General features: G+C 71.8%; 57 protein-coding genes (2 of these 57 only partly in view). 16 read left to right on the top strand and 41 right to left on the bottom strand.

Annotated elements, in window-relative coordinates:
* Positions 1–656, bottom strand: the 5' end (the start) of a protein-coding gene (locus JNO54_RS07370; RefSeq protein ID WP_204143315.1) for an NAD-dependent succinate-semialdehyde dehydrogenase. Its footprint begins 808 nt before the window's first position; the window shows 656 of its 1,464 coding nt (coding positions 1–656); the start codon lies at positions 654–656; the stop codon falls past the left edge of the window.
* A 38-nt stretch (positions 657–694) separates the two neighbouring features.
* On the opposite strand from JNO54_RS07370, the gene JNO54_RS07365 reads away from it, so the two are divergent.
* The 4 genes from JNO54_RS07365 to JNO54_RS07350 are packed head-to-tail and all read left to right on the top strand — an operon-like array spanning position 695 to position 4,981.
* Positions 695–1,138, top strand: coding sequence for a pyrimidine dimer DNA glycosylase/endonuclease V (locus tag JNO54_RS07365; protein WP_204143314.1), 444 nt, complete (start codon positions 695–697; stop codon positions 1,136–1,138).
* Between the two features lie 17 nt (positions 1,139–1,155).
* Entirely contained in the window at positions 1,156–1,731 is a 576-nt protein-coding gene (locus tag JNO54_RS07360; protein WP_204143313.1) for a hypothetical protein, read from the top strand.
* 35 nt (positions 1,732–1,766) lie between these two features.
* Positions 1,767–3,914 (top strand): DUF6421 family protein, encoded by a 2,148-nt coding sequence (locus tag JNO54_RS14945; RefSeq protein ID WP_204143312.1) that lies wholly within the window; start codon positions 1,767–1,769, stop codon positions 3,912–3,914.
* The gene (locus JNO54_RS07350; RefSeq protein ID WP_204143311.1) at positions 3,911–4,981 is read left to right on the top strand and encodes a threonine aldolase family protein; all 1,071 of its coding nucleotides are present in this window, start codon (positions 3,911–3,913) and stop codon (positions 4,979–4,981) included. The genes JNO54_RS14945 and JNO54_RS07350 overlap by 4 nt, the downstream gene beginning before the upstream one ends.
* 1 nt (position 4,982) lies before the next feature.
* Here JNO54_RS07350 and JNO54_RS07345 read toward each other — a convergent pair whose 3' ends face one another.
* The 6 genes from JNO54_RS07345 to JNO54_RS07320 form a co-directional block, all read right to left on the bottom strand.
* On the bottom strand, positions 4,983–6,293 hold the full coding sequence (locus tag JNO54_RS07345; RefSeq protein WP_204143310.1) for a saccharopine dehydrogenase family protein: 1,311 nt from the start codon (positions 6,291–6,293) through the stop codon (positions 4,983–4,985).
* Positions 6,294–6,340: 47 nt separating this feature from the next.
* Positions 6,341–7,132, bottom strand: coding sequence for an ABC transporter permease (locus JNO54_RS07340; protein ID WP_204143309.1), 792 nt, complete (start codon positions 7,130–7,132; stop codon positions 6,341–6,343).
* Positions 7,132–8,046, bottom strand: a complete 915-nt coding sequence (locus JNO54_RS07335; protein WP_204143308.1) for an ABC transporter permease — start codon at positions 8,044–8,046, stop codon at positions 7,132–7,134. The genes JNO54_RS07340 and JNO54_RS07335 overlap by 1 nt, the downstream gene beginning before the upstream one ends.
* Positions 8,047–8,058: 12 nt before the next feature.
* Complete coding sequence (locus JNO54_RS07330; RefSeq protein ID WP_204143307.1) at positions 8,059–9,177, bottom strand: ABC transporter ATP-binding protein; 1,119 nt, start codon at positions 9,175–9,177, stop codon at positions 8,059–8,061.
* 48 nt (positions 9,178–9,225) lie between these two features.
* Positions 9,226–10,443: a polyamine ABC transporter substrate-binding protein gene (locus JNO54_RS07325; RefSeq protein WP_204143306.1), complete on the bottom strand. Its 1,218-nt coding sequence runs from the start codon at positions 10,441–10,443 to the stop codon at positions 9,226–9,228.
* 68 nt (positions 10,444–10,511) lie between these two features.
* On the bottom strand, positions 10,512–11,960 hold the full coding sequence (locus tag JNO54_RS07320) for a gamma-aminobutyraldehyde dehydrogenase (protein WP_307818104.1): 1,449 nt from the start codon (positions 11,958–11,960) through the stop codon (positions 10,512–10,514).
* 170 nt (positions 11,961–12,130) lie between these two features.
* Between JNO54_RS07320 and JNO54_RS07315 the strand changes: the two genes are divergently transcribed.
* The 5 genes from JNO54_RS07315 (at position 12,131) to JNO54_RS07295 (ending at position 17,679) form a co-directional block, all read left to right on the top strand.
* The gene (locus JNO54_RS07315) at positions 12,131–12,622 is read left to right on the top strand and encodes an Lrp/AsnC family transcriptional regulator (RefSeq protein ID WP_204143304.1); all 492 of its coding nucleotides are present in this window, start codon (positions 12,131–12,133) and stop codon (positions 12,620–12,622) included.
* Positions 12,623–12,692: 70 nt separating this feature from the next.
* Positions 12,693–14,087, top strand: a complete 1,395-nt coding sequence (locus JNO54_RS07310; protein WP_204143303.1) for an aspartate aminotransferase family protein — start codon at positions 12,693–12,695, stop codon at positions 14,085–14,087.
* 4 nt (positions 14,088–14,091) lie between these two features.
* Entirely contained in the window at positions 14,092–15,465 is a 1,374-nt protein-coding gene (locus JNO54_RS07305; RefSeq protein ID WP_204143302.1) for an NAD(P)/FAD-dependent oxidoreductase, read from the top strand.
* A gap of 76 nt (positions 15,466–15,541) precedes the next feature.
* Positions 15,542–16,522, top strand: coding sequence for an NAD-dependent epimerase/dehydratase family protein (locus JNO54_RS07300; RefSeq protein ID WP_204143301.1), 981 nt, complete (start codon positions 15,542–15,544; stop codon positions 16,520–16,522).
* Positions 16,519–17,679, top strand: a complete 1,161-nt coding sequence (locus tag JNO54_RS07295; protein ID WP_307818103.1) for an LOG family protein — start codon at positions 16,519–16,521, stop codon at positions 17,677–17,679. The genes JNO54_RS07300 and JNO54_RS07295 overlap by 4 nt, the downstream gene beginning before the upstream one ends.
* 571 nt (positions 17,680–18,250) lie before the next feature.
* Here the strand turns inward: JNO54_RS07295 and rlmN are convergent.
* Genes rlmN through pyrH form a run of 4 tightly spaced genes read right to left on the bottom strand, consistent with a single transcriptional unit; the run spans position 18,251 to position 21,724 of the window.
* Positions 18,251–19,465 carry a 23S rRNA (adenine(2503)-C(2))-methyltransferase RlmN gene (gene rlmN, locus JNO54_RS07290; protein WP_204143300.1) on the bottom strand — a complete coding sequence of 405 codons (1,215 nt, stop codon included), beginning with the start codon at positions 19,463–19,465 and terminating at the stop codon, positions 18,251–18,253.
* Positions 19,462–20,367, bottom strand: a complete 906-nt coding sequence (locus tag JNO54_RS07285) for a phosphatidate cytidylyltransferase (RefSeq protein WP_204143299.1) — start codon at positions 20,365–20,367, stop codon at positions 19,462–19,464. Before JNO54_RS07285 ends, rlmN begins: the two co-directional genes overlap by 4 nt.
* Before the next feature lie 17 nt (positions 20,368–20,384).
* Positions 20,385–20,942 carry a ribosome recycling factor gene (gene frr / locus JNO54_RS07280; protein ID WP_204143298.1) on the bottom strand — a complete coding sequence of 186 codons (558 nt, stop codon included), beginning with the start codon at positions 20,940–20,942 and terminating at the stop codon, positions 20,385–20,387.
* 53 nt (positions 20,943–20,995) lie between these two features.
* On the bottom strand, positions 20,996–21,724 hold the full coding sequence (gene pyrH / locus JNO54_RS07275) for a UMP kinase (RefSeq protein WP_204143297.1): 729 nt from the start codon (positions 21,722–21,724) through the stop codon (positions 20,996–20,998).
* Between the two features lie 192 nt (positions 21,725–21,916).
* On the opposite strand from pyrH, the gene JNO54_RS07270 reads away from it, so the two are divergent.
* On the top strand, positions 21,917–22,504 hold the full coding sequence (locus JNO54_RS07270; RefSeq protein WP_204143296.1) for a TetR/AcrR family transcriptional regulator: 588 nt from the start codon (positions 21,917–21,919) through the stop codon (positions 22,502–22,504).
* A gap of 78 nt (positions 22,505–22,582) precedes the next feature.
* On the opposite strand, the gene tsf is transcribed toward JNO54_RS07270, so the two are convergent.
* Both tsf and rpsB read right to left on the bottom strand, forming a co-directional pair.
* Positions 22,583–23,410: a translation elongation factor Ts gene (gene tsf, locus JNO54_RS07265; RefSeq protein ID WP_204143295.1), complete on the bottom strand. Its 828-nt coding sequence runs from the start codon at positions 23,408–23,410 to the stop codon at positions 22,583–22,585.
* A 48-nt stretch (positions 23,411–23,458) separates the two neighbouring features.
* The gene (gene rpsB / locus JNO54_RS07260; protein WP_204143294.1) at positions 23,459–24,373 is read right to left on the bottom strand and encodes a 30S ribosomal protein S2; all 915 of its coding nucleotides are present in this window, start codon (positions 24,371–24,373) and stop codon (positions 23,459–23,461) included.
* A gap of 239 nt (positions 24,374–24,612) precedes the next feature.
* Between rpsB and JNO54_RS07255 the strand changes: the two genes are divergently transcribed.
* The gene (locus tag JNO54_RS07255; protein WP_204143293.1) at positions 24,613–25,764 is read left to right on the top strand and encodes an aminotransferase class I/II-fold pyridoxal phosphate-dependent enzyme; all 1,152 of its coding nucleotides are present in this window, start codon (positions 24,613–24,615) and stop codon (positions 25,762–25,764) included.
* A gap of 81 nt (positions 25,765–25,845) precedes the next feature.
* Here the strand turns inward: JNO54_RS07255 and JNO54_RS07250 are convergent, their stop codons facing one another.
* The 5 genes from JNO54_RS07250 to JNO54_RS07230 are packed head-to-tail and all read right to left on the bottom strand — an operon-like array spanning position 25,846 to position 30,701.
* Positions 25,846–27,198, bottom strand: a complete 1,353-nt coding sequence (locus JNO54_RS07250) for an ABC transporter substrate-binding protein (protein WP_204143292.1) — start codon at positions 27,196–27,198, stop codon at positions 25,846–25,848.
* A complete protein-coding gene (locus JNO54_RS07245; RefSeq protein ID WP_204143291.1) occupies positions 27,195–28,280 on the bottom strand; it encodes a branched-chain amino acid ABC transporter permease in 1,086 nt (361 codons plus the stop codon). Before JNO54_RS07245 ends, JNO54_RS07250 begins: the two co-directional genes overlap by 4 nt.
* Positions 28,280–29,155 carry a branched-chain amino acid ABC transporter permease gene (locus tag JNO54_RS07240; protein ID WP_307818102.1) on the bottom strand — a complete coding sequence of 292 codons (876 nt, stop codon included), beginning with the start codon at positions 29,153–29,155 and terminating at the stop codon, positions 28,280–28,282. The genes JNO54_RS07245 and JNO54_RS07240 overlap by 1 nt, the downstream gene beginning before the upstream one ends.
* A gap of 12 nt (positions 29,156–29,167) precedes the next feature.
* Positions 29,168–29,872: an ABC transporter ATP-binding protein gene (locus tag JNO54_RS07235; protein ID WP_204143290.1), complete on the bottom strand. Its 705-nt coding sequence runs from the start codon at positions 29,870–29,872 to the stop codon at positions 29,168–29,170.
* On the bottom strand, positions 29,865–30,701 hold the full coding sequence (locus tag JNO54_RS07230; RefSeq protein WP_307818101.1) for an ABC transporter ATP-binding protein: 837 nt from the start codon (positions 30,699–30,701) through the stop codon (positions 29,865–29,867). Before JNO54_RS07230 ends, JNO54_RS07235 begins: the two co-directional genes overlap by 8 nt.
* A 156-nt stretch (positions 30,702–30,857) precedes the next feature.
* On the opposite strand from JNO54_RS07230, the gene JNO54_RS07225 reads away from it, so the two are divergent.
* Positions 30,858–32,123, top strand: a complete 1,266-nt coding sequence (locus tag JNO54_RS07225) for a PucR family transcriptional regulator (protein WP_204143289.1) — start codon at positions 30,858–30,860, stop codon at positions 32,121–32,123.
* A gap of 125 nt (positions 32,124–32,248) precedes the next feature.
* Entirely contained in the window at positions 32,249–32,782 is a 534-nt protein-coding gene (locus JNO54_RS07220; RefSeq protein ID WP_204143288.1) for a M23 family metallopeptidase, read from the top strand.
* Between the two features lie 76 nt (positions 32,783–32,858).
* Here the strand turns inward: JNO54_RS07220 and JNO54_RS07215 are convergent, their stop codons facing one another.
* From JNO54_RS07215 to JNO54_RS07145, 15 genes are all read right to left on the bottom strand, one after another.
* Entirely contained in the window at positions 32,859–33,773 is a 915-nt protein-coding gene (locus JNO54_RS07215) for a tyrosine recombinase XerC (RefSeq protein ID WP_204143287.1), read from the bottom strand.
* Positions 33,770–34,345 (bottom strand): AAA family ATPase, encoded by a 576-nt coding sequence (locus JNO54_RS07210; RefSeq protein WP_204143286.1) that lies wholly within the window; start codon positions 34,343–34,345, stop codon positions 33,770–33,772. The genes JNO54_RS07215 and JNO54_RS07210 overlap by 4 nt, the downstream gene beginning before the upstream one ends.
* A 31-nt stretch (positions 34,346–34,376) precedes the next feature.
* Positions 34,377–35,585 (bottom strand): DNA-processing protein DprA, encoded by a 1,209-nt coding sequence (dprA, locus tag JNO54_RS07205; protein ID WP_204143285.1) that lies wholly within the window; start codon positions 35,583–35,585, stop codon positions 34,377–34,379.
* On the bottom strand, positions 35,582–37,120 hold the full coding sequence (locus JNO54_RS07200; RefSeq protein WP_204143284.1) for a YifB family Mg chelatase-like AAA ATPase: 1,539 nt from the start codon (positions 37,118–37,120) through the stop codon (positions 35,582–35,584). Before JNO54_RS07200 ends, dprA begins: the two co-directional genes overlap by 4 nt.
* The gene (locus tag JNO54_RS07195; RefSeq protein WP_204143283.1) at positions 37,117–37,479 is read right to left on the bottom strand and encodes a YraN family protein; all 363 of its coding nucleotides are present in this window, start codon (positions 37,477–37,479) and stop codon (positions 37,117–37,119) included. Before JNO54_RS07195 ends, JNO54_RS07200 begins: the two co-directional genes overlap by 4 nt.
* Before the next feature lie 238 nt (positions 37,480–37,717).
* Positions 37,718–38,032 (bottom strand): DUF2469 domain-containing protein, encoded by a 315-nt coding sequence (locus tag JNO54_RS07190; RefSeq protein WP_204143282.1) that lies wholly within the window; start codon positions 38,030–38,032, stop codon positions 37,718–37,720.
* Positions 38,029–38,820, bottom strand: a complete 792-nt coding sequence (rnhB, locus tag JNO54_RS07185; RefSeq protein ID WP_307818100.1) for a ribonuclease HII — start codon at positions 38,818–38,820, stop codon at positions 38,029–38,031. The genes JNO54_RS07190 and rnhB overlap by 4 nt, the downstream gene beginning before the upstream one ends.
* Positions 38,817–39,584 (bottom strand): signal peptidase I, encoded by a 768-nt coding sequence (gene lepB, locus JNO54_RS07180; RefSeq protein WP_307818099.1) that lies wholly within the window; start codon positions 39,582–39,584, stop codon positions 38,817–38,819. Before lepB (JNO54_RS07180) ends, rnhB begins: the two co-directional genes overlap by 4 nt.
* Before the next feature lie 100 nt (positions 39,585–39,684).
* On the bottom strand, positions 39,685–40,347 hold the full coding sequence (gene lepB / locus JNO54_RS07175) for a signal peptidase I (protein WP_204143281.1): 663 nt from the start codon (positions 40,345–40,347) through the stop codon (positions 39,685–39,687).
* A gap of 47 nt (positions 40,348–40,394) precedes the next feature.
* Positions 40,395–40,751 carry a 50S ribosomal protein L19 gene (gene rplS, locus JNO54_RS07170; RefSeq protein ID WP_204143280.1) on the bottom strand — a complete coding sequence of 119 codons (357 nt, stop codon included), beginning with the start codon at positions 40,749–40,751 and terminating at the stop codon, positions 40,395–40,397.
* A 202-nt stretch (positions 40,752–40,953) separates the two neighbouring features.
* Complete coding sequence (gene trmD, locus JNO54_RS07165) at positions 40,954–42,177, bottom strand: tRNA (guanosine(37)-N1)-methyltransferase TrmD (RefSeq protein WP_204143279.1); 1,224 nt, start codon at positions 42,175–42,177, stop codon at positions 40,954–40,956.
* Entirely contained in the window at positions 42,177–42,722 is a 546-nt protein-coding gene (gene rimM, locus JNO54_RS07160; RefSeq protein ID WP_204143278.1) for a ribosome maturation factor RimM, read from the bottom strand. The genes trmD and rimM overlap by 1 nt, the downstream gene beginning before the upstream one ends.
* Positions 42,723–42,807: 85 nt before the next feature.
* Positions 42,808–43,050, bottom strand: a complete 243-nt coding sequence (locus JNO54_RS07155) for an RNA-binding protein (protein ID WP_204143277.1) — start codon at positions 43,048–43,050, stop codon at positions 42,808–42,810.
* A gap of 2 nt (positions 43,051–43,052) precedes the next feature.
* A complete protein-coding gene (gene rpsP, locus JNO54_RS07150; protein WP_204143276.1) occupies positions 43,053–43,553 on the bottom strand; it encodes a 30S ribosomal protein S16 in 501 nt (166 codons plus the stop codon).
* A 170-nt stretch (positions 43,554–43,723) separates the two neighbouring features.
* The gene (locus tag JNO54_RS07145) at positions 43,724–44,182 is read right to left on the bottom strand and encodes an RrF2 family transcriptional regulator (protein WP_204143275.1); all 459 of its coding nucleotides are present in this window, start codon (positions 44,180–44,182) and stop codon (positions 43,724–43,726) included.
* A 168-nt stretch (positions 44,183–44,350) separates the two neighbouring features.
* Here JNO54_RS07145 and JNO54_RS07140 point away from each other — a divergent pair, with 168 nt between their 5' ends.
* Positions 44,351–45,280 carry a sulfite exporter TauE/SafE family protein gene (locus JNO54_RS07140; RefSeq protein ID WP_204143274.1) on the top strand — a complete coding sequence of 310 codons (930 nt, stop codon included), beginning with the start codon at positions 44,351–44,353 and terminating at the stop codon, positions 45,278–45,280.
* Positions 45,281–45,379: 99 nt separating this feature from the next.
* On the opposite strand, the gene JNO54_RS07135 is transcribed toward JNO54_RS07140, so the two are convergent.
* The 6 genes from JNO54_RS07135 to JNO54_RS07110 are packed head-to-tail and all read right to left on the bottom strand — an operon-like array spanning position 45,380 to position 53,031.
* Complete coding sequence (locus JNO54_RS07135; RefSeq protein ID WP_204143273.1) at positions 45,380–46,465, bottom strand: amidohydrolase family protein; 1,086 nt, start codon at positions 46,463–46,465, stop codon at positions 45,380–45,382.
* Between the two features lie 26 nt (positions 46,466–46,491).
* Positions 46,492–47,310: an alpha/beta fold hydrolase gene (locus tag JNO54_RS07130; protein ID WP_204143272.1), complete on the bottom strand. Its 819-nt coding sequence runs from the start codon at positions 47,308–47,310 to the stop codon at positions 46,492–46,494.
* A 6-nt stretch (positions 47,311–47,316) separates the two neighbouring features.
* A complete protein-coding gene (gene ffh / locus JNO54_RS07125; protein WP_204143271.1) occupies positions 47,317–48,906 on the bottom strand; it encodes a signal recognition particle protein in 1,590 nt (529 codons plus the stop codon).
* A gap of 17 nt (positions 48,907–48,923) precedes the next feature.
* A complete protein-coding gene (locus tag JNO54_RS07120; protein ID WP_307818098.1) occupies positions 48,924–51,260 on the bottom strand; it encodes a [protein-PII] uridylyltransferase in 2,337 nt (778 codons plus the stop codon).
* Positions 51,257–51,595 (bottom strand): P-II family nitrogen regulator, encoded by a 339-nt coding sequence (locus JNO54_RS07115; protein WP_204143270.1) that lies wholly within the window; start codon positions 51,593–51,595, stop codon positions 51,257–51,259. The genes JNO54_RS07120 and JNO54_RS07115 overlap by 4 nt, the downstream gene beginning before the upstream one ends.
* Positions 51,592–53,031 carry an ammonium transporter gene (locus JNO54_RS07110; protein WP_204143269.1) on the bottom strand — a complete coding sequence of 480 codons (1,440 nt, stop codon included), beginning with the start codon at positions 53,029–53,031 and terminating at the stop codon, positions 51,592–51,594. The genes JNO54_RS07115 and JNO54_RS07110 overlap by 4 nt, the downstream gene beginning before the upstream one ends.
* Before the next feature lie 129 nt (positions 53,032–53,160).
* Here JNO54_RS07110 and JNO54_RS07105 point away from each other — a divergent pair, with 129 nt between their 5' ends.
* Both JNO54_RS07105 and JNO54_RS07100 read left to right on the top strand, forming a co-directional pair.
* Complete coding sequence (locus JNO54_RS07105) at positions 53,161–53,397, top strand: hypothetical protein (RefSeq protein ID WP_204143268.1); 237 nt, start codon at positions 53,161–53,163, stop codon at positions 53,395–53,397.
* A gap of 27 nt (positions 53,398–53,424) precedes the next feature.
* Positions 53,425–53,808, top strand: coding sequence for a thiol-disulfide oxidoreductase DCC family protein (locus tag JNO54_RS07100; RefSeq protein WP_204143267.1), 384 nt, complete (start codon positions 53,425–53,427; stop codon positions 53,806–53,808).
* A gap of 64 nt (positions 53,809–53,872) precedes the next feature.
* Here the strand turns inward: JNO54_RS07100 and ftsY are convergent, their stop codons facing one another.
* Positions 53,873–55,339 carry a signal recognition particle-docking protein FtsY gene (ftsY, locus tag JNO54_RS07095; RefSeq protein WP_204143266.1) on the bottom strand — a complete coding sequence of 489 codons (1,467 nt, stop codon included), beginning with the start codon at positions 55,337–55,339 and terminating at the stop codon, positions 53,873–53,875.
* Positions 55,340–55,387: 48 nt separating this feature from the next.
* Positions 55,388–55,582 carry the 3' end of an ATP-binding cassette domain-containing protein gene (locus JNO54_RS07090; RefSeq protein ID WP_204143265.1) on the bottom strand. It continues 3,315 nt past the right edge of the window, so 195 of the gene's 3,510 nt are visible here — the last part of the coding sequence; its start codon lies beyond the right edge, outside the window; the stop codon is at positions 55,388–55,390.

Here is a 55,582-nt window from a genome sequence, read left to right as displayed (position 1 = left end):
CTCGAGTGGCTCGTCGTGATGACGTTGAGGACCCCGGCGGGAAGGCCGACCTCCTCGAGCGTCCTGGCGAGCAGGAGCATCGTCAGCGGGGTCTCGTGCGCGGGCTTGACGACGAGGGTGCAGCCGGCGGCGAGCGCGGGGCCGATCTTGCGGGTGCCCATGGCGAGCGGGAAGTTCCACGGCGTGATGGCGAAGGTCGGGCCGACCGGCTGCTTCGTCGTCACGAGGCGGGTCGCGCCGTCCGGGGCGACGGCGTAGCGGCCGTGGATGCGCACGGCCTCCTCGGCGAACCAGCGGAAGAACTCGTTGCCGTACTTCACCTCGCCCCGGGCCTCGGCGAGCGGCTTGCCCATCTCGAGGGTCATGAGCATCGCGAAGTGCTCGGCGCGCTCGGCGATGAGCTCGAAGGCTGCGCGGAGCAGCTCGGAGCGCTCGCGGGGCGCGACCTGGGCCCAGGCGGCCTGGGCGGCGACGGCGGCGTCGAGCGCGGCGGCCCCGTCGGCGACCGTCCCGTCGGCGACCTCGGCGAGGACCCGTCCGGTCGCGGGGTCGTGGACCTCGAAGGTCTGGCCGCTCGACCCGTCGCGCCACTCACCTCCGATGTAGAGCTGGGTGGGGGCGAGCTCGAGGGCTGACTTCTGCGTCACTGCGGCCATGAGCGCGATGGTAGTGCGGGCCGTGGTTGGGTGGTGCCATGAGGTTGTGGAGCCTGCACCCGAGCCTGCTCGACCGGGCCGCTCTTGTCGCGGGCTGGCGCGAGGGGCTGCTCGCCCAGGCCGTCCTCCTCGGCCGGACGAAGGGGTATCGCAGCCACCCGCAGCTCGACCGGTTTCGCGCGCTGCCGGACCCGGTGGTCGGGGTGGTGGGGTGGCTCGAGGGGCTGGCCGACGAGGCGGACGTGCGGGGGTACCGCTTCGACCGGGGGCGGCTGCACGCGGTCCCGGCTGCTGCGTCCCGGCCCCGCCTCGAGGTCACCGACGGGCAGCTCGCGCTCGAGCTGGAGCACCTGCGCGCCAAGGTCGCCGGGCGCTCCCCGGAGTGGCTGCCGCGGCTGCCCGGGCCGGCCGCGGCCGTCTTGCCGCACCCGATGATGGATGTCGTCCCCGGTCCCGTGGCGGCCTGGGAACGCGCGGTCTGACCTGGCACGCTGTCGGCGTGGACGAGGACATCTGGCAGGACCGGCTGCGGGCGATCCTGGAGGCACCGGACCGTGCTGCCGCGGTGCGCGCCGAGGTCGCGGCGGTCGAGGGCCATCTCCGGCGGCTCGAGGAGATCGCGACCGGGGCCGACGAGACGCCCGCCGCCCTCGAGGTCACCGACGTCGTGCTCGGCGCCGACGCGTGCGCGGGCGGCTGGGTCGGCGTGCTCCTCGAGCCGGGAGCGCCCCGGCCGCGGGTGCTCCTCGCCTCGAGCCTCGACGCGCTCGTCGAGATGGTCCGCGAGTCGGTCGAGCCCGCCGTCGTGGCGCTGACGACCGAGCACCCCGAGGTCCGTCCGCTCCGGATGCACCACCCGCGCCTGCGGGTCACGACGACCCAGGCGGCCCCCTTCGCCGCGGTCGAGGAGCTCGAGGCGGCGGGCCTGGCCCGCCCCTCGGTCCTCGCCGGTCGCGGCTACGACGAGGGCGACGTCCTCGCCGCCTGCGCCGCCGCGGTCGACGCCCTTCGAGGCTCCTCGCGGGGCTCGTCGCAGCGTCCGGTTGCCGAAGGATCTCCCGTCCTGGCACGCTGACACCGTCAATCTTCCCGCGATCCGAGAGGTCCGCCGTGCACGACTTCGCGACCGTCCTCATCGACCAAGCCCACAGCAGCGCCTGGTCGACCGACCCGGCGCGCGCCGCGACGATGAACCCGGCCAACCCCGCCGACGCCTCGCTCGCGCTCGCCGTCGCCGCTCTCACCGAGCGCGGCATGGCCGTGCGTGACCACTCCACCGGGGAGCTCGACGCCGCCGCCCTCGCCGGCGTCGCCGTCCTCGTCGTCGCCCACCCGGCCGACGCCGCGAGCGAGCGGGTCGCCGGTGACCTCCCGCCGGTCTACTCCCCCGCCGAGATCGAGGCGATCACCGCGCACGTCGCCGCGGGCGGCGGGCTCGTCGTCCTCGCGGAGTGCGACCACAAGGCGCACGGCAACAACCTCGACGAGCTGCTCGCCCCCTTCGGCCTGGCGATCACGAGCACCCTGGTCCACGAGAGCGCCGACTCCGGCCGCCGCCACCGGGACAACGCGACGTGGGTGCTCCCCGAGCTCGCCACCGGGCACGCGGGCGGGCAGGGCGTGCTCTCCGGCGTCGGGTCGCTGTGCTTCTACCGCTCCGGCGCGATCGACGTGACCGGCGCGGCGGACGCCCGCGTCCTCGCCCGCTCGGGCGCCACCGCCCACCCGGCGGCCGCGCCGCTCGCCGTCACCGTGACCCACGGCGAGGGCCGGGTCGTCGTCCTCGCCGACTCCGACCTCGTCGGCGACGACTCGATCGCCGACCTCGACCACCGCCGCTTCTGGACCAACCTCGTCACCTGGGCAGCGGTCCCCGCCGCCCGCGAGGACGACGGGACGGCCACCCCTTCGTCCGGCCGGACCGTCGACACCCCCGAGTGGGGCGCGCTCAAGGCCGCCGTCGAGGAGCTGCGGCTCCTCCAGGGCAAGGACGGGAGCATCGGCGAGGAGCACCGTGACGCCCTCCCCCGCGCGAGCGAGCTCGTCGCGACGATCCGCGAGTCCGTCGCCGCGCTCGCGCCGCGCTTCCCGCACGACGCCGGCTACCTCGCCGCGCTCGACACCGACCTCGCGCGCTGGGTCGACGAGGGCTTCGGCGTCCCGGACTTCCTCGACAGCCTCGTGCTCTTCCGCCCGGAGGAGCACCGGGTCGACGGCACCGAGCACCTCGTCGTCTTCCCGATGTACACGCAGAACGGCAACCTCGACCGGGTCTTCGAGGCGGTGCTGCTCGACGTCGTGTGGCCGCAGTGGCTCGCCGACGTCGAGGCGCAGCAGCCCAACAGCGCCTTCCTCCCGGTGACCTTCACCGACTTCACGCCCGGCTACGACACGAACTCCGCCGTCCTCTTCCCCGAGACCGTCGCCGTGCGCGAGGTCCCGCGGTTCACCTGGGGCGCGATCTTCTGCGACCGCGAGGCTGCACGCTTCCGCGAGGTGACCGCCGCGGCCGCCGAGACGCTCGGGCTGCAGATGCCGCCGGAGGGCGAGCAGCTCGTCGCCAGCCAGGCGCTCGCGCAGTCCACCTTCGCGATGTGGGACCTCATCCACGACCGCACGCACAGCCACGGCGACCTGCCCTTCGACCCCTTCATGATCAAGCAGCGCATGCCGTTCTGGATGTACGCGCTCGAGGAGCTGCGCTGCGACCTCAACACCTTCCGGGTCGCGGTGCAGATGGACGCCCAGGGTCACCCGTACGCGCGGCCGGTGCAGCTCGCGATCCTCTTCGACCGGCTCTTCCGCTTCCCGATCACCGGCGACCGCGTGCGCAACTACGACGGGCTCGGCGGGCAGCTGCTCTTCGCCTGGCTGCACAAGCAGGGCGTGCTGCGCTGGACCGACAACACGCTCTCCTTCGACTGGGCGGCGCTGCCGGCCGCGGTCGTCGCGCTCTCCGACACCGTCGAGGAGCTCTACCGCACGGGCATCGACCGCAACCGGGTCGGTCACTGGCGGGCCGCGTACGAGCTCGTCGCGAGCTACGTCGCGCCGCACCCCGGGTCGACCTGGGCGAAGGGGTTGACCAATCCGTCGGTCCTGCCGCTCGACGGCCCGCCGAAGGGTCTGACCGACCTCGTCCTGCCCGACGAGTTCCCGCTCAACGTCTTCTACGAGGCGCTGAGCAAGAAGCTCGCGGCGACGATCGAGGGGACGAGGGGGATCACCGGCGCCTCGGGTGCGAGGATCGCCGCGTGAGCGACGCAACCACCACCCCTTCGCCCCTGCACGACACCACGGTCCGCGGCTTCGCCAGCGACAACTACGCCGGCGTGCACCCCGAGGTCCTCGCCGCGATCGCCGCGGCCAACGGCGGCCACCAGGTCGCGTACGGCGAGGACGACTACACGGCGAGGCTGCAGGAGGTCATGCGCGGCCTGCTCGGCGAGCACGTCGAGACCTACCCGGTCTTCAACGGCACGGGGGCCAACGTCGTCGCGCTCCAGGCGGCGACCGACCGCTGGGAGTCGGTGATCTGCACGACGAGCGCGCACATCCACGTCGACGAGTGCGCGGCGCCCGAGCGGGTCGGCGGGCTCAAGCTGCACGCCGTGCCGACCCCGGACGGCAAGCTGACGACCGACCTCATCGACACGGTGCCGGTCCGCGACGGCGACGAGCACTGGCCGCAGGTGCGCGTCGTCTCGATCACGAACTCCACCGAGGTCGGCACGGTCTACTCCCCCGACGAGATCCGGGCGATCGCCGACCACGTCCACGCGCGTGGTCTCGTGCTCCACCTCGACGGCTCCCGCATCTCGAACGCCGCTGCGGCACAGGGGGTCTCGCTGCGCGAGCTCGTCGCAGACACGGGCGTCGACCTGCTCTCGCTCGGCGGGACGAAGGCGGGCGCGATGCTCGCCGAGGCCGTCGTCGTGCTCTCCCCCGACCGTGTGCGCGGCATGCCGTACCTGCGCAAGCAGTCGATGCAGCTCGCGAGCAAGATGCGCTTCGTCTCGGCCCAGCTGCTCGCGCTCTACGAGGGCGACCTGTGGCTGCGCAACGCGGGCCAGGCCAACGCGATGGCCCGTCGGCTCGAGGTGGCGGTGCGCGACATCGACGGCGTGCGGCTGACGACGGCGGTCCAGGCCAACGCGGTCTTCCCGATCCTCGACGCCGAGGTCGCCGACCGGCTGAGCGAGCGCTTCCGCTTCTACCCCTGGGACGAGGCGCTCGGCCAGTACCGCTGGATGTGCGCCTGGGACACCACCGAGGCCGATGTCGACGCCTTCGTCGCGGCGCTGCGTGAGGAGCTCGCCCGCTGACCTACGGGAGGGACGAAGGGGGTGAGGGGTCGCGCTCCTCGATCCCCCACGGGGAGCCGTAGCCCTCGGGCTTCTCGGCCGCGAGGAGGTCGAGGAAGGGACGGGCGGGGAAGGCCTCGGGGCCGAGCACCCCGGTCCCGGACCACTCCCCCTTCGCGAGCAGCTCGAGGGCGACGACGGGGTTGATCGCCGTCTGCCAGACGACGGCCTGGGCGTCGTACTCGCGCATCGAGGTCTCGTTGTCGACGACGTGGTAGAGGTACACCGCGCGCGGCTGCCCGTCCGTGCCGGTGCCGGTCACGTAGAGGCCGGCGCACGTCTTGCCGGTCATCCGCGGACCGATCGTCGCAGGGTCGGGCAGGCACGCGGCGACGACGTCGCGGGGGCTCACCTCGACGCCCTTGACGCGCACCGGCTCGGTCGAGTCCAGGCCGAGCGCGCGCAGCTGCCGGAGCATCGCGATCATCTCCTCGCCGAGCCCGTACTTGAAGGTGACCCGCTGCGCCTCGACCCAGCGCGGCATGAGGAGCACCTCCTCGTGCTCGACGTGGACGCACTCGACCGGCCCGATGCCCTCGGGGAAGTCGAAGACCTCCGGCTCGGCGAAGGGCGGCAGCGTGAAGAAGCCCGCCTCCACGTCGACCGACCCGTCCGGCTGCGTCGCCCGCTCCCGCTCCCACACAACCGGCGGGTTGAGGCACTCCTCGATGATCGTCCACATCGAGAAGCCCGGCGCGAAGACCTCGTTGCCGTCCTCGTCGTGGACGACGAGGTTCGCCCCGTCACGGGTGCCGAGCTCGTCGATCTCGGAGAAGAGCTCGTCGGCGGCGTGCCGGGCGAAGACGTCCGAGAGACCGGGCTCGACACCGATGCCGACGAGGGCCAGCCGCCCGTCCGCCTCCCACTCGCCGGCCTGGGCCAGCTGCTCGTCGCCGAGCTTGACGCCCACCTCCTCGTACGGCCGCTCCGGGTGCGGCCGAGAGAGAGACATCGCCATGTCGAGGTAGTCGGCGCCCGCCGCGCGTGCGCCCGCGAAGATCGGCATGACGAAGCGCGGGTCGACCGCGTTGAAGACGTGGGTCGCGCGGTGCTCCCGGGCGAGGGCGGCGACGGCCTCGCCGTCCGAGGCGTCGACCTGCGCGGCCACGAGACGTGACTCCCCACCCTTTCGCCCTGACGCCGAGGCGACCGTCGCCTCCGCCCGGCCGAGGTCGTGGTCCGCCACCACCCACTGCTCGAAGAAGTCGCGCTCGACGGCGATCTTGGCCGCGGCGTCGCCGACGCCGCCGGCGCCGATCATGAGGACCCGCATGGCACTGCCCTTTCCGTGGATGACTGCTGGTGGCTGGCCGGCGCGGGTCACGCCCTGCGCTCACGTCGCATCGAGAAGAGGTGCCCGATGACGACGATGAGCAGCGCGGTCAGGAACATCACCGTGCCGATGACGAAGATCTCGACCGGGGTGCCCCGCTGTGCGGCGCCCCAGACGTACATCGGGAAGGTGATCGACGAGGGGCTCGCGTTGAAGTTCGTGATGATGTAGTCGTCGAACGACAGCGAGAACGCGAGCAGCGCACCGGCGAGGATGCCCGGGGCTGCGAGCGGCAGGGTCACCCGCAGGAAGGTCTGGAAGGCGTTCGCCCCGAGGTCGGCCGCGGCCTCCTCGAGCCGCGGATCGAGCGAGCTGACCCGTGCCTTGACGGCGACGACGACGAAGGACAGGCAGAACATGATGTGCGCGATGGTGATGTTCAGCGCGCCGGAGGGCAGGCCTGCCATGACGAAGAGGGTGAGCAGGCTCGAGCCCATGACGACCTCCGGCGTGGCCATCGGCATGAAGATCAGCAGGTTCGTCGTCGACCGGCCCCGGAATCGGTGCCGTCCGAGGGCGAAGGCGACCAGGGTGCCGAGGATCGTCGCGACCACCGACGCGGTGATCCCGACCCGGAGGGAGAGTCCGAGCGCCTCGCAGATCCCGGGGCTGCCGCACGGGTTGAGCCAGGCGTCCGCCGAGAACTCGTTCCACTCGTAGTTGTAGCGGCCACGGGGCTTGTTGAACGAGAAGAGCGCGACGACGAGGTTGGGGACGAGGAGGAAGGCGAGCGTCCCCATGGCTGCGAAGAGCAGCAGGTGCTTCTTGATCCACAGCATCAGACCAGCTCCTCCGTCCCGGCCTTGCGGACATAGATCCCGACGAGCGTGACGATCATGAGCAGGAGGACGAAGGACAGCGCCGCGGCCTTCGGGTAGTCGAGCACCCGGAGGAAGAGGCTGTCGATGACCTGGCCGATCATCACGGTGTTGGTGTTGCCGAGCAGCCGCGAGTTGATGTAGTCACCGGCCGCCGGGATGAAGGTCAGCAGCGTGCCGGCGACGACACCGGGCAACGACAGCGGCCAGATGACGTGCCGGAAGGTCTGCCAGCCGGACGCGTAGAGGTCGCGCGCGGCCTCCATGAGCCGCGGGTCCAGCCGGTCGAGCGTGGCGAAGAGCGGGAGGATCATGAACGGCAGGAAGTTGTACGTCAGACCCGCCATGACCGCGAACCGGCTGTTGAGCAGCGTCGCTCCGTTGGAGAGGTCGAGGAGGTTGAGCAGCGCCATGAAGCCGGTCGCCTCGGCGACGTCGCTGACGATGCCGCCGTCGCTGAGGATGATCCGCCAGGCCAGCGTCCGGATGAGGAAGCTCGTGAAGAACGGCGCGATGACGAGGATGAGGAGGATGTTCTTCCACCGGCCCGCCTTCTGCGCCATGTAGTAGGCCAGCGGGTACGCGAGGACGAGTCCGACGATCGTCGCTGTCGCCGCGTAGCCGACCGAGCGGAGCAGGTGCGGCCAGTACTCCGAGACCGCCTCGGGGTAGACCCCGACGTTGCCGGTGACGACGTAGCCGTCGTAGACGTTGCCCTCCTGCACCGACTGCGAGCCGAGGGTGAACATCGGCGCGGCGTAGAAGACGGCGAGCCAGAGCAGGCCCGGCAGGAGGAGCGCGTACGGGACCCAGTTCCGCCGTGCCTTGCGCGAGGGCGCCACCGCACCACCGACGGTGGCAGACATGTTCGCCATGACTACCCCCTCTCAGCCGGCCTGGAGGCCGGTGTCGAGCAGACCCGCGTCCTCGTCCTGGTTCGCGTCGAGGACGAACTCGCTGCCCGGCTCCCAGGAGACCGGCACCTCTTCGCCGACGCTCGCCCGCGGAGAGCCGTCGTTCGCCTGGACGAGGGTGACCTCGAAGCCCCACGGCAGCCGGACGAGGTACTGCGTCGCCGCACCCGTGAAGGAGGCGTCGGTGACCGTGGCGGTCAGCTGGTTGCGGCCGCTGTGCCCGAGCCGCAGCTTCTCCGGGCGGACACCGACGAAGACCTCCGTGACGCCCTCGGGGACGCGGTCCTTCGCGACGAGGATCTCGTGGCCGTGGGTGTCGGCGGTGACGAGCCCCTCGCCCGCCTCGCCGGTGATCCGTGAGGTGAGGAGGTTGGACTGGCCGAGGAAGTTCGCCACGAAGGTCGAGCGCGGGTGGTCGTAGAGCTCGGCCGGCGACCCGACCTGCTCGAGGCGGCCCGCACTCATCACCGCGACCGTGTCGGCCATCGTCATGGCCTCCTCCTGGTCGTGGGTGACGTGGATGAAGGTGATCCCGACCTCTGCCTGGATCTTCTTCAGCTCGATCTGCATCTGGCGGCGCAGCTTGAGGTCGAGCGCACCGAGCGGCTCGTCGAGGAGGAGGACGTCGGGCCGGTTGACGAGCGCCCGGGCCAGCGCGACCCGCTGCTGCATGCCGCCGGAGAGCTGGGTCGGGCGCTTCTTCGAGGTGTGCCCGAGCTGGACGAGGTCGAGCGCCTCCTGCGCCTTGGCCATCGCCTCCTTGTCACCGCGACGCTTGAGGCCGAAGGCGACGTTGTCGATGATCTTCATGTGCGGGAAGAGCGCGTAGCTCTGGAAGACCGTGTTGACGTTGCGCTTGAAGGCCTTGACCTCGGTGATGTCCTGGTCACCGATGAGGATCCGCCCGGAGGTGGGGTCCTCGAGCCCGGCGATCATCCGCAGGGTCGTGGTCTTGCCGCACCCCGAGGGACCGAGCAGCGCGAAGAAGGAGTTGTCCGGGATCGTCAGGTCCAGCGGGTGCACCGCGGTGAAGTCGTCGAACTCCTTGCTCAGCTGCTCCAGGCGCAGGTCGCCTGACATGCGGTCGGTCATCGCACCCTCTCCGGTCGGGTCTGTCGTGGGCTGTCTGCGGGACGCGGCTCAGCCGACGACGATCGCCTGGTACTTCGCGGTGAAGTCGGTCTCCTCCTCGTCGCTGAGGCCCCGGAAGACGTGGGCCCGCGACAGGGTCTCCTCGGAGGGGGCGATGAGCTGGTTCTTGCCGAGCTCGGGGTCCAGGGCGGCGAGCTTCTCCTCGGTCCCGGTGACCGGCGGGATGTAGTTGACCCAGGCCGCGACCTCAGCCATGACCTCGGGGTCGAAGTAGTGGTTGATGAGCAGCTCGGCGTTCTTCTTGTGCTTCGCCATGGCCGGGATGACGAAGTTGTCGGACCAGATCGTGAAGCCCTTCTGTGGCAGCGCGTACCCGAGCTTGGGGTTGTCGAACTGGAGCTGGACGACGTCACCGGTCCAGGCGATGCACGCCGCGATGTCGCCCGAGGCGAGCGACTGGGTGTACTCGTTGCCCGTGAAGCCCTGGAGCTGACCACGGTCCTTGGCGTCCTGGATGTATGCGATCGCCTCGTCGAAGTCCTCGGCCGTGAAGCTCGTGATGTCCTTGCCGAGCTCGAGCAGGACGAGACCGACGGTGTCGCGCATCTCGGTGAGCAGCGTGACGCGGCCCTTGATCGAGGTGTCGTTGAAGAGCTGGTCGATCGACTCGATCTTCTTGCCGCCCGTCGAGGCCGGGTTGTACGCGATTCCGGCGAAGCCCGACTGCCACGGCAGGGAGAACTTCCGGCCCGGGTCGAACTCGACGTCCGAGAGCGACTCGACGACGTTCCCACCGTTGGGGATGTTGTCATAGCTCAGCTCCTGGACGTAGCCCTGGCGGATGAGTCGGGAGACCATCCAGTCGGTGCTGCACCACACGTCGCGGCCGGTGTCGTCGCCGGCCTCGAGCAGCGGCCGGACCTTGGCGTAGAACTCGTCGTTGTCGTTGTAGTCCTCGGTGTACCGCACCTCGATGCCGGTCGCCTTGGTGAAGGCCTCGATCGACGGGCGCTTGCCGTTGTCGTCCACGTCGATGTACTCCGGCCAGTTGGACCAGCTGACGACCTTCTCCGAGTCCGAGAGGTCTTCGGCTGACGCCGCGGCGGACGGGCTGCCGGAGCCCGCGGTCCCCCCGCCCTTGCCCTCGCTGCCGCAGGCCGACAGCCCGAGCACCCCTAGTCCGGCCAAGCCGAGAACGGCCGTGCGGCGGCTGACGAGCCCGCGTGCGAGAGCGGCGCGGAAGGCGAGGTCGTTCATGTCGTTCATGTCGGTGGTCCTTCGTGCTGGGGTGGGGTCGGGGGTGGGTGCGACGGGCGGGGCGAAGGGGTGGTGCCTCAGCTGTCGATGTTGGCCATGACGTGCTTGATGCGGGTGTAGTCCTCGAAGCCGTACATCGACAGGTCCTTGCCGTAGCCGGACTTCTTGAAGCCGCCGTGCGGCATCTCGGCCACCAGGGGGATGTGGGTGTTGATCCACACGCAGCCGAAGTCGAGGCGCTTGCTCATCCGCATCGCGCGCCCGAAGTCCTTGGTCCAGACCGAGGAGGCCAGGCCGTACTCGACGCCGTTAGCCCAGCGCACCGCCTCGTCCTCGTCGGAGAACCTCTGCACGGTGATGACGGGGCCGAAGATCTCGTTCTGGATCACCTCGTCGTCCTGGTGGAGGCCCGAGACGACCGCGGGGCTGAGGTAGAAGCCCTCGCCGAGCTCGGTGAGCCGCGAGCCGCCGGCCGCGAGGTTCGCGTGGTCCGGGAGCCGCTCGAGGAAGCCGGAGACCTTGGCGAGCTGGTCCTTGTTGTTCACCGGGCCGAGGAGCGCGTCCTCGTCGTCGGGCAGGCCGACCTTGGCCTCGTTCTTGGCGAACTCGGCGAGCGCGGCGACGAACTCGTCGTGGATGCCGGGCGCGACGAGCACCCGGGTCGCGGCGGTGCAGTCCTGACCGGCGTTGAAGTAGCCGGCGGTGCCGATGCCCTCGACGGCCGCCTCGATGTCGGCGTCGTCGAAGACGACGACGGGCGCCTTGCCGCCGAGCTCGAGGTGCGCCCGCTTGAGGTTGCGCGCCGCGGACGCGGCCACCTCGATGCCGGCCCGGACGGACCCGGTGATCGCGACGAGCCCCGGGGTGTCGTGCTCGACGAGGGCGCGGCCGGTCTCCCGGTCCCCCATGACGACGTTGAAGACACCGGCGGGCATGTGCTCGGCGGCGATCTCGGCCATGAGCAGCGTCGTCTCTGGGGTGGTGTCGCTCGGCTTGAGGACGATGGTGTTGCCGGCCGCGAGGGCGGGGCCGATCTTCCAGGCGGCCATCATCATCGGGTAGTTCCACGGGGTGACCTGGCCGACGACGCCGATCGGCTCACGGCGGATCCAGCTCGTGTGGCCCTTCATGTACTCCGCGGAGGCCCGGCCCTCGAGCACGCGTGCCGCTCCGGCGAAGAAGCGCAGCTGGTCGCACATCACCGGCACCTCCTCGGAGGCGGTGAGCGCGAAGGGCTTGCCGGTGTTCTCCGCCTCGAGGTGGATGAACTCCTCGGCCCGGGCCTCGATGGCGTCGGCGAACCGCAGCAGTGCGGTCTGGCGCTCCCCGGGCGTCGTCTCCCCCCACTCCCCCTCGAAGGCCTTCGCCGCGCTCGCATAGGCGGCGTCCACGTCCTCCTGGCTCGAGATCGGCGCGATGGCGACGACCTGGCCGGTCGAGGGGTTGATCAGCTCGCTGGTGCTCTCGCCGGCCGCATCGACGTACTGCCCGTCGACGAAGTTGCGCAGAGTGCGGGGCTGGGTCACGACAACATCCTTCCGGTGGGGGTGATGTGACGTAGACGATAGAGCGCGGTTGCTCATATCGACAGGGTTTGCGTCCAAGAGTTACGAGAACATCAGATCAGGCCGATGTTTCGTGCGGATTTCGTGGCTGTCACCTTGCGTCGCAGATGATCTGCACCCACGATGGGGCAATGTCCGCCGACACCGACGACCGCGCCGGCCGCCACGCGGAGCCCTTCCGGCTCGACGAGCTGAGCAAGAAGATCATCGAGCACCTCCAGGTCGACGGCCGCCAGCCCTACGCGACGATCGCCAGGGCCGTCGGGCTCTCAGAGGCCGCCGTCCGCCAGCGCGCCCAGCGGATGCTCGAGGCCGGGTTCATGCAGATCGTCGCCGTCACCGACCCGCGGCAGGTCGGCTTCACCCGCCAGGCGATGATCGGCCTGACCGTCGAGGGGGCCCTCTCCCCTGTGGCCGACGCCCTCGCCGAGATGCCGGCCGTCGACTACGTCGTGACCACCGCCGGCAGCTTCGACATCCTCGCCGAGGTCGTCTGCGAGGACGACGAGGAGCTGCTCGCCCTGCTCAACGAGCAGATCCGGGTCATCCCTGGCGTGCGGACCACCGAGACCTTCGTCTACCTCCGCCTCGACAAGCAGCACTACGACTGGGGCACCCGATGACTGGCCGCACCTGACCGAGCCCTGCCCCGACGACCGACCGACAGCAGACCCACGACCGCAGGAGCCCCGCATGACCACCCCCGCCGGCACCACCCCCTTCGGCACCCCCTACGCCGAGGCGGTGCGCGACCACCTGTGGATGCACTTCACCCGCCACGGGCCGCTCGAGCACGGCGCCGAGGTGCCCGTCATCGTCAGGGGCGAGGGCCACCACGTCTACGACGACCGGGGCAAGGAGTACATCGACGGGCTCGCCGGGCTCTTCGTCGTCCAGGTCGGTCATGGCCGCACCGAGATCGGCGAGGCGATGGCCCGTCAGTCCCAGGAGCTCGCGTTCTTCCCGCTGTGGGCCCACGCCCACCCCCGCGCCATCGAGCTCGCCGAGCGGGTCGCCCGCCTCGCGCCCGGCGACCTCGACCGGGTCTTCTTCACGAGCGGTGGCGGCGAGGCCGTCGAGTCGGCGTGGAAGCTCGCGAAGCAGTACTTCAAGCTCGTCGGCAAGCCGGGCAAGCACAAGGTCATCTCCCGCGCCGTCGCCTACCACGGCACGACCCAGGGAGCCCTCTCGATCACCGGGATCCCACCGCTCAAGGAGGCCTTCGAGCCGCTCGTCCCCGGCGCGCACAAGGTGCCCAACACCAACGCCTACCGGGCACCGGCCCCCTTCGACACGGACGAGAAGGCCTTCGGCCGCTGGGCCGCGGACCAGATCGGCGCGGCGATCGAGATGGAGGGGCCGGACACCGTCGCGGCCGTCTTCCTCGAGCCGGTGCAGAACGCCGGTGGCTGCTTCCCGCCCCCGCCCGGCTACTTCGAGCGGGTCCGCGAGATCTGCGACGAGCACGACGTGCTGCTCGTGAGCGACGAGGTGATCTGCGCCTTCGGCCGGGTCGGCGCGATGTTCGGCGCCGACGCCTTCGACTACCAGCCCGACATCATCACCTGCGCCAAGGGCCTGACCTCCGGCTACGCCCCGCTCGGCGCGATGATCGCGAGCAACCGGCTCTTCGAGCCCTTCCGCCAGGGCACCACGTCCTTCGCGCACGGCTACACCTTCGGCGGGCACCCGGTCGCCGCGGCCGCCGCGATGGTCAACCTCGACATCTTCGAGCGCGAGGGGATCATCGAGCACGTCCAGGAGAACGCCCCCGCCTTCCGGGGCGCGCTCGAGCGCCTGCTCGACCTGCCGATCGTCGGCGACGTCCGCGGCGAGGGCTACTTCTACGGGATCGAGCTCGTCAAGGACCGGACGACCAAGGAGACCTTCAGCGCCCAGGAGTCCGAGGACCTCCTGCGCGGCTTCGTCTCCCCGGCGCTGCTCGAGGCCGGGCTGTACTGCCGCGCCGACGACCGCGGCGACCCCGTCATCCAGCTCAGCCCGCCGCTGACGATCGGACCGGAGGAGTTCGACGACATCGAGCAGCGGCTGCGCTCGGTCCTCACGGCGGCGAGCGCGCGGCTGTGACGGGGTGACCGGACCGCTGTGGTGGGAGGGCGCCGCCCCGCCGGCCCCTCCCCCTTCGCTCCCCGGCTCGGTCGACGTCGCGATCGTCGGCGGCGGGCTCACCGGGCTGTGGAGCGCCTACTACCTGCTGCGGACCCGGCCGGACCTCGGCGTGCTCGTCCTCGAGGCCGAGCACGTCGGCTTCGGGGCGAGCGGACGCAACGGCGGGTGGGTCTCCGCGCTCTTCCCGGTGTCGGCGGACGCCCTCGCGGCTCGCCACGGCCGGGTGGCCGCCGAGCGGATGCTCGAAGCCCTCGTCCGCACCGTCGACGAGGTCGGCTCCGTGGCCCAGGACGAAGGGGTGGACGCCGGCTTCGTCAAGGGCGGCACCCTGGTCCTCGCCCGGGGCGAGGCGCAGGCCGCCCGGGCGATGGACGAGGTCATCGCCGACGACGCGTGGGGCGTCGGGACGACCTGGCTGGACCGGGAGGAGACGCAGGAGCGCTTCGCGGTCGCCGATGCTCCTGGTCGCCCGGTCCTCGGCGCGACGGTCAACCCGCACTGCGCCCGGGTGCAGCCCCGTCGTCTCGTCGACGGGCTGGCGGCGGCCGTGCGCCGACGTGGTGGCGTCGTGGCCGAGGGGTGCCCGGTGGCCGACGTCCGGGCGACCACCGGCGGCTCGGAGGTCGTGCTCCGCGGCGGCGAGGTCGTCCGGGCCGCCACCGTCGTGCGGGCCACGGAGGCCTGGACTGCGACGCTCCCTCGGCTGCGGCGCCGGCTCGCGCCGGTCTACTCGCTCATGGTGGCCACGGCGCCCCTCACGGCCGAGCAGTGGTCGCGGGTCGGACTCGAGGGGCGTGAGGTCTTCGCCGATCACGGGCGCTCGATCATCTACGGGCAGCGCACCGTCGACGACCGCATCGCCTTCGGGGGGCGGGGCGCGCCGTACCACCTCGGGTCACGGGTGGCGCCCCGGTTCGACCGCGACGAGCGGGTGTTCGCCGCGCTCCGGTCCGAGCTGCGCTCCCTCCTGCCGGACCCCGACCTGAGGTTCACCCACGCCTGGGGCGGGCCGCTGGCGATCCCCCGTGACTGGCACCCCGCCGTCGGCTACGACCGCGCGGCCGGCGTCGCGTGGGCTGGCGGGTACGTCGGCGACGGCGTCGCGGCGACCAACCTCGCCGGCCGGACGATCGCCGACCTCGTCACCGGCGTGGAGAGCGAGCTCACCACGCTGCCCTGGGTGGAGCACCGGTCGCCCCGCTGGGAGCCAGAACCCTTGCGCTGGTTGGGGATCAACGCCGGCCTGCGGGGCGCGGCTCTCGCGGACGCGCAGGAGACCCGGACCGGCCGCCCGGCGGCCGTCGGCAGGATCGTCGACCGTCTCACCGGGCACTAAACCCCTGCGGAGGCACTCTCTCGGGTCACTATGGGTCCATGCTCGCCGTCGTCGCTCACTGCCCCGTCTGGTAACCATGGGTCTGCTCGTCCTCGGAGGTACCGCGTGGCTCGGCCGCGCGGTCGCATCAGCGGCCCACGACGCCGGATTCGACGTCACGTGCGCGGCCCGCGGCTCCGGTCCGGTCCCTGATGGCGTCGAGCTCGTCCGGGTCGACCGGGACGAGGACGACGGCCTCGCGCCGCTGCGGGACGTGCACTGGGACGCCGTCGTCGACGTCTCACGCCACCCCGGCCAGGTCCGACGAGCCGTGCGGGACCTCACCACCGACCACTGGGTCTTCATCTCCTCGGGCAACGTCTACGCCGAGTTCGACGCGCCGGACCAGCACGAGTCCTCACCGACGCTCCCCCCGCTCGAGGGTGACGTCATGCCGGACATGAGCGCCTACGGCGCCGCGAAGGTGGCCTGCGAGGAGGCGATCCGGTCCGCCGAGGCGAGCGCGACGATCATCCGGGCCGGGCTCATCGCCGGCCCCGGCGACGTGACCGGCCGCGGCGGCTACTATCCGTGGCGTTTCGCCCACCCGACCGGCGACGACGTCCTCGTGCCCCCCGACCTCACCCAGCCGGCCGCGATGATCGACGTCGACGACCTCGCCGACTTCGTCGTCCTCATGTCCGAGGACATGATCGACAAGACGATGAACGTCACCGGACGCGTCACGACCGTCGGTGCCGTCGTCGAGACGGCTCGAGAGGTGGCCGGCAGCGGGGCGACGCCCCGCCCCGTCCCGGCCGAGATCCTCGAGGAGGCCGGTATCGGCGCCTGGATGGGCACCCCTTCGCTCCCGCTCTGGGTGGACGACCCGTCCTGGCGGCACTTCCCGTCGCTGTGCGCCACGCGGGCCAGCTCCTACGGCCTCGTGACCCGGCCCCTCAGGCAGACCCTCGAGCGGGCGCTCGCCTACGAGGAGGCTCGTACCGAGCGCCGCCAGGCCGGCCTCACCGACGACGAGGAACGCGCTGTACGCGCCCTGCTCGACGAGCGCGTGTGAGCGAAGAGCACCGTCCCGACGTCGTCAGCGACGAGGTCCGGCGTCACCCGGCCGCCCGCGAGGTGACCACTCCGGCGGATCTGCGTGAGGTCCTCACGACCCGGGCGCCCATGCGCGGCATACGGATCCAGGACCTCGACCTCGGTCCCTACGAGGCGATGCTGCTCAACCGGTCCGAGCTCGAGGGCCTGGTCGTCCTCGGTGGCCAGATGTCGCACGCGCTGGCCGACCACCTCCGGCTGCACGGGGCGCTCGTCTTCCCCACCGACCCGCACGTCCCGATCAACCCGTACCGGGCGACCCTCTACCGCTCCGGCGACCTGTACGAGGGGCTCACCGCGCGTGGCTACGCCGACACCCCGGATGCCCGGGCGTACGTGTGGTCGCAGGACGCCGACCTCGGCCACGACATCTTCGCGACGCTGCTGCGGGCGATCCACGACGACTCGATGAGCGACGCCCTGACCGAGCAGCTCCTCGGGCGCACCGTCGTCGGTGTCATGGGTGGGCACGCCCTGCAGCGCGGCACGCCGGAGTACGCCGACGCCGCCCAGCTCGGGCACCGGCTGGCCGAGGCCGGGCACGTCGTCGTCACCGGTGGCGGTCCGGGCGCGATGGAGGCAGCCAACCTCGGGGCCTTCGTCGGGGCGGACTCCCGGCTGGATGAAGCCCTCGACCGGCTCGCGGCCGTCCCGTCCTTCCGCCCGTCGATCGATGCCTGGGCCCAGGTGGCGATGGACCTGCGCACCGAGCTGCGCGAGGTCAAGCTCCGGGACGGTACGAGCGGGATCCGCAGCATCGGCATCCCGACGTGGTTCTACGGGCACGAGCCGCCCAACGTCTTCTGCAACGGCATCGCCAAGTACTTCAGCAACGCCATCCGGGAGGATGCCCTGCTCAGCCGGTGCTCCGACGGGCTCGTCGTCCTGCCGGGCGCGGCCGGGACGGTGCAGGAGATCTTCCAGGCGGTCACCCCGCTCTACTACGCCGCGCCGGGTGCGCCTGTCCCCCCGCTCGTCCTCGTCGACCGGGTGCACTGGGAGGAGACGATCCCCGTGGTACCCGCGCTGCGCGCGCTCGGGCACCAGCGCGACCTCGGTCCGAGGACCCATGTCGTCGACACGGTCGAGGACGCCACCGCCCTCCTCACCGCCTAGTGCGTGCCTCTCAATTCGCGACAAGGTGACATCCGTGCCTCTCGCGGGTCGCGCAGCAACACGTCGTTGACCGTCTTGGGCCAAGGGTGAAGGGGAGCCACCCGCCGACCCTGACAGCCGCCACGCCCCATCGCCAAACGACGTGCAGTGGTGTCCCGATGGACGCGCGGGCAGCGGCACGATCGCTGCGCGGCATGGGCGTGCTTGGGCCGGGAAACCCCGACGGGGCCGACAAACCTGGGGTAGACCGCGAAGTATCCCGGCCGCGAAGCGGTTTCCTGGTCCAGCTCGGGTTTCCCGGGCTGGCGCAGCATGAACCCGGGTGGTCAAGGTCGGCCCTGGTTCCACATCACGACACTGTCACCGGCATGAGCGAGGTGTCACGCGCGCCCCTGGCCACCTCTGCGACGCATGGGCCAGGGCAGGAAGCAGAGGACGGTGACGTTTCCCCACGGTCTACCACGGTCCGAACTCCCGCGGCAGGTCGCGCCAGGCGATCCCGGTCCGGCCGGTAGAAGATCCCCCCACCCTCACCCGCGATCACGCAGGCATTCGGGAGACACACCCCAGGTCAGGCGGTCGCCGCGGCGAGCTGGCCGCACGCGCCGTCGATGTCGCTGCCCCGGGTGTCGCGCACCGTCGTCGGGATCCCGTGGGCCCTCAGCCGCTCGACGAACTGCTGCTCCACCCCACGCCGCGAGGCCGTCCACCTGCTGCCGGGTGTCGGGTTCAGCGGGATCGGGTTGATGTGGACCCAGCCCTTGCCGCGCGCGGTGAGCTTCTCGCCGAGCAGGTCGGCGCGCCAGGCCTGGTCGTTGATGTCGCGGATCAGGGCGTACTCGATGGAGACCCGCCGGCCCGTCGCCTGGAAGTAGCGGTAGGCGGCATCGATCGCCTCGTCGACCTTGTAGCGCGTGTTGATCGGGACGAGCTCGTCACGCAGCTCGTCGTCCGGCGCGTGCAGCGAGAGGGCCAGGGTCACCGGGATACCCTCCGCGGCGAGCCGGTCGATACCCGGCACGAGCCCCACGGTGCTCATCGTCAGCGACCGCGCGCTCATCCCCAGCCCGTGCGGCGCGGGGTCGGTCATCCGGCGGATCGCGCCGATGGCCGCCTTGTAGTTTGCCAGCGCCTCCCCCATGCCCATGAAGACGACGTTGGTCACCCGGTCCGACCCTCGGGTCCCCGAGACCGGACCGGCCTCGTCACCCTCGCCCGACTCGGCACCCAGCTCCACCCCTTCGCCCGACGCGACCGGTCCGGCGTCCTTGAGCATCCGGTTGGCCGCGAGGACCTGGTCGACGATCTCGGCGCCCGACATGTTGCGGGTCAGCCCCTCCTGACCGGTGGCGCAGAAGGGGCAGTTCATGCCACAGCCGGCCTGGCTGGAGATGCAGATCGTCGCGCGGCGCGGGTAGCGCATGAGCACCGACTCGACGAGCGCCCCGTCGTGCAGGCGCCAGACCGACTTGATCGTCGCACCGTTGTCCGCGGTGATCGCGCGGACCGGCGTGAGCAGCTGCGGCATGAGCCCCCGCACGAGCTCCTCGCGGCCCGCCTTGGGCAGGTCGGTCATCGCGGCCGGGTCGTCGGTGTGGTGCACGAAGTAGTGGGTCGAGAGCTGCTTGGCGCGGAAGGCCGGCAGCCCGGCCTCGACGACCGCCTCGGCGCGCTCGTCAACGGTGAGGTCCGCCCAGTGCCGCGGCGGCTTGCCGCGGCGGGGCGCGGACATCGTCAGCTGCCCCGGGACGGGCCGCTGGGTGCTCGGGGTGGGCAGGTCGGTCATCCGGTCACCGGGGAGATGAGGCGCAGGGCGGCCCACACGACGGGCGCCACGAGCACGAGGGAGTCGAGCCGGTCCATGAGGCCTCCGTGGCCGGGGAGGATGTTGGACATGTCCTTGACGCCGAGGTCGCGCTTGATGCTCGACTCGACGAGGTCACCGATCGTGGCGACCGGCGCGATGACCATGCCGAGCAGCGCCCCGTGCCACCACTGCCCCGAGTCGAAGATCAGCGGGATCGAGATCGCACCGACGACCGCGCAGGTGAGCACGGAGCCGGCGAAGCCCTCCCAGGACTTCTTCGGCGAGAGCTTCGGCGCCATCGGGTGCTTGCCGAGCAGCACCCCGAAGGCGTAGCCGCCGATGTCGGAGAAGACGGTGATGAGGATGAAGGCGAGGACCCGCCACTGCCCCTCCGGCTCGGCGACCATGAGCGCGGCGAAGCCCGCGAGGAAGCACGGGTAGAGCAGGGTGAAGGCCCCGGCGCTCACGTCGGTCAGCGCACCGTCGAGCCCGTCCGCGACCCGCCACACGAGCACCGCGACGAGCGAGAGGGTCGTCGCGACGACGAGCGCCTCCGGCCCGCGGACGTACCCGGCGATCGCCATGCTCACCGCACCGATCGCCACGGGCACGAGCGGCGCGTGGATCGAGCGCTCGGCGAGCGCCTGCCGCAGCTCCCACACGGCGATGACGAGGGCGACGCAGAGGATGCCGACGAAGATCTCCGGGAGGACGAAGAGCCCGACCACGACGAGGACCGCGAGCGCCACCCCGACACCGACGGCGGCACGCAGGTCGCGCCCCGCGCGCCCGACCGCCTTCGGCTGCTGGGCATGACGGTCCGCCCGCCGCAGCGGTGGGTCCACGACGACAGGCGCCTCGACCGGTCCGATCTTGTCCATGGGCGAAGGGAGGTCGCTCAGACCTCGGTGAGCTCGGCTTCCTTGCGCTTGAGCAGGTCGTCGACGGTCTCGGTGTACCTCTTCGTCAGGGCGTCGAGCTCCTTCTCGCCCCGGGTGCCGTCGTCCTCGCCCACCTCGCCGTCCTTGACGAGCTTGTCGATGGCGTCCTTGGCGTGCCGGCGGACGTGCCGCATCGAGACCTTGGCCTCCTCGGCCTGGGTGTGCGCGAGCTTGACGTACTCCTTGCGACGCTCGGCGGTCAGCTCCGGCATGACGAGCCGGATGACGTTGCCGTCGTTGCTCGGGTTGGCGCCCATGTCGGACTCGCGCAGCGCCTTCTCGATCGCGCTCATCGCACCCTTGTCGTAGGGGGTGACGAGCATCGTGCGCGCCTCGGGGGTCTGGAAGGAGGCGAGCTGCTGCAGCGGGGTGGGGGCGCCGTAGTAGTCGACCAGGACGTTGCTGAAGAGCCCCGGGTTGACCCGGCCGGTCCGGATGCCGGCGAAGTTGTCCTTGGCCACCTCGACGGCCTTCTCCATCTTCTCCTCGGCCTCGAGCAGGGCGTCCTCGATCATGGTGTTCGGCTCCTCGTACGTTGCGTGGGGATGTCTGGGGACAGTGTCCCAGATCAGGGGTGGACCAGGGTGCCGATGCGCTCGCCGAGGAGGCCGCGGGTGATGTTGCCCTCGCCCTCCATGCCGAAGACGACCATCGGCAGGCCGTTGTCGGCGCACAGGCTGAAGGCGGCGGCGTCGACGACCTTGAGCCCGTTGCGCAGCGCGTCCTCGTAGGTGACCTCGTCGAGCTTGCGGGCGTCGGGGTTGCTGCGCGGGTCGGAGTCGTAGACGCCGTCCACGCCGCTCTTGGACATGAGCACCGCGTCGCAGCCGATCTCCAGGGCGCGCTGGGCGCTCACCGTGTCGGTGGAGAAGTACGGCATGCCGGCGCCGGCGCCGAAGATCACGACGCGACCCTTCTCGAGGTGGCGGATCGCGCGGCGCGGGATGTACGGCTCGGCGACCTGCCCCATCGTGATCGCGGTCTGGACACGGGTGTCGATGCCCTCCTTCTCCAGGAAGTCCTGGAGCGCCAGGCAGTTCATCACGGTGCCGAGCATGCCGATGTAGTCGGCCCGCGCCCGGTCCATGCCCTTCTGCTGCAGCTCGGCCCCGCGGAAGAAGTTGCCGCCGCCGACGACGATGGCGACCTGCACCCCTTCGCCCACCGCGTCGGCGATCTGCCGCGCGATCCCCCGCACGACGTCCGGGGCGACGCCGACCGTGCCACCTCCGAAGACCTCGCCCGACAGCTTGAGCAGGACCCTGCGGTAGGCGGGGGCAGCGGACGTCTCGGTCACGAGGGTCTCCTCAGGGGTGCGGTGAGCGCGCCGGTCGGGCGCGCCCGGGCCGACCCGATCTTTCCACACCTGCCCGGATCCCCCGACCCGGCCCAGGGCGAAGGGGCAAGCGCCGGTGGGCGGCCCGACGTCCGGGCCGTCGATCGGCCGCGGTCCCACCGTGACGGCCCGCGGTTCCCTAGGATCTCGAGGATGAACGCCACCCTTCGCGACCGGATCGTCGAGGCCGCCGCCCGGCGCACCGTCGCCCAGGGCTGGAGCGGGGTGACGATGGGGCGTCTCGCGGACGTCGTCGGGGTGAGCCGGCAGACCGTCTACAACGAGGTCGGGTCGAAGGGGGACCTCGCCGAGGCCCTCGTCCTCCGCGAGCTCGGGACCTTCCTCGCGCAGGTCGAGACCGCCTTCGTGACGCAGCCGGACGACGTCGCGGCAGCGGTCCGCGACTCCGTGCGATCGGTGCTGCGGTACGCCGAGCGGAGCCCCCTGCTGCGGGCCATCGTCTCCTCCACGCACGGGGTCGAGACCGACCTCCTCCCGCCCCTGACGACCAGCTCCGAGATGCTCGTCGGCAGCGCCTCGACGACGGTGCTCGGCCTGCTGGGCCCGTACGACCTGCCGGTGAGCGAGGTCCGTCTGGCGGGGACCGTCGACGTCCTCGTCCGCACCGTGCTCTCCCAGGTGCTCTACCCCACCCAGTCGGCGGACGAGTGCGCCGAGCACCTCAGCTGGATGGTGAGGAGCATCGTCGAGCGGGCGGACCGGGACGACGCGAGCGTCTGAGCAACCCGGGACGACGAAGGGGGCGGCCCTCCCGTTGCCGGGTGGGCCGCCCCCTTCGCACGGGGTGCTGCTCGGACGTCAGGCGCCGACGCGGAAGCGGGCGAACGACGTGGCGGTCGCACCGGCCTCCTCGAGCACCTTCGCGACGGTCTTCTTCGCGTCCTTGGCGAACGCCTGCTCGAGGAGGACGTTCTCCTTGAAGTAGCCGTTGACGCGACCCTCGACGATCTTGGGGAGCGCAGCCTCGGGCTTGCCCTCCTCCTTGGCCGTCTCCTCGGCGATGCGACGCTCGTTCTCGACGGTGGTCGCGTCGACCTCGTCGCGGGTGAGGACGCTCGGGCTGAACGCGGCGATGTGCATCGCGACGTCACGGCCGACCTGGTCGTCGCCGCCCTCGGTGCCCAGGAGGACACCGATCTGGGCGGGGAGGTCCGGGCTCGTCTTGTGGAGGTAGGCCGAGACGACCGGGGCCTCGACACGGGCCACTCGCTTGACCTCGATCTTCTCGCCGATCGTCGCGTTCGCCCCGTCGAGGAGCTCCTTGACGCTCTGGCCGTCGACGGTCGCGGCGAGGAGCTCTTCGGCGTTGGAGGCCTTGCTCTCGACGGCCGCGGCGAGGACCTTGTCGGCGAGCTCGCCGAACTTCTCGCCCTTGGCGACGAAGTCGGTCTCGCAGAGGACCTCGACGAGCGTGCCGACGCCGCCCTCGGCGGAGGCGGTGACCAGGCCGTTGGAGGTCGTGCGGCCCTCACGCTTGGTCACGCCCTTGAGACCCTTGACGCGCAGGATCTCGGTCGCCTTGGTGGTGTCGCCGTCGGCCTCGTCGAGCGCCTTCTTGACGTCGAGCATGCCCGCGCCGGTGGACTCGCGCAGGGCCTTGATGTCAGCGGCGGTGTAGTTCGCCATGTGGTGCTCTCCTTGTGAGGTGAGAAGCGGGCAGGTTCGGTGGTGCGCTCAGGCCTGGGGCTCGGCGTCCGCGGCCGCGGGGGCCTCGGTCGCGGCCGGGGCCTCTGCGGTCTCGACGGCCGGGGCAGCCTCGGGGGCGTCCGCGGCGGCGGTCTCGCCGGCCTCCGGGGCGACAGCCTCGGTGGTCGCGGCAGCCTCGCCGGCGAGGAGCTCGCGCTCCCACTCGGCCATCGGCTCGGCGTCCTCGCCCTGCGCGGCACCGGACTGGCCGCCGGATCGGGCCAGGAGGCCGTCGGCGACGGCGTCGGCGACGACGCGGGTCAGGAGGGTGACGGAGCGGATCGCGTCGTCGTTGCCCGGGATCTTGTAGTCGACCTCGTCCGGGTCGCAGTTCGTGTCGAGGATCGCGATGACCGGGAGGCCGAGCTTGCGCGCCTCGTCGACGGCGAGGTGCTCCTTCTTCGTGTCGACGATCCAGACGGCCGAGGGGACCTTGGACATCGAGCGGATGCCGCCGAGGGTCTTCTCGAGCTTGTCCTTCTCGCGCTGGAGGAGGAGGAGCTCCTTCTTCGTGTAGCCGGAGCCGGCAACGGTGTCGAAGTCGAGCTCCTCGAGCTCCTTGAGACGCGTGAGGCGCTTGGAGATCGTCTGGAAGTTCGTCAGCATGCCGCCGAGCCAGCGGTGGTTGACGTAGGGCATGCCGACGCGCGTCGCCTGCTCGGCGATGGGCTCCTGGGCCTGCTTCTTCGTGCCGACGAAGAGGATGGTGCCGCCGTGGGCGACGGTCTGCTTGACGAACTCGTAGGCGTCGTTGATGTAGGTCAGCGACTGCTGGAGGTCGATGATGTAGATGCCGTTGCGCTCGGTCATGATGAAGCGCTTCATCTTCGGGTTCCAGCGACGGGTCTGGTGCCCGAAGTGGACGCCGCTCTCAAGGAGCTGGCGCATGGTGACGACGGCCATGCCGTGTCCTCCTGTGCTCGTGGGTTGTCAGTTGTGTCCTGGCGCCTGCACGCACCCCGCCCGATCGCTCGGGACTGCCGTGGTGCGCCTCTGATCGGAGCAAGCTCGTCACAGACGGGAAGACGCGCGAATTCGCCCGGGCAGAGCCGGGCGTGCCTCCATCGTACGCGCGCCCGGGACGGCAGGGGAAATCGGCACCACCACCCCGGCATCCCCCCTTCGTCCTAGGGTGGTTGGCCATGACCTCCCGACTCGTGGCCCGACTCCAGCCGCACGGCGAGTCCGTCTTCGCGACGATGTCCGGGCTGGCCGTCCGGCACCACGCGATCAACCTCGGTCAGGGGTTCCCCGACGACCCGCCACCGCCCGCGATCGTCGAGGCCGCCCGCGTGGCCCTGGCCGCCGGCGACCACCAGTACCCGCCCGCCCGTGGCGTCCGCCCCCTGCGCCGGGCGATCGCCGCCCACCAGCAGCGACGCTACGGCCTAGAGGTCGACCCGGAGCTCGGGGTGACGGTGACGACCGGGGCGACCGGGGCCCTGGCCGCGAGCATCCTCGGGCTCGTCGAGCCCGGCGACGAGGTGGTGACCTTCGAGCCCTGCTACGACGCCTACGGCGCGCTCGTCGACCTCGCGGGCGGCGTGCTGCGCCGCGTGCCGCTGCGCTTCCCCGACCTCGCCGTCGACGCCGACGCGCTGACGGCCGCGTGCGGTCCGCGGACCCGGGTCATCCTGCTCAACACCCCGCACAACCCGACGGGCAAGGTCTTCACCCCCGCAGAGCTCGAGCTCGTCGCCGAGCAGGCCCGCCGGCACGACATCGTCGTCGTCACCGACGAGGTCTACGAGCACATCACCTTCGACGGCGCCGAGCACGTCCCGATCGCGACGCTGCCGGGCATGTGGGAGCGGACGATCACTATCTCCTCGGCCGGCAAGTCCTTCTCCGTCACCGGGTGGAAGGTCGGCTGGGCCAGCGGGCCCGCCGACCTCGTCGAGGTCGTCGCGAGCACGAGCCAGTGGCTGACCTTCTCCGGCGGGGCGGGCTACCAGCCCGCCGTGGCCGAGGCGCTCGGCCGAGCTGAGGAGCTCGTCGCGCCGATGCTCGGCATCTTCGCCCGGCGGCGCGACCTCATGCTCGCCGGTCTCGAGGAGATCGGGATGATCCCGACGGTCCCGCGCGGGAGCTACTTCGTCGTCGCCGACGCCGCGCCGCTCGGGGTGACCGACGCGCTGCGGTGGTGCCTCGAGCTCCCGGAGCGGCAGGGTGTGGCGGCGGTGCCGGTCTCGGCCTTCTGCGCCACCACCGAGGGCACCGGCTCGCTGATCCGTCTGGCCTTCTGCAAGAGCGAGCAGAGCATCCGCGAGGGTCTGCCCCGCTTCGTCGGCTGAGCCCTCCCGTCGCGCCCGCCGACCCGAGGACGACGAAGGGGTGACCGGTCCCCCGGTCACCCCTTCGCCCCGTCGGCCGGCTCACTCGGCGACAGGCACCTCCGGGATGCCGCTCTCCGGCGGCGCGTCGTCGGCAGCCTTTGAGTCGTCCGGGGTGATCTCGGCGTCGCCGATGTCGGTCACGAGGACCTCGGTGAGCGGCTTGCCGATCCCCTTCTCGATCTCCGACACCAGCATGCCGGTCATGCCCAGGTGGCTCTCCTGAGAGAAGCGGTAGGGCGCGAGGGCCGGGTCCGGCCAGCTCTGCCCGTCGGTCTCGATGACCTGGATGATCCGCTCACGGGTGAGGTCCTTGCCGGCCGCCTGGAGCGCGGAGACGAAGGTGTAGGCCTGGGACATGCCGTAGACCCGGTAGTTCGTCAGGTCGCCTTCCTTGCCGTGGGCGTCCCAGACCTTGTTCCACAGGTCGGTCCAGGGGCTGTCCTCGTCGTCGGCGCCCGGGATGTACTCGGTCGTCATGACCCCGTCGAGCGCTGACTGGCCCGCCTTGACCTGGCCCTGCGAGAACTTGTCGAGGAGCCCGCCGATGAGCCGTGCGTCGCTGCCGACGTTGGTGTACATCCACTTGGGCTTGAAGCCCAGCTTCATCGCGCCGAGCTGGCTGAGCGCGGTGTAGCTCGGGGTGTTGAAGCCGATGACGAGATCGGCGCCGGACTCCTTGAGCTTGGACATCTGCGGGCCGATGTCGATGTTGCCGGAGGCGTACTCCACCCGCTCGACGATCTGGTCGTCGATGTACTGGCGCAGACCGGTCTCGCCGTCCTCGCCGAGCTCGTCGGCCTGGAGGAAGAGCCCGACCTTGGCGTCGGGCATGTTCTCCTTGATCCACTGCCCCATGATCTTGCCCTCGATCTCGTAGTCCGGCTGCCAGCCGAAGGTCGTGGGCCGGGCCTCGGGGTCGTTGCCCCAGTCGTGCGCGCCGGAGGAGACGAAGAGGTCCGGGACCCCCTCCTGGTTGAGGAAGTCGATCACCGACATGTGCGTCGCGGTGCCGAGACCGCCGACGATCGCGAAGACCTCGTCGCCGAGGACCAGCTCGTCGACGACCTTCGTCGTGTTGGTCGGGTTGTAGGCGTCATCCTTGACCGTGTACTCGATGGTGCGGCCGTGGATGCCGCCCGCCTCGTTGACGTAGTCGAGGTACGCCTGGACTCCGGTGTTGATCTCGGAGTAGCCCGGCGCCGCGACACCCGTCAGCGGCTGGTGGGTGCCGATCTTGATCGTGGTGTCGGTGATGCCGGTGGTGTCACCCTTGGCCGCACCGTCGTCGCCGGAGGCGCCGTCCGAGGCGTCGCGGCCACCGGCACCGCAGCTGGCCAGGACCACTGCGGCTGTGGACGCGGCGACGACCGCGCGCAGTCGGGTACTTCTCATGATGTCTCCTCGAGGGTTGTGCCCTGCGGTGCTGCAGTGCGTGGGGTGGGGGGAGCGATGGGTGTCCGCCTCTGCCGGTAGGCGCGGATGATGGTGCCGACGAGCCCGGATGGGGCGAGGAGCACGACCGCCATGGTGGTGAGGCCGAGCACGAGGGGGGCGAGCTCGGCGGACTGCAGGTCGGAGAGACCCATCGACGAGCCGAGGTTGGTGACGTAGCCGGGGAGGAGGGTGAGCAGGGCCGCCCCGATGAGCGCCCCCGTCAGCGTCCCCAGGCCGCCGAGGACGACGGCCATGAGGAGCGTCAGCGAGAGGACGATGGTGAAGCCGGTCGGCGCGGCGATCCGGGTGATCATCGCCATCAGCGAGCCGGCCAGGCCGGCGCAGGCCGCGCTGACGACGAAGCAGCCGACCCGGTTGCGGCCGAGGTCGATGCCCGCGAGCTGCGCCGCGACCGGGTCGTCGCGGACCGCCCGCCAGCGACGGCCGACCCGGGACTCCCCGAGGTTGCGCAGGAGCAGGAAGGTGATCACCAGGCAGCCCACGGCCAGGGTGGCCATCCACTGCGTGGTGCCGGTGTCGGTACCCGTGAGGAAGAAGAGGCCGTCGTCGACGAGCTTCGGCACCTCCGGGCTCCTGACTCGCAGCCCCGGCTCGCCGCCGAGCGTCCCGCGGAAGTGCGTCGCGAGGGAGGGGAGGGCCACGGCGAGCGCCAGGGTGGCACCCGCGACGTACGGGCCGTGCAGCCGCGCCGCGGCGAGCCCGACGACCAGACCGATGACGACGGAGACGATCACCGCGGCGACGAGGAGGACGAGCACCGAGGTCTCCCGGCCGTCCTGCAGCAGGAGCGCCGTCGTGTAGGCACCGACGGCCATGAACGCTCCGTGCCCGAGGGAGAGCTGTCCGTTGAGACCGGTGAGCACGGTCAGGCCGCCGGCGGCGATGGCGAGGTAGGCGATGTTGGCCACCTGCCCCTGGCGGTATCCCGACAGGAGGTCGATGACGAAGACCGCCACGGCCATGACGAGCACGGCGACGAGGACCCGGCGCAGGGCGTGCGAGGCGAGCAGGGTGCGCATCAGACCGTCCGTTCCGTCGAGGTCGAGAAGAGTCCGCCGGGCCGGATGAGGAGGACCACCACGAGGACGACGAGGGCGGCGAGCGGTACCAGCCCCGACCCGAGGTACCCGCTGACGAGCGAGAGAGCCACTCCCATGACCAGACCGCCGACGACGGCGCCGCCGGGACTGTCGAGTCCGCCGAGCACCGCGGCGACGAAGCCGTAGACCACGACGCCGTCCATGTACGAGGGGTGCACGAGACTGCCTCCGGCGATGAGCAGCCCCGAGAGCGACCCGACGAGGGCTGCCAGGGCCCAGCCGAGCATGAGGCGGTTGCTCACCCGGACGCCGAGGACCTTCGCCACCTCCTGGTTGAAGGCTGCGGCCCGCATCGTCAGGCCGAGGTCGGTCTTGAGGAAGAGCAGCCGCAGCACCGCCATCACCGCGATGACGACGAGGATCGTGAAGATGCTGAAGGGTGTCAGTGCCAGGGTCGTGCTGCCGACCTCGATGCCCTGGAGGCCGAAGGGTGCCGGGAAGGACTTGAAGTTGCTGCCGAACACGATGGCGGCCACCGCGTGCAGGACGATGAAGAGCCCGAGGGTGAGGATCACGGCATTGATGTGGCTGTCGTGGTCCACGTACCGGATGATCAGCCGCTCCACGACGGCACCGAGGACGAACCCGGAGACCAGGGCAGCCGCGAAGGCCAGCCAGTAGCTGATCCCGGCATCGATGAGGGTCAGCGCGATGAAGGTCGTCACCATGGCCATCGGCGCCTGGGCGAAGTTGACGATCCGTGTGGACTGCCAGATGAGCACCAGGGCGAGCGCGAAGGCGGCGTAGACCATGCCCAGGGACAGTCCGCCGAGGACGGTGTTGATCAGCTGCACGTCGTCTCCTAGTCAGTAGCCGAGGTAGGCGTGGCGGAGGTTCTCGTCGGCCGCGAGCACCTCGGCGTCGTCGCAGGCGACGACCTTGCCGAGGCCCAGCACCACCCCCACGTCGGCGATGGACAGGGCGCTGCGCGCGTTCTGCTCGACGAGCAGCACGGACAGGCCCTGGTCGTCGACGAGCCGGCGGACGATGCCGAAGATCTGCGCCACGATGCGCGGAGCGAGGCCCAGGCTCGGCTCGTCGAGGAGGAGCATCCGGGGCGTGGCCAGGAGCGCCCGGGCGATGACCAGCATCTGCCGCTCGCCGCCCGAGAGCGTGTGGGCCAGCGCGTTGGCGCGGTCCCCGAGGATGGGGAAGAGATCGACGACCTCGTCCATGCGGACGGCGTCACGGTGCGTGGATCGCCCGAGGAGGCCGAGACGGAGGTTCTCCGCCACGGTGAGCTCGGTGATGACACCCCGCCCTTCGGGGACGTGGGCGAGCCCGACCCGGGTCATCTGGTCGGTCGACATCCGGGTGATGTCCCGTCCGTCGAAGCGGATGCTGCCGGAGGCCGCTCGGTGCAGACCGTTGATGGTGCGCAGCAGAGTGGTCTTGCCCGCGCCGTTGGCGCCGAGGACCGCCGTGATCCGCCCCTCCTCGGCGACGAGGTCGACATGGTTCAGCGCGGTCACCGGGCCGTAGCGGCTGGTGACCCCTTCGAGCTCAAGCACGTCCGTCTCCTCTCGCCGAGACGGTCGGGGCCGTGCGGACGTCGGTGTCCTCGATGACCCCTCCGAGGTACGCATCGAGGACCGCGGGGTCCTCGCGGACCACCTCCGGCGGCCCCTCGGCGATGACGCGCCCGAAGTCCAGGACCGTGAGCCGTTGGCAGACCCGCATCACGAGGTCCATGTGGTGCTCGACGAGCATCACGGAGATGTCCTGGGCGAGGTCGACGATGATGTCTCCGAGCTCGGCCATCTCGCCCTCCGACAGACCCGAGGCCGGCTCGTCGAGGAGCAGCAGGCGGGGCTCGGCGACGAGCGCCCGGGCGAGCGAGACGCGCTTGCGCAGGGGGTAGGGCAGGGCCCCGACCGGGATCCCCGCGCGTTCGGCGATGCCGAGCCGGGCCAGGACGCCCATCGCCCGCTCCCGGAGCGCAGCCTCGTCACGGCTGGCTCGAGGGAGCGCGAGGAGCGAGGAGACGAATCCGGACCTGGCGTGCCGGTCCGCCCCGAGGAGGAGGTTGTCGAGCACGCTCAGTCGGTCGAAGAGCCCCAGGCCCTGGAGCGTGCGGGCGACCCCGTGGCCGACGAGGTCGTCGGGACGCCAGCCGGTGACGTCCTTGCCGTCGAAGATGAGTCGCCCCTCTGCCGGACGCACGAAACCGCAGGCGACGTTGAAGAGCGTGGTCTTGCCCGCTCCGTTGGGCCCGATGACGCCCAGGACCTCGCGGGGGCGGACCTCGAGGCTCACGCCGTCAAGTGCCACCACGCCACCGAAGCGGACGACGACGTCGGCCATGGCCAGCACAGGCTCGTGATCGGTGGAGCTGCTCACACGGTTCCTTCCGTCGGCGCACCCACGACGTTGTGGGATGGGACGACGATGCAGGAGTGGGCGGGCCGAAGGCTATGTGCCGCGAGCACAAACTCCCTCGTGCGCAACGCCCTATTTCGCGAGCGAGGTCTGTGCCGAGGATGGCAAACTCGCCACATGACGAGGTCGGGGTCGGTGCGCGGGAGCAGCGTCGTGGCGCCCGTGTCGGGCCGTGAGCTCGACCCGGAGCAGGCGGCCCAGCTCGAGGCAGCCTTCGCGGCGATCCTCCCCCGGGCCGACAGCATCGCCGACGACATCACCGATCGCCTCGCCGAGCTGGAGAGCCCGTGGTACGACCCCGGGCACCCCGAGCGGTATGCCGAGCTGCGCGCGAGCACACGGGCCCACATCCGGCAGGGCATCGAGCTCATGGTCGGCCACGAGCGGATCAACGGGCGGGCCGTGGACCTGTGGAACGAGACCGGACGTCGGCGGGCGCAGCAGGGCATCCCGATGAGCGTCGTGCTGTCCGCATACAGCTACGGGACCCGGGCGTTGTGGGAGCAGGTCGTGGCGGTCGGGGAGGAGCTCGATGTGCCCGACGTCGTCCTGCTGCACGCGGGTCAGGTCCTGTGGCTGGGGCTGGACGTGCAGAACCAGGTGGTGCGCGAGGCATATCGCCGCGAGGAGCTCGTCCTGGAGCGGCAGGACCCGGGCCGCGTCGACGAGGTCATCGAGGGCCTGGTCCAAGGGCGTGGCAGCGACCCGGCCTTCGCGGCCCAGGCCCGGGCCGTGCTCGGGATGGTGGGCGACGAGGAGCTCCTCTGCCTCGTCTGGCTGCCCGACGAGCCGGTCCCCTCGGTCCACACCGTCCGAGAACGGATGGAGGACTCGGGCGTGCTCTCGCACTGGCGTCTGCACACGGGTCACGTCGTGGGGCTCGCGCACCTCGCGCCTGGGCAGGCCCCCAGGGCGCGGGAGGTCGTCGCGCGCGTGACACGCGGTCGGGTCGGGACCGCGATGAGTCGCGAAGGGGTCGCGGGCGTCCGGTCGGCACACCAGGCCGCGCTCACCGCGGCGACGTCCATGCCGCGCGGGGCCGACCAGGTGGCCGACATCGTCGAACGCCTGCCCGAGGCGGTCCTCGCCCGGAGCCCCGAGATCACCACGCTCCTCGTGGAGGAGACGATCGGACCGCTCCTCCAGGTCTCTGGGGTCACGCGGAAGGTGCTGCTGGAGACCCTCGTGGCCGTGATGCGCAACGGTGGGTCGGCGACCCAGGCGGCGGAGGAGCTCGTCTGCCACCGGAACACCGTCATCTACCGGGTCAAGCGCATCGAGGAGCTCACCGGGCGCAGCCTGGACAGCCCGCGCGACCGGCTCCTCCTGGCGCTCGCGTCGCTGGCCGTCCGTGACGACCCCCGGCTGCTCTCGGCCGGCTGAGCCGCCCGGGGCCCAGCGGCTTCGCCCCGCAGGCCAGGATCCACAGCCGCTCCCGTCAGTGCTCGCGGATCCACAGCGACGAAGGGGTGGGTCCGCCTCGACGTCGGCTCCCCCAGGCTGGGGCAGTGCCTTCCTCCACCGCAGTCCTCGCCGCGATCGCGATCGGCCTGGTCACCGCACCCGTGGCGGTCACGGTCGTCCACCCGCAGACGTCCGCGGCCCCGGCCCCGGCCTCGGAGGCGTCGGCTGCGCTGTGGGTCTGGCCGCTCGTGCCCCGGCCGGAGGTGGTCTCACCCTTCGACGCGCCGTCCTCGCGGTGGGGGCCCGGTCACCGCGGGCTGGACCTCCGGGCGCGGCCGGGGCAGGAGGTCCGGGCAGCGGCAGCCGGGATCGTCACCCACCGCGGCCGCGTCGCCGGTCGGGGGACGCTCACCGTCACCCACCCCGACGGGATCCGCAGCACCTACGAGCCGGTGACCTCCCGGCTGCCGGAGGGGACGTCCGTCGAGCAGGGTGCGGTGATCGGCCGGGTGAGCGCCGACCCAGGTCACTGTGCGCCCGCCACCTGCCTGCACCTCGGGGCGTTGCGGGGACGCGACTACCTGGACCCGATCCCCTTCTTCGGCGGGACTCGGGTCATCCTCCTACCCGTCCCGTGACCCCGCCCCCACCCGCCGAGACTGAGGTGGCACGCGCACCCGGAGGGCCGGACGGCGGGCCGGGCCGATCTCAACGTCAGGCGCGTGGGTGTGCCTGGTCGTAGGACCGGCGGAGCCGCTCCGCCGAGACGTGGGTGTAGATCTGCGTCGTGGCCAGGGAGGCGTGGCCGAGGAGCTCCTGGACCAGCCGCAGGTCGGCACCACCGTCGAGAAGGTGGGTGGCAGCGCTGTGGCGCAGTCCGTGCGGACCGACGTCGGGGGCGTCAGGGACATGGCGGAGCAGCTCGTGGACGACGGTGCGGACCTGCCGTGGGTCGACCCTGCGTCCGCGCCGACCGAGGAAGAGCGCCGGACCCGAGCCGTCGACAGCCAGGCGGGGTCGGCCGCTCTCTAGCCATGCGCTGAGCGCCTGGGCGGCGGGGGCACCGAAGGGGACGATGCGCTCCTTCCGCCCCTTGCCGAGCACCCGGACGACCTGGCGGTCCAGGTCGAGGTCGTCGACGTCGAGGCCGACGAGCTCGCCCACACGGATGCCGCTGGCGTAGAGCAGCTCGAGCACCGCGCGGTTGCGCTGGTGGATCGGGTCGTCGTCGTCCGCGGCGATCTCGGCAACCTCGAGGAGGTGGGTCGCGCCCATGGCGGTCAGGACGTCTGGAAGCGTGCGTTGCCGCTTCGGGCTGGTGAGCCGAAGCGCCGGGTCCGCCGTGAGACGGTCCGTGCGCCGGGCCCAGGCGAAGAAGGTACGGACCGAGGCTGCTCTCCGGGCGACGGTCGTGCGGGCTGCGCCGGAGGCCGACAACGACCCGAGCCAGGCACGGAGGTCGGCGAGAGTGATGTCGCCGAGCGCTCCCGCTCCCCCGGTCTCGACGCACCACTCGAGGCACGCGCGGACGTCACCGGCGTAGGCCCGCACCGTGTGCTCGGAGCGGTCGCGCTCGGAGACCAGATGCTCGACGAAGCGCTCGACCTCGGCCTCCACCCACTCCGTCACGGGCGGGCCCCACAGAGGTGCGACGCGACCTGCGCGACGAGGTCGCCGACCGCGGCGGAGCCGTCGAGGCGCAGGGACGGCTGCTCGATCTGCTCCAGCCAGGCGAGGTGCCCGGCCAGGTTGCGGCCGTCGAAGTCAGGGTCGTCATAGCCGGCGCACCACTGGAGGAAGGCGACGTGCTCGTCGTGCAGCGGTCCGCCCTCGGCGATCGCGGCCGACCCGTATCGGCGGCGCTGGCGCTCCTCGACCCGCGCCATGCGCGTCGACGGCTCGAGGGTGACCAGGACGACGAGCTCGACGCGCTCCATGACGCTGCGCGCCGGGTCGCCCCAACCCAGGAGAGATCCGGAGAGGACCCAGACCGGGCGGGGCAGGAAGAGCGCGCTCATGAGCTCGACCCTCGCCGACACCTCACGGACCTCGCGGTACGGCGGGTCGGTCGGCAGCCAGAAGTAGTCGTCGGTGTCGGCGTGCGGCACTGACCAGCGGGCCGCCAACGCGCTCGCCAGCGTCGTCGTGCCCGCCCCGGCGGCACCGGTCACGAGGACGCGACGCGGGCAGGGCAGGCTCATGCGCTCAATGTCGCACGGGGAGGGAGCCTGCTCAACGAACCTCGCCGGACGTCGGTCCGGTCCCTCGGCGCCAGCCGACCTCGCTCTGCACCGCCCACCCGTCGAGGCTCATCGTGCCGAGGTGGGCGAGCACCTCGTGCACGGGGAGCGAGAGCTCGGTCGCCAGCTGGCCGACGGTGCGCTCCTTGCGCGGCGTGAGGAGGTCGTGGAGCCGCCGCTCCTGCTGACCGAGAGCATCGGCGGGACGGGCCGGCCCGAGCTTCTCCACCACCTCGATGTCGAGGACATGAGGGTCGCCGACCGTGGCCGCCAGGGCGATGACGTCATCGGCGTCGCTGACGAGGCGCGCCTTGTCGCGCATGATCCAGTCGTGACACCCCGCCGAGGCCATGGAGGTCACCGGCCCGGGGACCGCCGCGACGGGCACGCCGAGCCTCAGCGCCCACCCGGCCGTGTTGAGCGAGCCGGACCGCAGGCCCGCCTCCACGACGACGACGGTGCGAGACAGGCCCGCGATGAGCCGGTTGCGGCTGAGGAAGCGGTGCCGTTGAGCGGTCCGTCCGCACGGCTGCTCGGTGATGATCAGCCCCCGCTCGAGGACGGCGTCGGCGAGGCGCTGGTGCCCCTGCGGGTAGACCTGGTCGGGGCCGCACGGGAGGACCGCCAGGCAGGACCCTTCGCCCGTCAGCGCCCCGAGGTGCGCGGCACCGTCGATGCCGTAGGCCAGGCCCGACGCGACGGACCACCCGCGGCCCGCGAGCCCGGATCCGATGTCCCGCGCGACCGCCTCGCCGTAGCCGGTGCTCGCCCGCGACCCGACGACGGCGACGGACCGCGCCGTCACCTCGTCGAGCCGGGCAGAGCCTCGCACGTAGAGGAGGTGCGGCGCGAGCAACGGGTGGTCGAGCGCGCTCGGCCACTCCCGATCACCGGGCACGAGGATCCGGCTCCCGATCTTCTCTGCTCGGAGCAGCTCCGCGTCCACGTCGACGTCCGCGACCCGGGCTCGCGCGGACGCGCTGCGGGGCAGGTCGCCGCCCACGAGCCGGTGCCAGGCCTCGACATGACCGAGCGACTCGACCTCGGCGACCAGGCGCCCCCGGTCGTGACCCGGTCGTTCGGCGGCGATCTCGAGCACGAGCGCCCACGCCACCCGGGCCATCCGCTCGTCCGACCCGACCATGGCCCCGGCGGCGGCCTGCTCGGCCCGGCTCGGCGCCGGGAGCTGCGAGGTGCTCATGCCGCCACCGCACCCTGCGTGCGGTACATGAGCGCCAGGCCCACGTCCGAGGGTGAGGGGACGGTCCGCCCGTAGAGGTCAGCGCTCGTCCAGGCCAGCCGGAGGACGCGGTCGTAGCCTCGGCCGGTGACGTGTCCTTGCTCCAGCGACCTGTCGAGAGACGAGGTCACCGCGCGCGGGAGGCGCCATGGCGCGCGGCGAAGGAGCGGACCGGGCACGTGCGAGTTGAGGGTGAGACCGAGCCCCGACCACCTCTCCGCCTGCGCAGCCCGTGCGGCGAGCACCCGCTGAGCGATCTCGGCGCTGGAGTCCGGCGGCGCCTCGGAGAGGTCGGCCAGGCTCACCTTGGGCACCTGGACCTGGATGTCGACCCGGTCGAGCAGCGGGCCCGACAGCCTCGCGGCATAGGCCCGTCGCTCGGTCGGTCGGCAGCGGCAGGACAGCCCCTTGCCGAATCCCTCCCCGCACGGGCAGGGGTTCGCCGCGAGGACGAGCTGCACACGAGCGGGATAGGTGATCCGCTCCCGAGCCCGGGCGACGACGACCCGTCCGGACTCGAGCGGCTGACGGAGGGCCTGCAGCACCGACCCCGCGAACTCTGCTGCCTCGTCGAGGAAGAGGACCCCGTGATGTGCCTGCGAGACAGCACCCGGCAGGACCGCACCCGACCCCCCGCCGACGAGCGCCGCCACCGAGGCCGAGTGGTGCGGGGCCACGAACGGTGGCGTGAGATCGAGGCCACCTTGTGGCGCGTCGCCCACGAGGGAGCGGACCGCCAACGTCTCGAGCGCCTGCTCCCGCGTCAACGGCGGGAGGATCGTCACCAGCCGCTCGGCGAGCATCGTCTTGCCGGACCCGGGAGGGCCGTTGAGCAGGATGTGATGGCCGCCCGCGGCGGCCAGGGTGAGGGCCGCGCGAGCCTCGTGCTGGCCGCTGACGTCCGCGAGGTCGACCTGCCGGCGAGGGGTCTCGGCAGAGGTGGTCGTCACCGCGGGCGCCTCAGGGAGGACCCCGTCGCCGCGCAGGACGCCGTATGCCTTCACGAGCTCGTCGAGGCATGACGCGGAGGAGACCCGGACGCCCTCGACGAGCCGCGCCTCGGGGACGTCCTCCGGCGCGACGACGACGTGGTCGCACCCTGCCTGCTGGGCGGCGAGCACGGCAGGCAGCACGCCGGTGACATGGCGCAGCCGTCCGTCGAGGCCGAGCTCGGCGATGTGCACCGTCTCGCGGACACGTGCGGCGGGCAACGCCCCGATGGTGGCAAGCGCCGCCACTGCGATCGCGAGGTCGAAACCCGTGCCGTGCTTGCTGATCGCCGCAGGAGAGAGGTTGACGGTGAGCTGTCGGGAGCTGAGCGAGCAGCTCGCGGAGAGCGCTGCCGCCCGGACCCGCTGGGGCGCCTGCCGCAGCGCGGTGTCCGGCAGCCCACCGATCTCGAAGGCCGGGAGCCCTTGCCCGAGATGGCACTCGACGTCGACGAGATGGCCGCTCATCCCCCGAAGCGCCACTGCCCGGGTCACCGCGACACTCATCCGCCGACCCCCTCCAGATGGGTGACCGTGTAGGTCCCGTCCGCGTGACGCAGCAGACCGACGACGTCGATCCGCAGTCGCAGCCCGGTCCGTTCGTGCGCGCTCGCCCAGCAGCCGGCGAGTCGCCGCAGCCGGGCGAGCTTGGCCCGCGTGATCGCCTCCACCGGCTCCCCGAAGGCTGTGCTCCGCCGCGTCTTGACCTCGCAGACGACGAGGTCTGCGCCGTCCTGCAGGACGAGGTCGATCTCGCCCTGGTCGCACCGCCAGTTGCGGTCGAGCACCGTCATGCCCTGTGCCGTGAGGTACCGCTCGGCCACCTGCTCGCCCAGCGCACCCAGCGCCTGTCTCGTCCCGGTCATCTCGACCACCTCCGGGGCCGAGTCAACGACCGCCGACAGGGAACCGTCGTCCCTTTCGGCCGGCTGTGGACGACCAGCGCCCTCAGGCCGGTCCTGTGGACAGGCCACCGGGTCGACGAAGGCCGACGGTCACCCCTTCGGCCCCCTCAGAAAACCCTTGGGGGACTGACAATCCGCTCGCGAACATTCGCAAGCGGTTGACAGAGACCTCGGGAGATTCGGATCTGGGGGGTGGGGGTCAGAAGCCTGCCTTGGGGACCTCGAGGTCGCTCTTGGCCAGCTCCTCGACGTTGACGTCCTTGAAGGTCACGACCCGCACCTGCTTGGCGAAGCGCGCGGGACGGTAGATGTCCCACACCCACGCGTCCTCCATCGTCACCTCGAAGTACACCTCCGCCCCCTCGCCGCGGACGTCGACCTGGACCGAGTTCGCCAGGTAGAAGCGGCGGTCGGTCTCGACGACGTGGCTGAAGAGGTGGACGACGTCGCGGTACTCGCGGTAGAGCGCGAGCTCCATCTCGGTCTCGTACTGCTCGAGGTCCTCGGCGCTCATCTGCTCAGCTGCTCCGCGTCGGTCATGGGGGCGCCACCGGCTGGGGCGACGGGCCCGGGCGGGCCTGTCCGGCCATCATGCCCCACCCCGGGCAGGCTCCAGGAGCGACGGTGCAGCACGCACGGCCCGTGCTCCCGCAGCGCGTCGAGGTGGGCGCTCGCCGAGTAGCCCTTGTTCTCCGACCACCCGTACTGCGGGTGCTCGACGGAGAGCTGGGTCATCAGCGTGTCCCGGCAGACCTTGGCGAGCACGCTCGCGGCCGCCACGGAGGAGCAGGCCATGTCCGCCTTGATCATCGTCGTCACCGGCGGCACGCTCGGACCCTCCCCGAGGTCCGCGAAGAGCCCCACCTCGCCAGGGTCGGTGAGCCAGTCGTGGTTGCCGTCGAGGATCACGAGATCCGGGCGGACCTCGAGCGTGCCGAGCGCCCGCCGGCCCGCCAGACGCAGCGCCGCCATGATCCCGATCGCGTCGATCTCGTTGGCACTCGCGTGCCCGACGGCCCATGAGGTCGCCCAGCGCCGGAGCCGGGGCACCATCGCCTCGCGGGCGGCCGCCGTCATGAGCTTGGAGTCACGCACCCCCTGCGGCGCCGACCGGACGCTCTCGTCGATGACGACGACGCCGACGCTCACGGGCCCGGCCAGCGCGCCCCGACCGACCTCATCCATCCCGGCGAGCAGCCGGAAGCCCTGCCGCTGGAGGTCCCGCTCGACGCGCAGGCTCGGCTTCTTCGGCAACGACCGCGGCCGCCGGCGCGCCGCCCCCTGCGTCGCAGCCCGGGTCACTGGCCGACGGTACGGGTCTGCGGCACGTTCGCGAAGACCTCGGGGTGGTTCGCGAGGCCGGCGACCCGGTCGAGTGGCCAGACCGTGAAACGGGAGCGGCCGACGACGAGGTCGATCGGCACGGAGCCGTCGCGCCCGGTACCCGCCGGGTCGTGGAAGCGAGAGTCCGAGCTGTCGTCCCGGTTGTCGCCCATGACCCACACCGAGTCCGCCGGGACGGTGATGTCGAAGTCGACGTTGCTCGGGCTCGTCCCCGGCTTGACGTAGGGGCTCTCGTCGATCGCGTGGCCGTTGACCATGAGACGACCGCCCTCGCCGCAGCACTGGACCCGGTCGCCGGGCAGGCCGACGACCCGCTTGATGAGATGCCCCTCCGAGGTGTCGGGCAGCAGCCCGACGAAGGTCATCGCGTCCCGGACCGCGTTGAGCGCGGCTCCGTGGTTGACGGGCGGGGTCTCGTTGAGCCAGCCCCCCGGGTCGGCGAAGACGACGACGTCGCCGCGCGAGAGCTCGAAGGGGCCCGGCGTGAGCTTCGAGACGATGACCCGGTCGCCGACGGCGAGGGTGTCCTCCATCGACTCGCTGGGGATGTAGAAGGCCTGGACGAGGAAGGTCTTGACGACGAAGGAGAGCGTCAGCGCCATCGCGAGGACGATCACCGTCTCCTTGACGGCCGCCCCGAGCCGGGAGGCGACCGACCGCCGCGGGGCAGGCTCGGCCGAGGCGTCGGCCTCCGAGCGTGCCGAGTCGGCGTCAGTGGCCACGAGGTCTCCTAGGTCGTCCGGCCGGCGGGGTGGCCGGGCCCGGTCAGTATCCCCGAGACGGGCCGTGGCCCGCACACCGGTCCGGGGCCACCGCCGGCGATCAGGGCGCACCCACGGCGCCGAGGGGCCAGTAGCGCAGGGTGACGGTGCCGACGATGTCGTCGAGCGCGATCATCCCGCCGCCCGGGCTGCCGAGGAGGGAGCGCGAGTCGGCCGAGCGGGACCGGTGGTCGCCGAGGACGAAGACCCTCCCCTGTGGCACCTCCACGTCGAAGGGGTCCGTGCACGCCGCCTCGCCCGGCGCGAGATACGGCTCGGCGACCCGCTGGCCGTCGCGGACGAGTCCGCCGTCGGGCGTGCAGGACAGGCTCTGGCCGCCCACCGCGGCGACCCGCTTGAGGAAGTCCTGCTCGCCGAGGTCGATGCCGAACGCCGACGCGGCCGAGCCGAGGACCCGGCCGATGAGCCCGTCCGAGACGAAGGGGGTGCGGTCGGCGACGGCGAGCGTGCGGGTGCCGTCGAGGACGACGAGGTCGCCGGGCTGCAGCCCGCCGTGGATCTTCGACACGACGACGCGGTCGCCGGGGTTGATCGTCGGCTCCATCGACCCGGTCGGCACGAAGTACGACTGGGCGACGAAGGCGCGGACGAGGAAGACGAGGATCACCGCGATGCCGAGGTGCAGCGCCAGACGCCCCGGACCACGCGAGACGACCCCCGGCCGCGGTGCGGCGGGGGTCGTCTCGTCGGTCTCGGTGCTCATCGCGGACCAGCCTAGATGCTGGCCATGACCATCAGCGTGAGGGCAGGTCAGCTCGCGGGGGTCTCGCGACGCTCGCGGATGCGGGCGGCCTTGCCGCGCAGGTCGCGGAGGTAGTAGAGCTTGGCGCGACGGACGACACCGCGGCTCGCGACCTCGATCTTGTCGATGTTCGGCGAGTGCAGCGGGAAGGTCCGCTCCACGCCGACGCCGAAGGAGACCTTGCGGACGGTGAAGGTCTCACCGACGCCGCCGCCGTGGCGACGGATGACGACGCCCTGGAAGACCTGGATACGAGAGCGGCTGCCCTCGATGACCTTGACGTGCACCTTGACGGTGTCACCGGCACGGAAGTCGGGCAGGTCGCTCTTGAGCGAGGCCTGGTCGATCGCGTCGAAACGCTGCATGGCTGTCTGCTTCCCGCGAGCGCCACAGGTCGCCCGCAACTCAATCGTCAGGAGTTTGGTGCTACGTCCGTCCGCCACGTGCCGACCTGCTCATCGCTGAGCGGGCCGCACTCCCCCTGTGGCAGGGGCAGGATCGATCTGGACGCAACACACCATTGTGCCAGAGCGACGGCCGGGAGCCGAAATCGTGCCGGCCGGCCGCCTACCGGGACGAAGGAGGAGCCGCTCGCCTCTTCGTGAGGTCGACGGTCCCCGGTCCTTCGCCCGGTCCGGCGGTGCGGTAGCCGGCCTTCTTGGACATCCGAAGGAGCGGCTGCTGGTCGGCACCGGTGCTGAGCCGGTACCTGGTGATGTCGGCCGGCCCCAGCGCCTCGGCGCGCTCGAGCAGCGCCCGCTCGAGCCCCCTGCCCTGCAGGTCGGGCACGACCATGAGCCGGCCGATCTGCCAGGTCGACGGGTCGACGGGGTCGCGGCGGACCCGCACGGAGGCGACGAGCCGGCCCTCGGAGCGGAAGGTGTGCGTCGTCCAGGACGCGAGGTCGGCACGGACGTCGTCGACCGTCTCGGCCGGCGCCCCCGACCAGTGCTGGGGCTCCGCGACCATCTCGAGCCGGCACGCCTTCTGCAGGGTGAGGATCTCCCCGGCGTCGGCCGGGGTCGCGACGGCGTGGTCGAGCACCGAGAGGCCGTCCGGTCCCTGGGCGGTCGCCGCCGCGGCGAGGAGGTCGGGGCGACGGGCCGCGGTGCGGGCGAGCCGCTGCTCGTGGCGCCACGTCGCGATCGCCTCGTGGTTGCCGCCGAGGAGCACCTCGGGAACCTCTCGGGTCACCCCGGCAGCGTCGGTCCAGGCCGAGGGCTTGGTGTAGATGGGGTACTCGAGCAGGCCCCCTTCGTGGCTCTCCTCGACGAGCGACTCAGCGTTGCCGACGACCCCGGGCAGCAGCCGGACGATCGCCTCGGTCATCGCGAGGACGGCGACCTCACCGCCGTTGAGGACGTAGTCACCGAGGGAGAGGACGCGCACCTCCATGCGCTCGGCCGCCCACTCGTAGACCCGCTCGTCGATCCCTTCGTAGCGGCCGCAGGCGAAGGCGAGCCACGGCGCCTCGGCGAGCTCCCGCGCCCTCGCCTGGTCGAAGCGCTGCCCGCCGGGCCCCGGGACGACGAGGATCGGCGCGGGCCCGCTCGCCTCGTCCGCCGAGCCGAGGACGTGGGTGAGTGCCTCGCTCCACGGCTGCGGCTTCATCACCATGCCCGCTCCCCCTCCGTAGGGGGTGTCGTCGACGGTGCGGTGCCGGTCGTGGGTGAAGTCGCGCAGGTCGTGGACGCGCACGTCGATGATCCCGTCGCGGCGGGCCTTGCCGATGAGCGAGAGGTCGAGCGGGGCGAGGTAGTCGGGGAAGATCGAGACGACGTCGAGCCGCATCAGCCCTCCTCGCGGCCGAGGTCGAGCAGGCCCGCAGGAGCGTCGACGACGATGTGGCCGGCCTCGACGTCGACCGTCAGGACGATCGCCTCGACGAAGGGGATGAGCGTGCGGGAGCCGTCGGGCAGCTCGATGACGAGCCGGTCCTGGCCGACGCCGAGGTCGAGACCGACGACGGCGCCGATCACCGTCCCCTCGGGGTCGCGGGCCTCGAGGCCGGCGAGCTCCTCCTCGTACCAGCCCTCGGCGGTGTCGTCCTCGGCGAGGTCACCCTCGGGGGCGAGCAGCCGGGTGCCGCGGAGGGACTCGGCGCCCGTGCGGTCCGGGATCTCCTCGAAGCCGACGAGCCAGATCCCACGGTGGACCCGGGTCGAGGCGACGGTCAGCTGACGGGGCACCCCGGTGCCGGCCTCGGCACGCGTCGGGAGGACGTTGCCGACGGCCAGGCGGGTCTGCGGGTCGTCGGTGTGCAGCTGGACGGTCACCTCGCCACGCAGCGCGTGCGGCTTGCCGATACGGGCGACGACGTGGGGATCCTCGGGCATGGGGGCCACGGTACTTCGGCCGACGACGAAGGGGGGGGTGCCCCGTCCTGCTCGGACGGGGCACCCCCCTTCGGTCGCGGTGGGCTCAGCCCTCGCGGTCGGTGTCGACGATGTCGACCCGGACGGTCTCACCGCCGGACAGCGCACCCAGCACGGTCCGCAGCGCGGTCGCGGTCCGGCCGTTGCGGCCGATGACGCGACCGAGGTCGTCCGGGTGGACGCGGACCTCGAGCACGGTGCCGCGGCGGAGGTTCTTCTGACGCACCACGACGTCGTCCTTGTGGTCGACGATCCCGGTGACCAGGTGCTCCAGCGCCTCGTCGAGCACGATCAGGCCTTGTCCTCAGCGGGAGCCTCGGCAGCAGCCTCGGTCTCCGCAGCGGCCTCGGCGGGGGCCTCCTCGGCGGCCGCCTCGGCAGCCTTGGCCTCCTCGGCAGCCTTCTCCGCGGCGGCGGCCTCGTCAGCGGCCTTCTTCTCCGCCTTCTTCTTGGCGGTGATGGCCTTGTGGTCGTGCTCCTCCTTGCCGGAGGCGGCGAGCGCGGCCTCGTAGAGGTCCTTCTTCGGGGTCTTGGGCTCCTTGACCTTGAGGTTGCCGCTCTCGAGGATCTCGAGGAGGCGGGCGACGGCCTCGGTCGGCTGGGCGCCGTTGGAGATCCAGTACCTGGCCCGGTCCATGTCGATCTCGATGACCGAGGGCTCCTCGGTCGGGTGGTACTTGCCGATCTCCTCGATCGCACGTCCGTCGCGCTTGGTGCGCGAGTCCATGACGACGACGCGGTAGAAGGGGGCGCGGATCTTGCCCATCCGCTTCAGGCGAATCTTGACGGCCACGTCAGTGGTCTCCTCATGCTTGAGGGCGCGGCAAGACCACACAGGGGATGAGTGCGGGGTACCGGCGCCCGGGGTAGGTATCCGGCGACGGTGGCCACCGGAAGGTTTACGCCCGCCCAGTCTGCCAGAGGCGGGCCTGGCGGCCCAATCGCCGGGCCTGGGCGCACGTGTCAGCGGTTGCGCCGGGCGTCGGGCCGGGCGGCCAGCTCAGCGACGAGCGAGGGGAGGTGGCCGGAGACGATGTCGGCCAGCGAGGTGTCGTCGAGGACGTCGCGCAGGGCGGCGCGCAGGGCCACCCAGACCGTGGGCAGGTGCTCCGCCGCGCCCTCGTAGCGCAGGTCCTGGGGGCGCTGGCGACGGATCTCGGCGAGCGGACCGTCGACCGCGCGGACGATGTCGCCGACGGAGATCTCCTGCGCCGACCGCGACAGACGGTAGCCGCCGGCGGCGCCGCGGCGGCTCGTGACGAGACCGGCCCGCCGCAGGTCCGCGACGATCGCCTCGAGGAACTTGCGCGGCAGGTCCTGCTCGCCCGCCAGCCGGTCGACAGAGACGGGGGCCTCTCCCCCCTCGGCCGCCAGGGTGAGCATCGCCCGGACCGCGTAGTCCGCGCGCGCCGAGATGTCCACGGGCCGAGTATCCCGCAGCGCCGACCCGCCGCCCGCGGGCACCGGGTCCGACACATCCTGAGACATAACTCTGTGTTACTTGACTCATAACTTTGTGTTCTGCTCAAATCCCATCTACCAGGTGGGACTTCCGCCCGGCTGCGTCACTCCCACGGAAAGAGCCCTCCGTTGCGCAAGCTCGTCCTCCTCGCCATCGTCGGCTTCCTCGCCCAGCTCGTCGACGGGTCGCTCGGCATGGCCTACGGCGTCACCACGACCACGCTCCTCCTCGCGATCGGCACCAACCCGGCGGCCGCCTCGGCGACCGTCCATCTCGCCGAGATCGGCACCACCCTCTTCTCCGGTGCCAGCCACTGGCGCTTCGGCAACGTCGACTGGGGCGTCGTCGCCAAGATCGGCATCCCGGGCGCCGTCGGCGCCTTCGCCGGGGCGACCTTCCTCGCCTCGCTCGACACCGACGTCGCCAAGCCGGTCATGAGCACGATCCTCCTGGTCCTTGGCCTCTACGTGCTCGTCCGGTTCACGCTCAAGGGCCTGCGCAAGGACCGCCTCGGCCAGCCGCTGCGCAAGCGCTTCCTCGGGCCGCTCGGCCTCTTCGCCGGCTTCGTGGACGCCACCGGTGGCGGCGGCTGGGGCCCGGTCGGGACGCCCGCGCTGCTCGCGAGCGGCCGGATCGAGCCGCGCAAGACGATCGGCTCGATCGACACGAGCGAGTTCCTCGTCGCGCTCGCGGCCAGCCTCGGCTTCCTCCTGGCCCTCGGCTCGCAGGGCATCATCTGGTCGTGGGTCGCGGTGCTGCTCGTCGGCGGCGCGATCGCCGCCCCCATCGCCGCGTACATCGTGCGGATCGTCCCGCCGCGCATCCTCGGCAGCCTCGTCGGCGGCCTCATCGTCCTGACGAACTCGCGCACGCTCATGGGCAAGGACGCCCTCGCGCTCGACGACGCCGTGCGGTGGGTCGTCTACGGCGTCATCTGGACGACCTGGCTCGGGGCGGTCGCGTGGAGCACCAAGGCGCACCGCGAGGAGCAGGCCGCCGAGCGGGCGTCCGAGGACGAGCGCAGCGACGGCGAGGAGCTCGTCGGCTCCCCCGCCTGACCCCCGCCCTCCCCTTCGTCTGACCCCCGCCTCCCCTTTTCGCACGAGCCAAGGCTCCTACCCCGTCTGACGGGGTAGGAGCCTTGGCTCGTGCGAAAGTCAGAAGAGGGTGGCGCCGCGCAGCACGATGCTGCGCGGCGACGCGCACGCCCGGACGTCCTCGCGGGGGTCGCTGTCGAGGACGACGAGGTCGGCGTCCTCCCCCTCGACGATCCCCGGCCGGCCCAGCCACTCCCGGGCCGCCCACGTGCCGGCGGCGAGCGCCTCGGTGTGCGTCATGCCGGCCCGGGTCAGCAGCTCCATCTCCTGGGCGACGAGGCCGTGCGGGAGCGAGCCGCCGGCGTCGGTGCCGACCATGACCGGGATGCCCGCCTCGTGCGCGGCCCCGATCGTCGCGAAGCGGCGCTCGTGCAGCGCGAGCATGTGGCGGTGGTAGTCGGGGAACTTCTCCGCCGCCGGCTCGGCGATCTGCGGGAAGGTCTCGATGTTCACCAGCGTGGGGACGATGGTGATGCCCTGCGCCGCGAAGCTCGCCACGGTGTCGTCCTCGAGGCCGGTGGCGTGCTCGATGCAGTCGGTGCCAGCCGCGGCGAAGTCGTGGAGCGACTGCTCGCCGAAGCAGTGTGCCGTCACGCGGGCCCCCTCCTCGTGTGCGGCCGCGACGGCCTCGGTGAGCACGTCGACCGGCCAGCACGGGGCGAGGTCGCCGACCTCCCGGTCGATCCAGTCACCGACGAGCTTGACCCAGCCGTCCCCGGCCCGGGCCTCGGCACGCACCCTGGAGACGAGCTGGTCGGGCTCGACCTCGTGGGCAAAGTTGCGGATGTAGCGCTTCGGCCGGGCGATGTGGCGACCGGCGCGGATGATCTTCGGCAGGTCGTCACGCTCGTCGATCCACCGGGTGTCGGCGGGTGAGCCGGCGTCGCGGATGAGCAGCGTGCCGGCGTCCCGGTCGGCCCGGGCCTGCGCCTCGCTCGTCTCGGCGTCCACGGCCCCGTGCTTGTCGAGGCCGACGTGGCAGTGCGCGTCGACGAAGCCCGGGACCACCCAGCCGGAGACGGTGTCCCAGTCGGTGCCGGTCGTCGGCGGGGTGAGGGAGATGCGCCCGTCGATGACCCAGAGCTCGTCGATCACCTCCTGCGCGGAGAGGAGGATCCGGCCCGTGACGTGCAGCGTCGTCGCCATACCTGCGACCCTACCCAGGCCGTGGGTCAGCCGGGCTGGTCCTCGCCCGCACTGATGAAGCGACGGAGCACCTCGACGAAGACCTCGGGCTGCTCGGAGTGCACCCAGTGGCCGGCATCCTTGATGGTCACGAGCCGGGCCCGCGGGAAGTAGCCCCGCATGGCATCGCCCATCTCGTCGCGGACGTAGCCGGAGGTCTCCCCCGAGACCCACAGGACCGGGCCGTCGTAGACCTTGCCCATCGTCGGCTCGACCGGCCACCCGCGCAGGCGCCCGATGGAGTCGCCGAGGACGTCGAGGTTCATCTGCCAGCGCCAGCCGTCACCGTCACGGCGCAGGTTCTGCAGCAGGAAGGCACGGACCGCGTCGTCCGGGACATCGGTGGCGAGCGCGGCGTCGGCGTCCTGGCGCGTGGAGATCACATCGAGGTCCATGCCCCGCATCGACTCGACGAAATGCTCGAACTCGCGCCCCTCGCGGTAGCCGACCGGCGAGACGTCGACGACGCACAGCCGGCTCACGAGGTCGGGGTGGCGCAGCGCCATGAGCATCGCGGCCTTGCCACCCATCGAGTGCCCGACGACGATCCACGGCTGCGAGTCGTCGATCGCCCGGAGCCCCTCTGCCACCGTGTCGGCCATCTCGACGTAGTCGAACTGGTCGGTCCACCCGGAGCGCCCGTGGTCGGGCATGTCGACCAACGTGGTGCGGGCGATGTCGGCGATCGCCTTGCTGATGGTCGTCCAGTTGCGTCCCTGGCCGAAGAGCCCGTGGCAGAAGGCGACCCGAGGCAGGTCGCCGGACTCCTCCCCCTTCGTCACGGTGTGGAGAGCGAGCTCACCCACGGCGGGTCACTTCCCGAGGAACTTCTCGAAGCCGGCCGGCAGCTGGCTCGGGTCGAGGTCCGGCATGCCCTGGCCTGCGCCGAAGGCGGAGCCCGCCGGCCCGCGACCGGCCGACCGCTCGGCCGCCTCCCGCTCCTGCTGCGCCCGCTTCGCGGGGTTGCCCGACTTGCCCTTCTTCTTGACCTGCTTCGCCTGGCGGGCCTTCTTGCCGCCGCCCATGCCGGGCATGCCCGGCATCCCGGGGATGCCGCCGCCGCGGGAGAGCTGCTTGATGACCTTCTGGGCCTCGGCGAACCGCTCGAGGAGCTGGTTGACCTCCGAGACCTGGACCCCGGACCCGCGGGCGATGCGCGCCCGGCGCGAGCCGTTGATCTGCTTGGGGTGGTTGCGCTCGAAGGGGGTCATCGAGCGCACCATCGCCTCGACCCGGTCGAACTCCCGCTCGTCGATGTTGTCGAGCTGGGCGGCCATCTGCCCCATGCCCGGCATCATCTTGAGCATCGCCTTCATCGAGCCCATCTTCTTCATCCCCGCCATCTGCGCGAGGAAGTCGTCGAAGGTGAAGTCCTCGGCCGCGAGGAACTTGCGCTGCATCTCCTCGGCCTGGGTGCGGTCGAAGGCGCGCTCCGCCTGCTCGATGAGCGTGAGGATGTCGCCCATGTCGAGGATCCGGCTGGCCATGCGGTCGGGGTGGAAGACCTCGATGTCCCGCACGCCCTCGCCCGTGGAGGCGAACATGATCGGGCGACCGGTCGTGCCCGCGACGGAGAGCGCCGCTCCACCGCGCGCGTCACCGTCGAGCTTGGAGAGGACGACGCCGGTGAAGTCGACGCCCTGCTGGAAGGCCTGGGCGGTCTCGACCGCGGCCTGACCGATCATCGCGTCGATGACGAAGAGGACCTCGTCGGGCTGGATCGCGGCGCGGATGTCGGCGGCCTGCTGCATGAGGTCGGCGTCGACGGCGAGGCGGCCGGCGGTGTCGACGATGACGACGTCGTACTGCTTGGCCTGCGCCTCGGCGATGCCCGCCCGGGAGACGCTCACCGGGTCGCCGAAGGACCGGGTGCCCGCCCCCTCGGCCCCCATGTCGTGACCGCCGATGTTGCCGCGCTCGGGTGCGAAGACCTTGACGCCGGCCCGCTCGCCGACGACCTCGAGCTGGGTGACGGCGTTGGGTCGCTGGAGGTCGGCGGCGACGAGCAGCGGCGTGTGGCCCTGCTCCTTGAGCCGCGCGCCGAGCTTGCCGGCGAAGGTCGTCTTGCCCGAGCCCTGCAGGCCGGCGAGCATGATGACGGTCGGCGGACGCTTCGCGAGCTGGATCTCCCGGGTGTTGCCGCCGAGGATCGTCACGAGCTCCTCGTTGACGATCTTGATGACCTGCTGGGCCGGGTTGAGCGCCCCGCTGACCTCGGCGCCGGTCGCGCGCTCGCGCACGGCGCTGGTGAACTCCTTGACGACGGGCAGGGCGACATCGGCGTCGATGAGCGCCATCCGGATGTCACGGACCGTCTTGTTGACGTCGGACTCGGAGAGGCGGCCCTTGCCCCGGAGGTTCTTGAAGGTCCCGGTCAGGCGGTCGGAGAGGCTGGTGAACACGGGCCCTAGGGTACGCGTCAGCCCGCCGGGTCGTCGCAGGCGTCGATGAGGGCGGACAGCACCTGCGCCGTCTTGGCCGGGCTCAGCGGCGCTCCGGTGGGCAGGGTGACGTAGAAGGTGTCGAGCGTCTGCCCCGCGTGCGTGGCGATGTGCGCGGAGCGCACGCCGAGCCCCTGCTGGGCGAGGCAGACCCCCAGGTCGTGCAGCAGACCGGGCCGGTCCTCGGTCCGCACCTCGAGGACCGTCGCGTCGTCGCTGCCCGACGGGATGACGAAGGCCCGGGTGGGTCCGGCCGTCGACGCGACGGCCGACCGGACGGCGCGACGCCGGGCGAAGGCGCCGAGGGCGCTGCGGTCGCCGGCGGCGAGGCGGTGGAGGGACGCGGCGATCCGCCGGGCCTCGGGCGCGTCCCCGCCGGGCGACTCGACGACCCAGGTGTCGGCGGCGATCCCGTCGAGGGTGGCCAGGCGGGCGCTGCGCACGGTGAGCCCGTGGGCGGCGAGGACGCCGGCGGTGTCGGCGAAGAGGCCGTGGCGGTCGCGGTCGTAGACGAGCACGGTCCATCCCGGGTCGGCCGCCTCGACGGCGACGAAGGGGTGACCCGTCCCGAGCGCCTCCGACGCGGCGGTCGGGATCCCCGGGACGGCGTGCTCCACGGACGTCACCGGGGCTCCGGCGAGCTCTGCCCGCACCTTGTCGGTGAGGGTCGCGAGCAGACCGGCCCGCCAGTCGGTCCAGGCCTTGGGGCCGGCGGCGCGGGAGTCGGCCACGGTCAGGGCGCGCAGCAGCTCGAAGGTCTGGAGGTCGCCCCCGACCACGTCGACGACGGCGTGGATGGTCGCGGGGTCCTCGAGGTCGCGCCGGGTGGCGGCGTCCATGAGGGTGAGGTGCTCGCGGACGAGCAGGACGACGGTGCCGGCGTCGTCGGCGGGCATGCCGAGCCGCTCGAGGATCCGCGCGGTGATCTCGGCGCCCTCGGCACTGTGGTCGCGCGACCCGGCGACCTTGCCGATGTCGTGGAGCAGGGCCGCGACGAGGAGCAGGTCGGGACGCTGGACGTCCCGGGAGAGGCGGGCGGCCTCGACGACGGTCTCGAGGAGGTGGCGGTCGACGGTGTGGCGGTGCACGGCGTTGCGCTGCGGGCGGCTCCGCACCGCGGACCACTCGGGGATCCACCGCTGGACGAGGCCGACCTGATCGAGCCCCTCCCACGTCGGCACGAGCTCCGGGCCGACGGCGAGGAGGTCGGTCAGCTGGCGCAACGTCGCAGCCGGCCAGGGGGTGGCGATGTCGGGCGAGCCGGCGAGGTTGGTGAGCGTCCTGGGCGCGAGTGGGAGCCGGTGGCGGGCGGCGACGACCGCGGCGCGCAGGGGCAGCTCGGGATCCGAACCCACCTGCTGCGCCGACCCGAGGACGGCCTCGCCGTCGTGCCGGAAGAAGCCATACCCGAGCGGGGCCATCGCGGGCCGGCGGGGCCCGACCCGCAGGGTGCGGGCCCGCTGAGACTGCCCGGCGCGGCGACCGGCCGCGTCGAGCGACCACGCGACGGCACGGGCGGCGTCGGCGACCTCGGTGAGCAGCTCGTCGCTGTCCGAGAGGCCGAGGAGCGCGGCGACCGCGTCGCAGTCCTCCCGGTGGAGGCGGTCGCGACCCCGGCCGGTCGTGAGGTGGATGGCGTCCCGGACGTCGAGGAGGCGCCCGTAGGCCTCGTCGACGCGGCCGCGGTCGCGGTCGGTGAGCCAGGCCTGGGTGAGCGCGGTGAGCACCGTCATGTCGCGCAGGCCGCCCCGGCCCTCCTTGAGGTCGGGCTCCTGCGACTGGGCGATCTCGCCGTGCCGGGCGTGGCGGGCCTGGGTCGCCTCGATGAGCTGGGGCAGACGCCGGCGGGCGTCACCGCGCCAGTCGTGCGCAGTCGTGGCCCGGATCCCCGCGACGAGGTCGGCGTCGCCGGCGAGGAGCTGCATGTCGAGCAGGCCCACGGCGGCGGTGAGGTCATCCCGGGCGACGGACCGGCACTCCCCCGCCGTCCGGACGCTGTGGTCGAGCCGCAGACCGGCGTCCCACACCGGGTACCAGAGCCGGTCGGCAAGGACGGCGATCTCCTGGGCGCGGTGGCTGCGCCCGTCGTGGACAAGGACGAGGTCGAGGTCGCTCAGCGGCCCGGAGTCGCCCCGGCCGAGGCTGCCGACGGCGGCGAGGGCCAGCCCCCGCCGCTCGCCGACGGCCTCCGTGTACACCTCGCCGAGCCACCGGGTCGTCGCCGAGGCGATCGCCGAGCGGCGTGCCTCGCCGGCACCAGGGAGAGTGAAGTCCCTGGTGCCGGCGAGGTCGAGCCGGGTGGCGCGCAGGCTCACAGGGCCTCGATCCCCCGCTCACCGGTGCGGACCCGGACGACGTCCTCGACCGGGGAGACCCACACCTTCCCGTCGCCGATGCGACCGGTGCGGCTCGTCGTGACGATGACGTCGACCATGGAGGCGGCATCGACGTCCTCGACGAGGACCTCCAGCCGGATCTTCGGGACGAAGTCGACCGTGTACTCGGCGCCGCGGTAGACCTCGCTGTGGCCGCGCTGGCGGCCGTAACCGCTCGCCTCACTGACGGTCATGCCGGTGATCCCGTACGTCTCCAGGGCCTCCTTGACCTCGTCGAGCTGGTGGGGCTTGATGATGGCGGTGACGAGCTTCATGCCTTCGCTCCTTCGGGGGTGATCTCCTCGTGGTGACGCGCGTCGTGCTGGGCACCGCTGCCGGTGACGCCCAGACGACCGCCGCGGGCGACGAGGTCGTAGCCGGACTCGGCGTGCTCGACGGAGTCGATGCCCGCCACCTCGTCGTCGTCGCTGATCCTCCAGCCCATGGTCGCCTTGATCGCCAGGGCGATGACGAGGGTGAGGGCCGCGGAGATCACGAGGCTGACGACGGCGACGGCGATCTGGACGAGGGTCTGGTCGAGGCCGCCGCCGTAGAAGAGGCCGCCGTCGGTGGCCAGCAGGCCGGCACCGACGGTGCCCCAGAGACCGGCGACGAGGTGGACGCCGACGACGTCGAGCGAGTCGTCGTAGCCGAAGCGGTACTTCAGGCCGACCGCGAGGGCGGCGAGGGCACCGGCGACGACACCGAGGATGAGCGAGCCGACCGGCGAGAGGCTGCCGCAGGCCGGGGTGATGGCGACGAGACCGGCGACGACACCGGAGGCGGCGCCGATCGAGGTGGCGTGACCGTCCCGGATCTTCTCCACGACGAGCCAGCCGAGGATCGCGGCGGCGGTGGCGGCGGTGGTGTTGACCCAGACGAGGCCCGCGACGCCGTCAGCGGCGAGCTCGGAGCCGGCGTTGAAGCCGAACCAGCCGAACCACAGGAGGCCGGCGCCGATCATGACGAGCGGCACGTTGTGGGGGCGCATGGCCGTCTTGCCGAAGCCGAGGCGCTTGCCGACGACGAGTGCGAGGACGAGACCGGCGATACCGGCGTTGATGTGCACGACCGTGCCACCGGCGAAGTCGATCGGGGCGACGTTCGCGGCGCCTTCGGTGACGCCGGTGATGAGAGCGGCCACGCCGTTCTCGGCACCCGAGAGGATGCCCCCGCCCCACACCATGTGGGCCAACGGGAAGTAGACGAGCGTCAGCCACACGGGCACGAAGACCATCCACGAGGAGAACTTCACGCGGTCCGCGATCGCACCCGAGATGAGGGCGACGGTGATGATCGCGAAGGTCAGCTGGAATCCCGCGAAGAGGACCTCGGGGATGAAGACGTCGGCGCCGAAGACGTCGACGACGGGCATGCCGTCAGCCCCGACGGTGTCCGTGACACCCTCGACGGCGCTCGCGACGCCCTTGAGGCCGAAGTTCTCGAAGGGGTTGGCGAAGAGGCCGGCGATGTCCTTCCCTCCGAAGGACATCGAGTAGCCCCAGAGCACGTAGACGACGGCCGCGGCGCCCATGGCCCCGAAGCTCATCATCATCATGTTGAGGACGGACTTGGCGCGCGTCATGCCGCCGTAGAAGAGGGCCAGGCCTGGGGTCATCAGGAGCACGAGGGACGCGCAGATGATCATGAAGGCCGTGGCCGAGGTGTCGATCGCTGGTGGGTCTGCCAGAGGCATCAGTGCTGGACTCATGGGGTAACCCAACGTCCCTCCTGTTTCGCAGCACGCGACCGCTTGTTTCGTCGATGTTTCCGATCGCCGCTCCGGGTAAGGAGGGTGTTACCGACCCGAGGAGGTCCCACGGGCTGAGACGCTCTCGGCGTGCGCTGGCTCCGGGGCCGCGACGCCCACCTCTCGCGGCGCGAGTCCGCCCGCCGTGGGCTGCGGCCCGAGGTGGCCTACTGCGCCGAGGTTGTCGCGACGACCTACGAGGAGATGGGGCTGCTCGAGCCGGATGTGCCGCTCGGCTGGTACGACCCGGGCCGCTTCTGGAGCGGCGACCGGCTCCCTCTCCTGGACGGCTACCGGCTCGGTGGTGAGATCGCCGTCCCCGGCTGAGGCCACGGCACCGGTAGCGTCGACACCGTGGATCGCCCGGTGCTCGTCTTCGACGGAGACTGCGGCATGTGCACCCGGTCGGCGGAGCTCGCCGCGCGGCGCTTCCGCCCCTCCCCCGACGCCTTCGACATCTCGCCCGCCCAGCGGCTCGACCTCGGCGCGCTCGGGCTCACGGTCGCTGAGTGCGACGCGGCGCTCCAGTGGGTGGGCGCCGACGGCCGGGTCAGCAGCGGGCAGGACGCCGTCGCCCGGATGCTCCTCGCGTCACGCCCCTGGGCCCGACCGCTGGGGGCGCTCCTGCTGCTGCCCGGGGTCAACACGCTCGCGGGCATCGTCTACCGCTGGGTCGCCCGCAACCGTCACCGTCTCCCCGGCGGCACCCCCGCCTGCTCCCTGCCACCCGCACCCTGACCTCGGGACGACGAAGGGGTGCACCCGGCGGCCGGGTGCACCCCTCGTCGTGTCCTCGGCCGGGTCAGCCGACGATCGCGTCGACGAAGGCCTCCGGGACGAAGGGGGCGAGGTCGTCCGGTCCCTCGCCGAGGCCGACGAGCTTGACCGGGACGCCGAGCTGTCGCTGGACCGCGACGACGATGCCGCCCTTGGCGGTGCCGTCGAGCTTGGTGAGGACGACGCCGGTGCAGGCGACGGCCTCGGAGAAGACCTTCGCCTGGGCCAGGCCGTTCTGCCCGGTCGTCGCGTCGATGACGAGGAGCACCTCGTCGATGGGCTGCAGCTTCTCGACGACGCGCTTGATCTTGCCGAGCTCGTCCATGAGTCCGACCTTGTTGTGCAGGCGGCCGGCGGTGTCGATGACGACGCAGTCGGCCTCCATCTCGGCCCCCGCCTTCACGGCGTCGAAGGCGACGGCCGCGGGGTCTGCGCCCTCGCGGTCGCTGCGGATCACGGGGACGCCGACGCGGGCGCCCCACGTCTCGAGCTGGTCGGCGGCCGCGGCGCGGAAGGTGTCGGCCGCACCGAGGACGACGTCGCGGTCGTTGGCGACGAGGACCCGGGCGAGCTTGCCCACGGTCGTCGTCTTGCCGGTGCCGTTGACCCCGACGACGAGGATGCACGCGGGTCGGCCGTCGACGCGGCTCGCCGCGAGGCCACGGTCCATGCCGGGGTCGACGAGGTCCAAGAGGTCCGCGTAGAGCCAGTCCTTGGCGACCTCGGGGTCGGTCGTGCCGTCGACGGCGACGTGGCGGCGCAGCGACTCGACGAGCTCGGTCGTCGGCTCGATGCCGAGGTCGGCGCGCAGGAGGGTGTCCTCGACGTCCTCCCAGTCCTCCTCGGAGAGCTTGCCGCCGGAGAGGATCGCGAGGAGGTTCTTGCCGATGGCGCTGTTGGAGCTCGCGAGGCGGGTGCGCAGGGAGCGCATCCGGTCGCGGGTCGGGGCCGGGGTCTCGACCTCGGGCTCCTCGAAGACCGGCTCGAGGTCGCCCTCGTCCGCCGGGATCGACATCGGGACGTCGCTCGGGGCGTCGGTGACCGGGGTCTCGCCGCTGTCGCGGTGGTAGGTGTCTGGCTCGGCGCTGCCGGCGATCGCGTCGTCGTCCGCGGGGGTGAAGTCATCCGGGGCCGAGGGCGCGGCCTCGCCGCCGGGCTGGGTCTGCGCGAGGTACTCGTCGGCCTCGGCCGGCGCGGTGCTCTCCGGCTCGACCTCGGCGGTCCGGTCGGCCGGCGCCACGGTGGGCTCGGCGCGCCGCTCTGCGGGCGGGGGCTGATCCCCCTTCGCCTTGTCGCTCGGGCGGTCGAGGACGATCGTGCCGCTGCGGTGGTCGGTGCTCCCCCTCGGCCGCTCCGGCGGGCGGTGCTCCTTGGGCAGCTCCTTGGTGCTGCCGCCGCGGCCGCGGAGCAGCCCCAGGCCCAGACCGACGAGGAGCCCCACGAGGAGGATCGCGACGATGACGTACTCGAGGACGGTGTCGATGAATCCCACGGCCCCATCCTCGCAGCGACCGGGCGGCCTGCCCAATCTGCGCCGGAGTCAGCCCGCCAGGTGGCCGAAGTCGCCGTGCAGCTCGGCCCACGGGCCGACGGCCTGCACCCGGCCGTCGACGATGACGACGACGCGGTCGGCCTGGGCGAGGGCGGCCCGCTTCGAGGTGGCGCCCACGACCGTGACGCCGCGACGTCGCAGCGACTGCCACAGCTCGATCTCGGTCGTCGCGTCGAGCGCGCT

Source organism: Janibacter endophyticus (genome assembly GCF_016888335.1).
GTDB classification, from domain to species: Bacteria; Actinomycetota; Actinomycetes; order Actinomycetales; family Dermatophilaceae; genus Marihabitans; species Marihabitans endophyticum.
The sequence above is the reverse complement of the archived record's forward strand: the minus strand, read 5'-3'. Positions and strand labels throughout refer to the sequence as shown.

Bases quoted from the DNA above. Each gene is read 5' to 3' on its own strand.
- JNO54_RS07365 (WP_204143314.1), top strand. From the start codon at position 695: ATGAGGTTGTGGAGCCTGCACCCGAGCCTGCTCGACCGGGCCGCTCTT.
- JNO54_RS07345 (WP_204143310.1), bottom strand. From the start codon at position 6,293: ATGCGGGTCCTCATGATCGGCGCCGGCGGCGTCGGCGACGCCGCGGCC.
- JNO54_RS07340 (WP_204143309.1), bottom strand. From the start codon at position 7,132: ATGCTGTGGATCAAGAAGCACCTGCTGCTCTTCGCAGCCATGGGGACG.
- JNO54_RS07335 (WP_204143308.1), bottom strand. From the start codon at position 8,046: ATGGCGAACATGTCTGCCACCGTCGGTGGTGCGGTGGCGCCCTCGCGC.
- JNO54_RS07330 (WP_204143307.1), bottom strand. From the start codon at position 9,177: ATGACCGACCGCATGTCAGGCGACCTGCGCCTGGAGCAGCTGAGCAAG.
- JNO54_RS07325 (WP_204143306.1), bottom strand. From the start codon at position 10,443: ATGAACGACATGAACGACCTCGCCTTCCGCGCCGCTCTCGCACGCGGG.
- JNO54_RS07315 (WP_204143304.1), top strand. From the start codon at position 12,131: ATGTCCGCCGACACCGACGACCGCGCCGGCCGCCACGCGGAGCCCTTC.
- JNO54_RS07310 (WP_204143303.1), top strand. From the start codon at position 12,693: ATGACCACCCCCGCCGGCACCACCCCCTTCGGCACCCCCTACGCCGAG.
- JNO54_RS07300 (WP_204143301.1), top strand. From the start codon at position 15,542: ATGGGTCTGCTCGTCCTCGGAGGTACCGCGTGGCTCGGCCGCGCGGTC.
- rlmN (WP_204143300.1), bottom strand. From the start codon at position 19,465: ATGACCGACCTGCCCACCCCGAGCACCCAGCGGCCCGTCCCGGGGCAG.
- JNO54_RS07285 (WP_204143299.1), bottom strand. From the start codon at position 20,367: ATGGACAAGATCGGACCGGTCGAGGCGCCTGTCGTCGTGGACCCACCG.
- frr (WP_204143298.1), bottom strand. From the start codon at position 20,942: ATGATCGAGGACGCCCTGCTCGAGGCCGAGGAGAAGATGGAGAAGGCC.
- JNO54_RS07270 (WP_204143296.1), top strand. From the start codon at position 21,917: ATGAACGCCACCCTTCGCGACCGGATCGTCGAGGCCGCCGCCCGGCGC.
- tsf (WP_204143295.1), bottom strand. From the start codon at position 23,410: ATGGCGAACTACACCGCCGCTGACATCAAGGCCCTGCGCGAGTCCACC.
- rpsB (WP_204143294.1), bottom strand. From the start codon at position 24,373: ATGGCCGTCGTCACCATGCGCCAGCTCCTTGAGAGCGGCGTCCACTTC.
- JNO54_RS07255 (WP_204143293.1), top strand. From the start codon at position 24,613: ATGACCTCCCGACTCGTGGCCCGACTCCAGCCGCACGGCGAGTCCGTC.
- JNO54_RS07250 (WP_204143292.1), bottom strand. From the start codon at position 27,198: ATGAGAAGTACCCGACTGCGCGCGGTCGTCGCCGCGTCCACAGCCGCA.
- JNO54_RS07245 (WP_204143291.1), bottom strand. From the start codon at position 28,280: ATGCGCACCCTGCTCGCCTCGCACGCCCTGCGCCGGGTCCTCGTCGCC.
- JNO54_RS07225 (WP_204143289.1), top strand. From the start codon at position 30,858: ATGACGAGGTCGGGGTCGGTGCGCGGGAGCAGCGTCGTGGCGCCCGTG.
- JNO54_RS07210 (WP_204143286.1), bottom strand. From the start codon at position 34,345: ATGAGCCTGCCCTGCCCGCGTCGCGTCCTCGTGACCGGTGCCGCCGGG.
- dprA (WP_204143285.1), bottom strand. From the start codon at position 35,585: ATGAGCACCTCGCAGCTCCCGGCGCCGAGCCGGGCCGAGCAGGCCGCC.
- JNO54_RS07200 (WP_204143284.1), bottom strand. From the start codon at position 37,120: ATGAGTGTCGCGGTGACCCGGGCAGTGGCGCTTCGGGGGATGAGCGGC.
- JNO54_RS07195 (WP_204143283.1), bottom strand. From the start codon at position 37,479: ATGACCGGGACGAGACAGGCGCTGGGTGCGCTGGGCGAGCAGGTGGCC.
- JNO54_RS07190 (WP_204143282.1), bottom strand. From the start codon at position 38,032: ATGAGCGCCGAGGACCTCGAGCAGTACGAGACCGAGATGGAGCTCGCG.
- lepB (WP_204143281.1), bottom strand. From the start codon at position 40,347: ATGAGCACCGAGACCGACGAGACGACCCCCGCCGCACCGCGGCCGGGG.
- rplS (WP_204143280.1), bottom strand. From the start codon at position 40,751: ATGCAGCGTTTCGACGCGATCGACCAGGCCTCGCTCAAGAGCGACCTG.
- trmD (WP_204143279.1), bottom strand. From the start codon at position 42,177: ATGCGGCTCGACGTCGTCTCGATCTTCCCCGACTACCTCGCCCCGCTC.
- rimM (WP_204143278.1), bottom strand. From the start codon at position 42,722: ATGCCCGAGGATCCCCACGTCGTCGCCCGTATCGGCAAGCCGCACGCG.
- JNO54_RS07135 (WP_204143273.1), bottom strand. From the start codon at position 46,465: ATGGCGACGACGCTGCACGTCACGGGCCGGATCCTCCTCTCCGCGCAG.
- JNO54_RS07115 (WP_204143270.1), bottom strand. From the start codon at position 51,595: ATGAAGCTCGTCACCGCCATCATCAAGCCCCACCAGCTCGACGAGGTC.
- JNO54_RS07110 (WP_204143269.1), bottom strand. From the start codon at position 53,031: ATGAGTCCAGCACTGATGCCTCTGGCAGACCCACCAGCGATCGACACC.